This is a genomic window from Nostoc sp. DedQUE07 (assembly GCF_034530975.2).
Classification (GTDB): domain Bacteria; phylum Cyanobacteriota; class Cyanobacteriia; order Cyanobacteriales; family Nostocaceae; genus Nostoc.
The window spans coordinates 173,014-222,280 of the sequence record NZ_JAVRCC020000008.1; the positions used below are offsets into that span (position 1 = coordinate 173,014).

Annotated in this window: 53 protein-coding genes, 2 tRNA genes and 1 pseudogene; 33 read left to right on the forward strand and 23 right to left on the reverse strand. The window is 42.2% G+C overall.

From position 1 onward, the window contains the following. Positions 1-25: 25 nt before the first annotated feature. Complete coding sequence (locus tag RMZ95_RS09495) at positions 26-979, forward strand: heme o synthase (RefSeq protein ID WP_322686459.1); 954 nt, start codon at positions 26-28, stop codon at positions 977-979. Positions 980-1,143: 164 nt separating this feature from the next. Continuing rightward, positions 1,144-1,272: a hypothetical protein gene (locus RMZ95_RS09500; protein ID WP_409882289.1), complete on the forward strand. Its 129-nt coding sequence runs from the start codon at positions 1,144-1,146 to the stop codon at positions 1,270-1,272. 159 nt (positions 1,273-1,431) lie between these two features. Here the strand turns inward: RMZ95_RS09500 and RMZ95_RS09505 are convergent, their stop codons facing one another. Then, positions 1,432-2,520 carry a pentapeptide repeat-containing protein gene (locus RMZ95_RS09505; protein ID WP_322686457.1) on the reverse strand — a complete coding sequence of 363 codons (1,089 nt, stop codon included), beginning with the start codon at positions 2,518-2,520 and terminating at the stop codon, positions 1,432-1,434. Positions 2,521-2,742: 222 nt separating this feature from the next. Here RMZ95_RS09505 and RMZ95_RS09510 point away from each other — a divergent pair, with 222 nt between their 5' ends. The 4 genes from RMZ95_RS09510 to dhaL all read left to right on the forward strand — a co-directional run bounded on the left by RMZ95_RS09510 (position 2,743) and on the right by dhaL (position 6,517). Next, entirely contained in the window at positions 2,743-3,501 is a 759-nt protein-coding gene (locus RMZ95_RS09510; protein ID WP_322686456.1) for a 3'-5' exonuclease, read from the forward strand. Between the two features lie 230 nt (positions 3,502-3,731). Beyond that, positions 3,732-4,607: an MBL fold metallo-hydrolase gene (locus RMZ95_RS09515; protein WP_322686455.1), complete on the forward strand. Its 876-nt coding sequence runs from the start codon at positions 3,732-3,734 to the stop codon at positions 4,605-4,607. Positions 4,608-4,800: 193 nt separating this feature from the next. Further along, entirely contained in the window at positions 4,801-5,874 is a 1,074-nt protein-coding gene (gene dhaK / locus RMZ95_RS09520; RefSeq protein ID WP_322686454.1) for a dihydroxyacetone kinase subunit DhaK, read from the forward strand. Between the two features lie 13 nt (positions 5,875-5,887). Next, positions 5,888-6,517: a dihydroxyacetone kinase subunit DhaL gene (dhaL, locus tag RMZ95_RS09525; RefSeq protein ID WP_322686453.1), complete on the forward strand. Its 630-nt coding sequence runs from the start codon at positions 5,888-5,890 to the stop codon at positions 6,515-6,517. 10 nt (positions 6,518-6,527) lie between these two features. Here the strand turns inward: dhaL and RMZ95_RS09530 are convergent, their stop codons facing one another. Beyond that, on the reverse strand, positions 6,528-8,819 hold the full coding sequence (locus tag RMZ95_RS09530; RefSeq protein ID WP_322686452.1) for an IMS domain-containing protein: 2,292 nt from the start codon (positions 8,817-8,819) through the stop codon (positions 6,528-6,530). Between the two features lie 764 nt (positions 8,820-9,583). On the opposite strand from RMZ95_RS09530, the gene pdhA reads away from it, so the two are divergent. The 4 genes from pdhA (at position 9,584) to fba (ending at position 13,129) form a co-directional block, all read left to right on the forward strand. Then, positions 9,584-10,618 carry a pyruvate dehydrogenase (acetyl-transferring) E1 component subunit alpha gene (pdhA, locus tag RMZ95_RS09535; RefSeq protein WP_069072716.1) on the forward strand — a complete coding sequence of 345 codons (1,035 nt, stop codon included), beginning with the start codon at positions 9,584-9,586 and terminating at the stop codon, positions 10,616-10,618. A 102-nt stretch (positions 10,619-10,720) separates the two neighbouring features. Next, positions 10,721-11,590, forward strand: a complete 870-nt coding sequence (locus RMZ95_RS09540) for an aldose epimerase (protein ID WP_322686451.1) — start codon at positions 10,721-10,723, stop codon at positions 11,588-11,590. Between the two features lie 61 nt (positions 11,591-11,651). After that, positions 11,652-11,723, forward strand: a tRNA-Lys gene (locus RMZ95_RS09545). 326 nt (positions 11,724-12,049) lie between these two features. After that, on the forward strand, positions 12,050-13,129 hold the full coding sequence (gene fba, locus RMZ95_RS09550) for a class II fructose-bisphosphate aldolase (RefSeq protein ID WP_229485451.1): 1,080 nt from the start codon (positions 12,050-12,052) through the stop codon (positions 13,127-13,129). A 182-nt stretch (positions 13,130-13,311) separates the two neighbouring features. On the opposite strand, the gene RMZ95_RS09555 is transcribed toward fba, so the two are convergent. Next, complete coding sequence (locus RMZ95_RS09555) at positions 13,312-14,124, reverse strand: carbon-nitrogen hydrolase family protein (RefSeq protein WP_322670251.1); 813 nt, start codon at positions 14,122-14,124, stop codon at positions 13,312-13,314. Between the two features lie 210 nt (positions 14,125-14,334). On the opposite strand from RMZ95_RS09555, the gene RMZ95_RS09560 reads away from it, so the two are divergent. Next, positions 14,335-14,928: a MarC family protein gene (locus RMZ95_RS09560; RefSeq protein ID WP_322670252.1), complete on the forward strand. Its 594-nt coding sequence runs from the start codon at positions 14,335-14,337 to the stop codon at positions 14,926-14,928. Positions 14,929-15,223: 295 nt separating this feature from the next. Here the strand turns inward: RMZ95_RS09560 and trxA are convergent, their stop codons facing one another. The 5 genes from trxA to RMZ95_RS09585 all read right to left on the reverse strand — a co-directional run bounded on the left by trxA (position 15,224) and on the right by RMZ95_RS09585 (position 19,371). Further along, positions 15,224-15,547 (reverse strand): thioredoxin, encoded by a 324-nt coding sequence (trxA, locus tag RMZ95_RS09565; protein ID WP_094348071.1) that lies wholly within the window; start codon positions 15,545-15,547, stop codon positions 15,224-15,226. 355 nt (positions 15,548-15,902) lie between these two features. Continuing rightward, positions 15,903-17,066 (reverse strand): GuaB3 family IMP dehydrogenase-related protein, encoded by a 1,164-nt coding sequence (locus RMZ95_RS09570; RefSeq protein ID WP_322670253.1) that lies wholly within the window; start codon positions 17,064-17,066, stop codon positions 15,903-15,905. A 148-nt stretch (positions 17,067-17,214) separates the two neighbouring features. Beyond that, complete coding sequence (locus tag RMZ95_RS09575; protein ID WP_322670254.1) at positions 17,215-17,745, reverse strand: YdcF family protein; 531 nt, start codon at positions 17,743-17,745, stop codon at positions 17,215-17,217. Between the two features lie 411 nt (positions 17,746-18,156). After that, positions 18,157-18,230, reverse strand: a tRNA-Arg gene (locus tag RMZ95_RS09580). Positions 18,231-18,273: 43 nt separating this feature from the next. Next, positions 18,274-19,371, reverse strand: coding sequence for a tocopherol cyclase family protein (locus tag RMZ95_RS09585; RefSeq protein ID WP_322670255.1), 1,098 nt, complete (start codon positions 19,369-19,371; stop codon positions 18,274-18,276). 29 nt (positions 19,372-19,400) lie between these two features. Here RMZ95_RS09585 and RMZ95_RS09590 point away from each other — a divergent pair, with 29 nt between their 5' ends. The 3 genes from RMZ95_RS09590 to RMZ95_RS09600 all read left to right on the forward strand — a co-directional run bounded on the left by RMZ95_RS09590 (position 19,401) and on the right by RMZ95_RS09600 (position 21,234). Further along, complete coding sequence (locus RMZ95_RS09590; protein ID WP_322686450.1) at positions 19,401-20,012, forward strand: DnaJ domain-containing protein; 612 nt, start codon at positions 19,401-19,403, stop codon at positions 20,010-20,012. Between the two features lie 39 nt (positions 20,013-20,051). Further along, the gene (locus RMZ95_RS09595; protein WP_322670257.1) at positions 20,052-20,162 is read left to right on the forward strand and encodes a WD40 repeat domain-containing protein; all 111 of its coding nucleotides are present in this window, start codon (positions 20,052-20,054) and stop codon (positions 20,160-20,162) included. A gap of 316 nt (positions 20,163-20,478) precedes the next feature. Further along, positions 20,479-21,234 (forward strand): hypothetical protein, encoded by a 756-nt coding sequence (locus tag RMZ95_RS09600; RefSeq protein WP_322686449.1) that lies wholly within the window; start codon positions 20,479-20,481, stop codon positions 21,232-21,234. A 616-nt stretch (positions 21,235-21,850) separates the two neighbouring features. On the opposite strand, the gene RMZ95_RS09605 is transcribed toward RMZ95_RS09600, so the two are convergent. Together RMZ95_RS09605 and RMZ95_RS09610 are read right to left on the reverse strand one after the other, a co-directional pair. Next, complete coding sequence (locus tag RMZ95_RS09605; RefSeq protein WP_322686448.1) at positions 21,851-22,684, reverse strand: metallophosphoesterase; 834 nt, start codon at positions 22,682-22,684, stop codon at positions 21,851-21,853. 231 nt (positions 22,685-22,915) lie between these two features. Beyond that, positions 22,916-23,743 carry a metallophosphoesterase gene (locus RMZ95_RS09610; RefSeq protein WP_322670260.1) on the reverse strand — a complete coding sequence of 276 codons (828 nt, stop codon included), beginning with the start codon at positions 23,741-23,743 and terminating at the stop codon, positions 22,916-22,918. Between the two features lie 304 nt (positions 23,744-24,047). Between RMZ95_RS09610 and RMZ95_RS09615 the strand changes: the two genes are divergently transcribed. Next, on the forward strand, positions 24,048-25,214 hold the full coding sequence (locus tag RMZ95_RS09615; RefSeq protein ID WP_322686447.1) for an AAA family ATPase: 1,167 nt from the start codon (positions 24,048-24,050) through the stop codon (positions 25,212-25,214). 292 nt (positions 25,215-25,506) lie between these two features. On the opposite strand, the gene RMZ95_RS09620 is transcribed toward RMZ95_RS09615, so the two are convergent. Next, positions 25,507-25,779 (reverse strand): GlsB/YeaQ/YmgE family stress response membrane protein, encoded by a 273-nt coding sequence (locus RMZ95_RS09620; protein ID WP_185584679.1) that lies wholly within the window; start codon positions 25,777-25,779, stop codon positions 25,507-25,509. 480 nt (positions 25,780-26,259) lie between these two features. Further along, positions 26,260-26,529, reverse strand: coding sequence for a hypothetical protein (locus RMZ95_RS09625; protein WP_322670263.1), 270 nt, complete (start codon positions 26,527-26,529; stop codon positions 26,260-26,262). Between the two features lie 268 nt (positions 26,530-26,797). Here RMZ95_RS09625 and RMZ95_RS09630 point away from each other — a divergent pair, with 268 nt between their 5' ends. The 6 genes from RMZ95_RS09630 (at position 26,798) to RMZ95_RS09655 (ending at position 30,564) form a co-directional block, all read left to right on the forward strand. Further along, positions 26,798-27,430, forward strand: coding sequence for a bifunctional 4-hydroxy-2-oxoglutarate aldolase/2-dehydro-3-deoxy-phosphogluconate aldolase (locus tag RMZ95_RS09630; protein ID WP_322686446.1), 633 nt, complete (start codon positions 26,798-26,800; stop codon positions 27,428-27,430). Between the two features lie 112 nt (positions 27,431-27,542). Continuing rightward, positions 27,543-28,058 carry a L,D-transpeptidase gene (locus RMZ95_RS09635; protein WP_322686445.1) on the forward strand — a complete coding sequence of 172 codons (516 nt, stop codon included), beginning with the start codon at positions 27,543-27,545 and terminating at the stop codon, positions 28,056-28,058. Positions 28,059-28,547: 489 nt separating this feature from the next. Further along, a complete protein-coding gene (locus RMZ95_RS09640; protein WP_322686444.1) occupies positions 28,548-29,072 on the forward strand; it encodes a L,D-transpeptidase in 525 nt (174 codons plus the stop codon). 177 nt (positions 29,073-29,249) lie between these two features. Next, positions 29,250-29,813: a Uma2 family endonuclease gene (locus RMZ95_RS09645; RefSeq protein ID WP_322670267.1), complete on the forward strand. Its 564-nt coding sequence runs from the start codon at positions 29,250-29,252 to the stop codon at positions 29,811-29,813. A 131-nt stretch (positions 29,814-29,944) separates the two neighbouring features. After that, on the forward strand, positions 29,945-30,259 hold the full coding sequence (locus tag RMZ95_RS09650; RefSeq protein WP_322686443.1) for a type II toxin-antitoxin system prevent-host-death family antitoxin: 315 nt from the start codon (positions 29,945-29,947) through the stop codon (positions 30,257-30,259). Between the two features lie 26 nt (positions 30,260-30,285). Continuing rightward, entirely contained in the window at positions 30,286-30,564 is a 279-nt protein-coding gene (locus tag RMZ95_RS09655) for a type II toxin-antitoxin system VapC family toxin (protein WP_322686442.1), read from the forward strand. A 251-nt stretch (positions 30,565-30,815) separates the two neighbouring features. Here the strand turns inward: RMZ95_RS09655 and RMZ95_RS09660 are convergent, their stop codons facing one another. The 3 genes from RMZ95_RS09660 to RMZ95_RS09670 form a co-directional block, all read right to left on the reverse strand. Next, positions 30,816-32,414, reverse strand: coding sequence for an Hsp70 family protein (locus RMZ95_RS09660; RefSeq protein WP_322686441.1), 1,599 nt, complete (start codon positions 32,412-32,414; stop codon positions 30,816-30,818). 314 nt (positions 32,415-32,728) lie between these two features. Then, positions 32,729-32,851 carry a hypothetical protein gene (locus tag RMZ95_RS09665; RefSeq protein WP_322670270.1) on the reverse strand — a complete coding sequence of 41 codons (123 nt, stop codon included), beginning with the start codon at positions 32,849-32,851 and terminating at the stop codon, positions 32,729-32,731. Between the two features lie 89 nt (positions 32,852-32,940). Beyond that, on the reverse strand, positions 32,941-34,386 hold the full coding sequence (locus RMZ95_RS09670) for an MFS transporter (RefSeq protein WP_322670271.1): 1,446 nt from the start codon (positions 34,384-34,386) through the stop codon (positions 32,941-32,943). Positions 34,387-34,580: 194 nt separating this feature from the next. On the opposite strand from RMZ95_RS09670, the pseudogene RMZ95_RS09675 reads away from it, so the two are divergent. From RMZ95_RS09675 to RMZ95_RS09695, 5 genes and pseudogenes are all read left to right on the forward strand, one after another. Next, positions 34,581-34,928, forward strand: a pseudogene (locus RMZ95_RS09675) (transposase); the annotation flags it as partial. 119 nt (positions 34,929-35,047) lie between these two features. Beyond that, positions 35,048-35,200 (forward strand): hypothetical protein, encoded by a 153-nt coding sequence (locus tag RMZ95_RS09680; RefSeq protein WP_322686440.1) that lies wholly within the window; start codon positions 35,048-35,050, stop codon positions 35,198-35,200. 58 nt (positions 35,201-35,258) lie between these two features. After that, the gene (locus tag RMZ95_RS09685) at positions 35,259-35,798 is read left to right on the forward strand and encodes a universal stress protein (RefSeq protein WP_322686439.1); all 540 of its coding nucleotides are present in this window, start codon (positions 35,259-35,261) and stop codon (positions 35,796-35,798) included. Positions 35,799-35,835: 37 nt separating this feature from the next. Then, entirely contained in the window at positions 35,836-36,051 is a 216-nt protein-coding gene (locus RMZ95_RS09690; RefSeq protein WP_322686438.1) for a diguanylate cyclase domain-containing protein, read from the forward strand. A 160-nt stretch (positions 36,052-36,211) separates the two neighbouring features. Further along, positions 36,212-36,496: a WYL domain-containing protein gene (locus RMZ95_RS09695; protein ID WP_322686437.1), complete on the forward strand. Its 285-nt coding sequence runs from the start codon at positions 36,212-36,214 to the stop codon at positions 36,494-36,496. A gap of 117 nt (positions 36,497-36,613) precedes the next feature. Here RMZ95_RS09695 and RMZ95_RS09700 read toward each other — a convergent pair whose 3' ends face one another. From RMZ95_RS09700 to fni, 3 genes are all read right to left on the reverse strand, one after another. Then, positions 36,614-36,853, reverse strand: a complete 240-nt coding sequence (locus tag RMZ95_RS09700; protein WP_104909601.1) for a hypothetical protein — start codon at positions 36,851-36,853, stop codon at positions 36,614-36,616. A gap of 505 nt (positions 36,854-37,358) precedes the next feature. After that, entirely contained in the window at positions 37,359-39,194 is a 1,836-nt protein-coding gene (gene sppA, locus RMZ95_RS09705; RefSeq protein ID WP_322686436.1) for a signal peptide peptidase SppA, read from the reverse strand. A gap of 110 nt (positions 39,195-39,304) precedes the next feature. Further along, positions 39,305-40,354 (reverse strand): type 2 isopentenyl-diphosphate Delta-isomerase, encoded by a 1,050-nt coding sequence (fni, locus tag RMZ95_RS09710; protein ID WP_322686435.1) that lies wholly within the window; start codon positions 40,352-40,354, stop codon positions 39,305-39,307. A 153-nt stretch (positions 40,355-40,507) separates the two neighbouring features. Here fni and RMZ95_RS09715 point away from each other — a divergent pair, with 153 nt between their 5' ends. Beyond that, the gene (locus tag RMZ95_RS09715) at positions 40,508-41,092 is read left to right on the forward strand and encodes a Uma2 family endonuclease (protein WP_322686434.1); all 585 of its coding nucleotides are present in this window, start codon (positions 40,508-40,510) and stop codon (positions 41,090-41,092) included. Between the two features lie 356 nt (positions 41,093-41,448). Here RMZ95_RS09715 and RMZ95_RS09720 read toward each other — a convergent pair whose 3' ends face one another. The 3 genes from RMZ95_RS09720 to ndhC are packed head-to-tail and all read right to left on the reverse strand — an operon-like array spanning position 41,449 to position 43,062. Beyond that, complete coding sequence (locus RMZ95_RS09720; RefSeq protein ID WP_322686433.1) at positions 41,449-41,979, reverse strand: NAD(P)H-quinone oxidoreductase subunit J; 531 nt, start codon at positions 41,977-41,979, stop codon at positions 41,449-41,451. Then, a complete protein-coding gene (gene ndhK, locus RMZ95_RS09725; protein WP_322670283.1) occupies positions 41,972-42,709 on the reverse strand; it encodes a photosynthetic/respiratory NAD(P)H-quinone oxidoreductase subunit K in 738 nt (245 codons plus the stop codon). The genes RMZ95_RS09720 and ndhK overlap by 8 nt, the downstream gene beginning before the upstream one ends. Then, the gene (gene ndhC, locus RMZ95_RS09730; RefSeq protein WP_012411797.1) at positions 42,700-43,062 is read right to left on the reverse strand and encodes a photosynthetic/respiratory NAD(P)H-quinone oxidoreductase subunit C; all 363 of its coding nucleotides are present in this window, start codon (positions 43,060-43,062) and stop codon (positions 42,700-42,702) included. The genes ndhK and ndhC overlap by 10 nt, the downstream gene beginning before the upstream one ends. A 397-nt stretch (positions 43,063-43,459) precedes the next feature. Here ndhC and RMZ95_RS09735 point away from each other — a divergent pair, with 397 nt between their 5' ends. The 6 genes from RMZ95_RS09735 to RMZ95_RS09760 all read left to right on the forward strand — a co-directional run bounded on the left by RMZ95_RS09735 (position 43,460) and on the right by RMZ95_RS09760 (position 45,872). Then, positions 43,460-43,795, forward strand: coding sequence for a rubredoxin (locus RMZ95_RS09735; protein WP_094348032.1), 336 nt, complete (start codon positions 43,460-43,462; stop codon positions 43,793-43,795). A gap of 141 nt (positions 43,796-43,936) precedes the next feature. After that, positions 43,937-44,956 carry a photosynthesis system II assembly factor Ycf48 gene (locus RMZ95_RS09740; protein WP_322686432.1) on the forward strand — a complete coding sequence of 340 codons (1,020 nt, stop codon included), beginning with the start codon at positions 43,937-43,939 and terminating at the stop codon, positions 44,954-44,956. 200 nt (positions 44,957-45,156) lie between these two features. Continuing rightward, on the forward strand, positions 45,157-45,405 hold the full coding sequence (gene psbE, locus RMZ95_RS09745; protein WP_094348030.1) for a cytochrome b559 subunit alpha: 249 nt from the start codon (positions 45,157-45,159) through the stop codon (positions 45,403-45,405). Between the two features lie 9 nt (positions 45,406-45,414). Next, a complete protein-coding gene (psbF, locus tag RMZ95_RS09750; protein WP_015115279.1) occupies positions 45,415-45,552 on the forward strand; it encodes a cytochrome b559 subunit beta in 138 nt (45 codons plus the stop codon). 8 nt (positions 45,553-45,560) lie between these two features. Beyond that, a complete protein-coding gene (locus tag RMZ95_RS09755; protein WP_322670285.1) occupies positions 45,561-45,683 on the forward strand; it encodes a photosystem II reaction center protein L in 123 nt (40 codons plus the stop codon). A 69-nt stretch (positions 45,684-45,752) separates the two neighbouring features. After that, positions 45,753-45,872 carry a photosystem II reaction center protein J gene (locus RMZ95_RS09760; protein ID WP_012411803.1) on the forward strand — a complete coding sequence of 40 codons (120 nt, stop codon included), beginning with the start codon at positions 45,753-45,755 and terminating at the stop codon, positions 45,870-45,872. Positions 45,873-46,042: 170 nt separating this feature from the next. On the opposite strand, the gene psaI is transcribed toward RMZ95_RS09760, so the two are convergent. Then, positions 46,043-46,192 carry a photosystem I reaction center subunit VIII gene (gene psaI, locus RMZ95_RS09765; RefSeq protein WP_322670286.1) on the reverse strand — a complete coding sequence of 50 codons (150 nt, stop codon included), beginning with the start codon at positions 46,190-46,192 and terminating at the stop codon, positions 46,043-46,045. 234 nt (positions 46,193-46,426) lie between these two features. Further along, positions 46,427-48,958 (reverse strand): hypothetical protein, encoded by a 2,532-nt coding sequence (locus RMZ95_RS09770; protein ID WP_409882313.1) that lies wholly within the window; start codon positions 48,956-48,958, stop codon positions 46,427-46,429. Positions 48,959-49,267: the final 309 nt, after the last annotated feature.

A 49,267-nucleotide genomic window follows, 5' to 3' on the forward strand; every position in this document is an offset into this window, starting at 1 on the left:
TGAAAAATAAGGAACCAGAGCCAAAATGATTGAGACTAATGTCTCTCGCCACCACGGAACATTTTTACAGGTAATTCAAAGTTACTACCAGCTAACCAAGCCTCGGATTATTCCGTTGCTTTTGATTACTACGGCTGGGAGTATGTGGATTGCTGCTAAGGGTGAAGTAGACCCATTGCTGTTGCTAGTAACTCTCACTGGTGGCACCTTGGCTGCTGCAAGCGCCCAGACGATTAACTGTGTCTATGACCGAGATATTGATTATGATATGGAGCGGACGCGCCATCGTCCGATGCCATCCGGTAAGGTACAGCCGCGCGATGCTCTAATTTTTGCGATCGCACTAGCGACAATTTCCTTTACACTCCTAGCAGTATTTGCCAACCTGTTAGCCGCCCTGCTAGCATTTTCTGGGATCGTTTTTTATATTTTGGTTTATACCCACTGGCTAAAACGCCACAGCACCCAGAATATCGTTATTGGTGGAGCTGCTGGGGCAATTCCGGCGTTAGTGGGTTGGGCTGCTGTCACAGGCACATTAAGCTGGTCAGCATGGTTAATTTTTGCCATCGTCTTTTTGTGGACACCGCCCCATTTCTGGGCTTTAGCTCTGATGATTCGGGATGATTACGCAAAAGTTGGGATACCAATGCTACCTGTGATTGAAGGTGATACGGCAACCGTGAAGCAGATTTGGTACTATACGCTGGTAACAGTATTTGCAACCGTGTTATTGGTATATCCTTTGGGCGCAAGTGGAATTCTTTATGCTGCGATCGCCCTAAGTCTGGGAGGATTATTTATCCACAAATCTTGGCGTTTGTTGCAAAATCCAGAAGATCGCGCTGTAGCTAAAGAGTTGTTTCTGTTTTCCATCTCCTACATGATGCTGTTGTGTCTGGGGATGGTAGTTGATAGTCTTCCCGTTACCCATAATTTAATTAGTGCGGTGAGTAATCATCTGCATTTTATTGGATAGGGGATGGAAAATTTAGCGATCGCGTTTGGTAAAGGGGCGCGATCGCATTTTCAGAAATTAAAAAATATACATAATAATTAGAGTTTGGCGGATTTGCGATTACAAGTAAAATTTCAGTCATAGGCAAATCGATCAAAAAGCTAAATGAAGTTGTAAAAATCTAAATGTTGACAAATTACATTCGTACAGCATTGCACAAAGCAACCTACAAGTTACTTGAGGATGGAACTTTTTATAGCGAAATTCCAGAATGTCAAGTAGTTTGGGCAAACGCTGCAACACTAGAAGCTTGACAGGAAGATTTGCAAGATACTCTTGAAGGATGGATTGTACTAGGATTGCGTTTGGATCAAACTCTACCTTTACTTGATGACGAAGTTACCTAATCCTTGTAAAGCTATCAAAAATAAATGTTCTCGTTCTCGCAGTGCAACCCAATTTAAGCTTAAAAGCTAAAAGTTTTCAAGGAATCTGTCTTCCTCGCTGTTCAAAGATTGATACAATTTACCATCAGGCATAATTGCTCCCTTCAAGCTAGCACCGTCCAAATTAGCATTAGTTAGATCAGCAATCCGTAAACTGACACCAGTCAAGTTAGCACCAGTCAAGTTAGCACCAGTCAAGTTAGCACCAGTCAAGTTAGCACCAGTCAAGTCAGCATCAGTCAAGTCAGCATCAGTCAAGTCAGCATCAGTCAAGTCAGCATCAGTCAAGTTGATACATCTCAGGTTACTAGTACTCAGATCAGCTTTTCCTAGTCTGGCTTTACTGAAGTTAGCATTACTCAGATCAGCCCTAACTAAACAAGCTGCTTCTAAGTTGGCGTCAGCGATATCGGTATCAATCAGTTTTGTCTCACGCAGGTCTGCAAACTTGAGATTCGCTTTTCTGACTTTGGCATTTGTCAAGTTTGCTCCTCTCAAGTTGACTCTAACCATTTCTGCATTATCTAAATTTGCTTCTTTTAAAACAGTCCTACTTAGGTTTGCCCACCCAAGCTCTGCATTTTGGAGAGAAGCTTGGCTGAGGTCTGCTTCAGTCAGTTCCGCACAAAATAGATTCGCAGATACTAGTTTTGCAAAAAGGAGCTTTGCCTCTCTGAGTGTTGCTTTTTTTAAGTTTACTCCTTCAAGATCAGCTCTTCTTAGGTCAGTCTGATCTAAATTGGTTTTGCTCAAGTCTGACTGACACAAGTATGCTCCTGTCAGGTTTGCTCCTGTTAGATTTGCTCCTGTCAAGTTTACCTGACTTAGAATAGCCCCGCCTAAGTCTACACCAGAAAAATCCCTTTTTCCTGCATCATATCGCTTTATAAGCTCATCCTCTTTCATTCCTTCAGCTTGCATAATAAACAAATCACCCAAGTCACAGCCAAAGTAATTACACAAAACTTCGGCAGTGTTGCAGTCAATTCGATCAAACTCTTCTTTGTAAAGTCTCCCAATAGCATTGACGCTAATACCAGTGTTTTTAGCTAATTGGTACTGGGATAAATGCCGTTTTTCCATAAAGTCTTTTAACTTACAGCTAATCTTTCTCATAAACACTTTTTAAGACTTAATTACGAGGTATGCATTAGCCTACACTAGTGAATGCTATTTTCGCTATCGTATAGCATGCTAAAAATAATATGCCCGCTAGTGTTGACAAAGCAATACGGGCAAAGTAACGTGTATATATTCGGCAACAAAATTGCCAAAAAAAATGCCCTCAAGCTTTCAACTTGGTAGGCATGTTTTCAATTATTTATTTCTACTTCTATTATGACCCAAAATTCTTTCGTTTCATCCAATGCTCAGTTTCCTATACCCGATGAGGTTCTAATCCTTGATACAGAAACCACAGACTTAGACGTTAAGACAGGGCAGGTTATAGAGCTAGGAGCTATTCTGTATTCGGTGAAGCACCAAACTACTATAAAACAATATTCAACTCTTCTCCCAGCACAGAATAATCCGGCAGAGCATATAAACCGGATTAAGCCAGCACCGTTAATGGAAATAACAGAAGAACAAGTGGCTGAAAGTGTGTGGATGATAACTGAGATGGCAAAGAAGGCGCAAGTTATTGTGGCACACAATGCTGAGTTTGATCAGAAGTGGTTTGGTTCTTCAAATAATGGGAAAAGTCTGCTACCTGTTTTATTGAACTCTAAAAATGAACCACTTCGTTGGGTTTGTACCTGTACTGAATTTGAATGGCCTCGTCAAATTCGATCTGGCCAATCTCTTATTGAATTAGCAGCAGCGCATGATATTGGTATTTTTGGAAATCATAGGGCATTAACAGACTGTCAATTGATCGCATATCTTTTTGATCGGATGGAGAACCTTAACGCCATGTTTCAAATGGCGTTAAGACCCAAAGCTTGGTTTAAAGCTCTTGTAAGCTATGACAATAGGGAACTTGCAAAAAAGGCAGGTTTTAAATGGATTCCTGAACTTAAGAGTTGGGTGAGGAAAATGGCTGTGGATGATACCAAAGAACTTCCTTTTATGGTAAACCCGATTGAATTTTGTTAGTAATCTAGACGAAGTTCATTTATTTCCTGAAATAAAGTGATTGCGCCTATATTATCCTAGCCGTTGGCTAGAGGTGCAATTAATTTTTAACTTTAAGTCCAGATAGGCTGTCTTTTTTAAGATAGCCTATATCTAACTTTCAGGAGTCTACAGTCTCAAGTTACTTTTGCTAGCGTAGTGATATAGAATTTATCGCTCCCCAGTAAGCGCGTGGAAGCAAAAGGATTAATATGGCTCATTTAAATCAGCGTCGTCCCCAAAATGTCAACGGCGATTTTTATGTAGATAGTACCTGTATTGATTGTGATACCTGTCGCTGGATGGCTCCTGAAGTATTTTATGATGTTGACGATCAATCGGCTGTTTATCATCAACCAACGAATGAGGCGGAAAGATTAGCAGCGCTTGAAGCTCTTTTGGCTTGTCCTACTAGTTCTATTGGCACAGTTGAGAAACCAAAAGATATCAAAGTTGCTCAAGAAAAGTTTCCGCTACTAATATCGGAAAATGTTTACCACTGCGGCTACCATTCTGAAAAATCTTACGGTGCTGCTAGCTATTTAATTCAACTTCCAGAAGGTAATATTTTGGTGGATTCTCCCCGGTTTACGCCGCCTTTAGTCAAGCGTTTAGAAGAATTGGGGCCAATTCGCTATATGTATTTAACTCATAAGGATGATGTGGCAGATCATCAAAAATTTGCCGAGCATTTTCAGTGCGATCGCATCCTCCATGCTGATGATATTACTGCGGATACTCGCAATGTAGAAATACAGCTAACTGGTTTTGAACCATTTACCTTGACACCAGATTTATTAATTATCCCAGTTCCGGGTCACACCAAAGGACAAACCGTACTACTCTACAAAAATAAGTTTCTGTTCACAGGCGATCATCTCGCTTGGTCAGAAAGCTTGCACCAACTGGCTGCATTCCGCGATTTCTGCTGGTATTCTTGGTCAGAACAGATTAAATCAATGCGTAACTTGGCTAATTACTCTTTTGAGTGGGTGCTACCAGGTCATGGACGAAGGTTTCATGCTGATAAGGAAACCATACGCCAGCAGATGCACAAGTGTATTGAGTGGATGGAATCTGTGAATTGACGTTAAAGAACTGACTTTTTACCTCATGTAGAAAAACCTAACCCCCTAACCCCCAACTCGTCGCGGGAAGGGGGAAATTTCAAAGTCTCTCTCCTTTTAGGAGAGAGATTTAGAGAGAGGTCAGCCTCTATTGCATACAAACCAGCGATCGCTATAACCTGAGTTTTAGCACTCTTTTAACCAAACACGGATTATGAAAAAGCTGATCAACAAGCCAGAAGACTTTGTGCGCGAAAGTCTAGAAGGTATGGCGGCGGCTCATTCTGATTTAATTAAACTGAACTACGATCCCGCTTTTGTCTATCGAGCCAATGCACCTATTCCGGGTAAAGTAGCAATTATTTCAGGTGGTGGCAGTGGACATGAACCAATGCACGCTGGCTTCGTGGGCAAAGGAATGCTTGATGCAGCTTGTCCTGGTGAGGTTTTCACTTCACCAACTCCAGACCAAATGCTAGAAGCAGCAAAGCTTGTAGATGGAGGCTCTGGTATTATTTATATCGTCAAAAATTACAGTGGCGATGTGATGAACTTTGAAATGGCAACGGAGTTAGCCCGTAGTGAGGGCATTCGATCGCTAAATATTTTGATTGATGACGATGTAGCAGTGAAAGATAGTCTCTATACCCAAGGACGGCGAGGTGTAGGAACAACAATCCTGGCAGAAAAAATTTGTGGTGCGGCGGCTGAGGCAGGGTATGATTTGCCACAAATAGCAAATTTGTGTCGCCGAGTAAATTTGAATGGGCGGAGTATGGGAATTGCTCTAACATCTTGTATAGTCCCCGCTAATGGAACGCCGACATTTGAATTGAGCGATCGCGAAATTGAATTAGGTATCGGTATTCACGGTGAGCCAGGAACAGAACGTACAGCCATCAAATCAGTAGATGAGATTACCGAAATTTTAACGCGATCGCTCATTGAGGATGCAGCATACACCCGCACGCTCCGCGAATGGGACGAAGATAAAGAAGAATGGGTAGATGTAGAGCTAACAAGTCTACCATTTGCCAAAGGCGATCGCTTATTAGCTTTCGTCAATAGTATGGGTGGAACCCCAATTTCCGAACTGTATATTGTTTACCGCAAACTCGCCCAAATCTGCGAACTGCAAGGATTGCAAATTGTGCGAAACTTGATAGGCCCTTACATTACATCTCTAGAAATGCAAGGTTGCTCCATTACCCTGCTGAAATTAGATGATGAAATGATCGGGCTATGGGATGCACCAGTAAAAACGCCAAGTTGGCGTTGGGGAATTTAACTAATTACGAATTATGTTGACTCAAGCGCAGATATTGCAATGGTTGCAGGCTTATGCAACGGAGATAGAGCAGAATAAAGCCTATTTGACAGAATTAGATGCTGCGATCGGAGATGCTGACCACGGGATCAATATGGATCGCGGCTTCAAAAAAGTAAGCGCTCAGTTACCAACTCTTACAGACAAGGATATCAGCAGCATTCTCAAAGCCGTGAGTATGACCTTAATTTCTTCTATTGGCGGTGCTAGTGGCCCTCTTTATGGCACTTGGTTTTTAAGAGCCAGTACAGCAGTAGTTGGTAAGCAAGAATTAACAGAACAAGATGTTTTAGGAATACTGCAAGCAGGCTTAGATGGGGTGCTGCAACGTGGTAAAGCGCAACTAGGAGACAAAACAATGGTGGATGTGCTGTCTCCGGCTGTAGCCGCTTTTGGGCAAGCTGTAGAAGAAAGTAAGGGAACGCTGGAAGCTATGCAACAGGCTGTAGTGGCAGCCCAAAAAGGGTTACAAGAAACCATACCGATGCAGGCGAAAAAGGGACGGGCTAGCTACCTGGGCGAACGAAGTATCGGACATCAAGATCCAGGAGGGACTTCTGCTTATTTGATGTTGAAAACTTTGTTAGGGGTATTGGAAACCTAAACATTACAACTTATCTAATTATCTGATTCACAACAGATGCACTCTGAATACGCCATTTACCTCGTTGTCGAATCAAATCATACCGAACCCGCAAATTCTCGTTAGAAGAGTTTTTAAACTGACCATTTTCATATAACTGCGTCGCTTCCTTCACCGTAGCTACCACTGTGGCACGATCTGCAAATAAATCAATTTTCTCTACAGATTCCACCTTTACACTATGCTCGTACTTGCGGTAGCGGTTGTCTGACCTAGCCTGTTGAGCAATTACCCGCCATTGAGACAAAGCTGAACCAGTTAAAATCTGCTCTAAGTTATCAATCTCATGATTCGGCCCTAAAGCTTCGGCTTTAGTAGATAGCCAAGTGCGAATAATTTCCTCTGCTGCTGCATCTGTTAAAGAGCCATCTAGTCCTTGTGGTGGACTATTTGGATCGGGAATAGATATTGGTGGTTGATTTATTTGTACAAACAACTGTGAAACAGGTACAGATCGTGTAGGAAAAAACACATTTTTTAACCATCCAAAAGTTGTTGTGGCTAACACCCAGAAAACTAAAATACTCACTAAAGAAATAAACACTCTCCATACCAGCCGTGTTTTTCCTTCAATGGTGTTAGCAAAAGTTCGCCGCCGCCGAGGACGACGAGAATGGGGGCGATTGTCCGGTAAACGCTCTCGGATAGGAGATGGAGCAGGTTTTCTCCGCCGACGCTTTTGGTTATGAGCAGGTGTAGCACTTTTAACTGAACCGTTCAAATGCTCCTTTGTACCTCTGCTCGTTCGTTCAGCAGCAGGAACCTCTGATTTTACGTTTCCAGATGAATTCCACATCGGTGGTGAGAAGTTTGAATATTCTGGTGTGTCTGGCAAATCTAGGTCAGGTGTTCTGTTGTGGTTAAATTGCTTTGGAGTCCTAGTTGAATTTTTAGGGAAAGGCAAATTATTTGTCTGTGGCTGGGGAAAATTTTGGGGGTTAATTACAGCCCACTCATTAGTTGTTTCTGCATCAGTTGGCAGTGCTTCTAAATAAGCTTGTACCTGTTGGTTAGCAAAGTAATCTTTTAGAAACGCTTGCTGGTTTGCTAAATCTCGAAAATGGGGAAATACTTCGTGTTGTAACCATTGTTCTGCATATAGACACAGCCCTGGTAACAAATCGGGAGAGTCTTGAGATTTTTCTCTAATAAAAGCTAAAGCTTCGTACTCCTGACTAAGTTCTAAAACCCGAGTTGCTTCTTCAGTTTGTCCCAAAAGTAAAGCACATAACGACTGTTCTAAATGTACATCTTGGCGCTTGCCCAGACGCATGAGCATTTGCCTTGCTTGACGAATTAAAGCAGGTTGCCGTTGAGCAAATCCCCGCGCTATTAAGGCATAAACAGCTAAGTAAGTGGCAACAGCAGAAGGACGTTTGCTTTGGGCTTCAAATAACTTGTGCTGTTCGGCGACTGTTAAGTGGTTGCGTAACTGCTGAATAAACCGCAGAAAGTCATCTATGTTTAAACCAGAATCATCATTATTCGTGCCATCAATTCCGCCACGATCTTCTAAAAGATTTTGTAATAATTCCAAACCTTGGCTTCGTTCGGCAGTCTTTTCTTGAGGTAGTGCCAACAACTCCAAAATTCGATATGGTCGCAATTTATAAAGATCCGCCTGAATTTCCGCCTGGACGCTGGCGAACAACCCTTCACGTACTAACAGTTCTTGACCAGTTTCTAGGGATATAGCGGCATTTTCATAGTGACCTTGTTGCCACTGTTCGCGACCTAATTCTAGACAAGCAAGGGCAACAGTCAGAACAACATCTGGGTGTTCAGCACTTTCGTGTATTTCTTCGTCTGCTAAATTATTACCCTTTCTTGGACTTGTAGCACCATTTTTATTTACCAGGTACGGACGACCTAGTTTTAGTACAAGTTCGTATTCCCCTAACTCTTGCAAAATTAATAAAGCGCCCACTAATTCGTCTTGAGTAATTTCGATACCCAGACTCTGGGTATTGCTACCCCTTTTGGTGCTTTCTGGAGAATTTTCCAGTGCTACTGCGGCAGCAGCAAGGTTATCAGGATCGTAGGCGTGGGCAAGATACAGATGATCGTAGGTACTGCGTTGTTTTGGATCTGATAAAACCACGTAAGCTTCTTCTATGAGTTGTTTACGAGAAGAAATTGCTGCCTGAGAATACTCACGTCGCGGCAATTGTACAATGCGATCGCTGTATGCCTGTCGCAATTGTTCATCACTTGCCGCTAACGGTAGTCCTAAAATTCGGTAGTAATCTAGCGGAATTCGCACAGCCTACTTCCCCTGCACCGCGATCAACATAATTTACCTAGAGCGTTCCAGGCCGTAAAACCGTGCCATAAAAATGCCGTATAGAATTTACTCTACAAGTGTATATTGCAACAACTTGTTTTGTACCTTCCCGAAATTTTGAGTCACATTTTAGTACTAATTTTTTGCTTTCGCCTAGAAAGCCTCAATTGTTTGTTTTAATTCTTAGTATTTTTGTTTAACACAACTATTATCAGCCTTCGATACCACAAACCACAACTACCGCTTTTAATCACGGCATAATTGTTGTGGCTGGAAGAATCTATTGATGATTGATTTTTTTGGTACTTTCCTACTAGGCAGTAACAAAAATACCACTATTGAGGGTTTTACCCTGATAACAGGAGACAAAAATCATATCATAATTTACCCTTCATTACAATTACCTATTTGGGTATTATAGATTTTTGCCTGCTTTTTTTAAAATTGTTAATGGATATGCAGAAAGCAGTCTATCTTGATTGCTAGTCTGTGAAGGGGAATAGAGAGAGACAACCTAAAGTGGCAGATATTGCCCTTAGAGTCAAATCCTCACGGGGCATGAGCTGAAAAGTTAAAAATCAAAAATTAAAAATTCAGCTATTCCCTAAGACCCTTTTTTGGTGCATAAATAAAGTTTGATTGTTGAGTCTTACAAACGCTAGCCTGTTAAAAGCCGAGGTGTTATCAGACCAACTTATTTAAGACCGTAACTTTAAGTTGTACAACAGGGATACTCAAAAATAATGGTTCAAGAGCGTACTTTACCCACTTTTAATCCTGCTACTACGCATATTACAAAAGAAGAAGGGTTACGGTTGTATGAGGACATGGTATTAGGGCGCTTGTTTGAAGACAAGTGCGCTGAAATGTACTACAGAGGCAAAATGTTTGGTTTTGTCCATTTGTACAACGGTCAAGAAGCCGTTTGCAGCGGTGTTGTGCAGTCGATGCGACCGGGTGAAGATTACGTTTGCAGTACTTACCGCGACCACGTTCATGCTCTGAGTGCGGGAGTACCAGCAAGAGAGGTAATGGCAGAATTATTTGGCAAAGCCACAGGTTGCAGCAAAGGGCGCGGTGGTTCCATGCACATGTTTTCTGCGGAACATCGCTTGTTGGGTGGCTATGCTTTTGTGGCTGAGGGAATTCCTGTAGCAGCTGGAGCAGCTTTTCAAAGCAAATACCGCCGCGAAGTGTTGGGAGATAAAAATGCTGACCAAGTGACAGCTTGCTTTTTTGGCGACGGTGCAGCTAACAACGGTCAGTTTTTCGAGACGCTAAATATGGCAGCCTTATGGAAACTGCCAATTCTGTTTGTAGTCGAAAATAATAAGTGGGCCATTGGGATGTCTCACGAACGAGCCACTTCCCAGCCAGAGATTTATAAAAAAGCCAGCGTGTTTAACATGGTGGGCGTGGAAGTAGATGGCATGGATGTACTAGCAGTTCGAGCCGTGGCTCAAGAAGCTGTAGCCCGTGCCCGTGCAGGTGAAGGCCCAACATTAATTGAGGCGCTTACTTACCGCTTCCGGGGTCACTCCTTGGCAGACCCAGATGAAATGCGGAGCAAAGCGGAGAAAGAATTTTGGTTCGCCCGCGACCCAATTAAGAAGTTGGCAGCTTATTTGGTTGAGCAAAATCTCGCAGATGAGGGAGAAATCAAAGCCATTGACCGTAAAATTCAAGATGTTATCGACGAAGCCGTTAAATTCGCCGAAAGCAGCCCTGAACCAGACCCCAGCGAGTTATATCGTTTCGTGTTTGCAGAAGACGAATAACAAATTTAGGAGTTAGGAGTTAAAAGTTAGGAGTTATGAATTTTTAACTCCTAACTCACAACTCCTAACTTCTAACTATCCATATACCCAGGAATAAAATTTGTGTTTAGCATTGCAGTTCAACAGCAACAGTACAAGACTTATATTCTTTCTGACGAAGGCGCTGGTTCTCAGTTGGAAGTCGTACCAGAACGCGGCGGTATCATCACCCGTTGGCGCATTCAAGGGCAAGAAGTTTTCTACCTAGATACTGAACGCTTTACTCATCCTGAGTTGAGTGTCAGAGGTGGGAATCCAATTTTGTTTCCTATTTGTGGTAATTTACCAGATAATACTTACATTTACAACGGTCAAAAATATACTCTCAAGCAACACGGTTTCGCTCGTGAATTGCCGTGGAAAGTAACAGAACAAGAAACTGGAGATAAAGCTAGTCTCACTGTCGTTCTTGATAGCAACGAGCAAACTAACGCTGTGTATCCTTTTGATTTTCAGCTGGCTTTCACCTACGAACTTCAAGGTAATACCCTTGAAGTCCGCCAACAATATAAAAACTTGTCATCTAGACCAATGCCCTTTTCGGCTGGTTTCCATCCCTACTTTCTGTGTGGTGATAAAACTCAGTTAGAGGTGGAAATTCCTTCTAAGCAGTATCAAGATAATCAAACTAAAGAAATTCACTCTTTTGACGGCAATTTTGACTTTAGCCGTGATGAAATTGATTTTGCCTTTGGACAGCTAACAAGTCAATCGGCCACTGCAATAGACCGCAGCCGGAAGTTAAAACTCACTTTGGATTATGATAATTTCTCTACCTACCTAGTATTTTGGACAGTCAAAGGCAAAGAATTCTACTGTTTAGAACCTTGGAGTGCCACCCGTAACTCTCTCAATACTGGCGATAACCTGACTGTGTTAGCACCAGGAGCTAGCCACACAGCATCTGTAAGGTTTACTGCCAATTTTTTCTAAACCCCTTTACAAATCTACAGATGTGTATGCTATGATGGCAAAGTTGCGAAATGCAGCGAAAGGGTCGCTAACTCAACGGTAGAGTACTCGGCTTTTAACCGATTAGTTCCGGGTTCGAATCCCGGGCGACCCATATAAAAGTTTATTAAATGATGTAAAGAAGCGATCGCTCCTCTTTGTAATTGCACAAACAAGCATTTGGGATAATGGGCTACCATAGCTACTAATTATAGGGTAGCTAAATGTACAGCAGTACAGAGCAACTATAGGGCATAGTACAGCAGTAGAGAACAAGTATAGAACATATTTCTAATAACTATGGCGTAAACTTTTTCAACATAGATACACCACACTAGTTATAATTTCCTATAAGTAAGTTGAAAAAACTCTTAAGATTTAGCGTAATAATTGCGCTTCTCTCAGACCGACTAGCTGACAACCACATTAGGAGGACTATCTATGGCGCTTGTACCACTGCGGCTGCTGTTGGATCACGCAGCTGAAAACGGTTACGGCATCCCAGCTTTCAACGTTAACAATTTGGAGCAGATTCAGGCGATCCTGAAAGCTGCTGTCGAGACAGATAGCCCCGTAATTTTACAAGCTTCTCGCGGCGCTCGTAATTATGCAGGAGAAAACTTTCTACGCCACCTGATTTTGGCAGCGGTAGAAACCTATCCTCACATTCCCATTGTCATGCACCAAGATCATGGTAATGCGCCTGCTACCTGCTACTCAGCAATTAAGAACAACTTCACCAGCGTGATGATGGATGGTTCTTTAGAAGCTGATGCTAAAACTCCCGCTAGCTTTGAATACAACGTCAGTGTCACCCGCGAAGTTGTAAACGTAGCTCATGCTTTGGGTGTCAGTGTTGAAGGTGAACTCGGTTGTTTGGGTTCTCTAGAAACTGGTGCTGGTGAAGCTGAAGATGGTCACGGTTTTGAAGGTACACTCGACCACTCTCAACTACTAACCGATCCCGATGAAGCTGTTGACTTCGTAGAAGCAACCCAAGTAGATGCTTTGGCTGTTGCCATTGGCACAAGCCACGGTGCTTACAAGTTTACTCGCAAGCCGACTGGCGAAATTTTGGCTATCAGCCGTATTGAAGAAATTCACCGCCGTTTGCCTAACACCCACTTGGTAATGCACGGTTCTTCTTCTGTGCCTGAAGATTTGCTTGCACTGATTAACCAATATGGTGGTGCAATTCCTGAAACCTACGGTGTACCTGTAGAAGAAATCCAAAAAGGCATCAAGAGTGGTGTACGTAAAGTAAACATCGACACCGACAACCGTTTGGCTATTACTGCTGCTGTACGTGAAGCTTTGGCTAAAAAGCCAGAGGAGTTTGATCCCCGTCACTTCCTCAAGCCTTCCATTACATACATGCAAAAGGTTTGTGCTGAACGCTATCAGCAATTTGGCACAGCTGGCAATGCAAGCAAGATTAAGCAAATTTCTTTGGAAGATTTTGCTGCTAAGTATGCTAAAGGTGAACTTAACGTTGTTACCAAATCAGCTGCTAAAGTTTAATTTTGACAGCAAATAAATATGGGCATAGTTTTTCTATGCTGCTAAAAAACTGAGGATTTTAATGTTGTCAGAAACCGGGTGTTTACCCGGTTTTTTGTTTTATTCATAAGGATTGGGCATTGGGCATTGGTCGATAATCAATGGTTCTTCTTCCCCTGCTTCCCCTGCCTTTTCCCCAATCCTTAGAATACCCGATGTTGTAAGGAAGGCATTTGACGGCGGACTTGTTCTAGCCTAGTGGGCTTGATTTCTGCGATCGCAATTCCCGGTTTTTCTCCAGCATCGGCTAAAATTACACCCCAAGGGTCGATAATGACCGCGTGACCGTGGGTTAGACGACGGGCGTAGTTATTCCCCGTTTGGGCGGGAGCAATGACGTAGGCGGTATTTTCGATGGCTCTGGCTTGTAGTAGTACTTGCCAGTGGTCTTTACCTGTAAAGGCGGTAAAGGCGGCGGGAATAAAGATAATATCGGCTCCCTTATCTGCCAGATGACGATACAGTTCTGGGAATCGGACATCATAACAAATGGAAAGCCCTAAATTACCGAGTTTTTCTGAAAAATGGACGGGTGGTAGTTGCGTACCAGCCACAACCGTGCTGGATTCGCGATAGGTGTTGCCGTCGGGGACATCAACATCAAATAGGTGTACTTTGTAGTAGCGCGCAAGCTCTTGACCGCTAGGGTCGATGAGTAGAGTAGTGTTATAAACTTTGCCTGTATTGTCTACCGGAAGTGGAAAGCTGCCGCCCAAGATGGTAATTTGAAAGCGTTGAGCCATTTTTTTGAGAAATTTTTCACTTTCAAGAGCGATCGCATCACCTTGTGCGAGTTTATCTTTTTCTTCTCCCATATAGGAAAAGTTTTCTGGCAAACCCACCAATTCAGCACCTTGACGCACGGCAAGCTCTATTAATTCTTCTGCCTGTGCCAAATTTTTCTGTAAATCGGGCACACTGGTCAATTGAATAGCGGCGGCTAAATAAGACTTCATAGATTCAACAACGAATAGTTGATTTATGGAAAAGAGATTATCAAAATATATCGCTACTTCAAGATTTGTGGAACTTAATTAGAAATGCGTCAGCCAAGATTTTCTTTAACACACTGGTTTTATTGCCGATCTTAATCTTCCTCTGGGTTCTAGCAAACTGAGCAAGATAAAGATTAGATTGCGATCAAACCTTGATAAAAACTGTCTACTGTGGATATTTCTATTCTCATTCAAACATTTATCGCTGTGTTTGTCTTGGCGGATGCTGTGGGCAATATACCGATTGTTTTAGTTTTGACTAAAGGCATGATGCCAGACCAAAGAAACAAAGTTATAGATAAAGCAATTATCATTGCGATCGCTGTTCTTTTGCTATTTGCCTTTGCAGGGCAAATAATTTTAAATTACTTGGAAATCAGTATCGGCTCTTTGCGAATAGCAGGAGGAATATTATTGCTGTTAATTGCTTTGCAAATGCTGCGGGGAGAATTAGATAGTCCAATTATTGAAGAAGGACGCGATGTCGCAATTACTCCACTAGCTTTACCACTGTTAGCGGGGCCGGGGACTTTAACAACGGTGATGTTGCTGATGTCGAAATCACAGAGTCCGCATATTGCTGTGGCGGTGGGTATCTTAGGGGCAATGTTTAGCACTTGGTTGATTTTGCGTTTAGCAAATCTGATTGACCAGTGGATTGGTGCAGAAGGTGGAGTGATTGTGACTCAGCTTTTAGGTTTTCTATTAGCGGCGTTAGCGGTGGAAATTGGTAGTACGGGAATTAGGGAGTTGTTTTTGAGGTAGAAAACTCCTAAAATAACGTGAGTTCGATGAACCTCTCCCGGACAACCTCCCTCTACGGAGAAAGGGAGGAGCAACGAGAAATTAGGGTTTTAACTTCCCTCTCCGTGTCCAAGAGGGTTGGGGGAGAGGTCAAAAAAGGGCTTGTCGAACTCGCGTTAAAATATTCTGAAACTGTATACAAATGTAAACAAGTTTGAGAAACGAGAAATTCGCGGCTCTCAAACTTGTTTATGAAAATTAACTTAAAGTTAGAACAAAATGGATAACTCAAGAGGATTTTATTACCGATTGAGTTTCAAAGATGCTTTTCGAGAGTGGAAGCTAATGTAGTTTTAGGCACAGCGCCGACCACCATATCCACTTTTTGCCCACCCTTAAAAATCATTAATGTGGGAATACTGCGGATGCCGTATTGACTAGCAACTTGAGGATTTTCATCTGTGTTGACTTTTACGACCTTTATTTGACCTTTGTACTGTTCGGAGATTTCATCGACAACAGGAGCTACCATACGGCATGGTCCGCACCAGGGTGCCCAAAAGTCAACTAAAACTGGTACATCGCTGTCGAGTACTTCTTGCTTGAAACTAGAATCGGTAACTTGTGCGGCTGTTGACATGCCTAAAACCTTCGCCAATAATATCTGAACTTGGTGAAAATTCTACCATAGCAAAAACCTCAGCTTGGGAGTGCAAGGATGTACATTTGCAAAGAAGCTCTCTTATTTTATTTACAAACATAAGGAACCGCCCGAACAGTAGTCCGGGCGGAGTGTGGTGTGAGGAGTGAACGGAAACATGCGTCTCCGCTATCTCTATTGTAAGCGACATATCGGATTTTTCCAGCAATTGTTTAGGGGCTGGAAAAATTATTGAAGAATTTGGGAGTGGGGAGTAGAGAGCAGGGGAGGCAGGGGAGGCAGGGGAAGAAGAATTAATAACCCATGCCCTATGCCCTATGCCTATGCCCCAATTCTATTTCCCCATACCTAATTGTTGAGCTTTTTGGTAAACTTTACCCTCGGTTAATAAAGAAGGTGCAATCACAACTTCCACTTGTTGCATTTCTTTAATATTTTTGGCTCCTAAAGTTCCCATGCTGGTTTTTAAGGCTCCTAAAAGATTGTGAGTGCCATCATCTAGCCCTGCTGGGCCAATGAGTATTTGCTCTAGGCTACCAGTGGTGGCAACGCGAATGCGGGTGCCACGGGGCAAAACTGGGCTAGGAGTCGCCATACCCCAATGATAACCTCTTCCAGGGGCTTCTGCGGCTCTGGCAAAGGGGGAGCCAATCATCACACCATCAGCGCCACAGGCGATACATTTGCAAATGTCGCCACCGGTGATTAAACCGCCATCAGCAATAATGGGGATATAGTTGCCAGTTTCGTTATAGTAATCATCTCGTGCTGCGGCACAATCTGCGATCGCAGTTGCCTGTGGCACACCAACACCCAATACCCCACGAGAAGTACAAGCCGCACCAGGCCCAATTCCCACCAGTACCCCAGCCGCCCCAGCTTTCAACAAATTCAACGTGACTTCGTAAGTCACGCAATTCCCCAACACCACGGGGATGGGCATGGAACGACAAAATTCTGCTAAATCGAGTGGTACTAAAGACTCTGGTGATAGATGTGCAGTAGAAACTACCGTAGCCTGGACAAAAAATAAATCTGCCCCAGCTTTTGCCACTGCCTCACCGTATTTACTTGCACCGGCTGGAGTCGCACTCACCGCTGCAATGCCACCTTGTTGTTTAATTTCCTGAATACGTTGTTCAATTAATTCCGGCTTTATTGGTTCGGCATAGAGTTCTTGCATGAGGGCAACAAATTCATCTTTTCCCACAGAGGTAATCCGATCTAATATTGGCTCTGGGTCGGCATAGCGAGTTTGAATACCCTCTAAGTTGAGGACACCTAATGCTCCTAACTGTGACAAACGTACAGCCATACGAACATCTACTACGCCATCCATAGCACTAGCAATTATCGGGATTTCTCGCTCAATATTGCCAATACGCCACTTAGTATCTGCCAAACTGGGGTCTAGCGTTCTATTACCAGGGGCTAGAGCAATTTCATCTATTCCGTAAGCTCTGCGAGCTGTTTTTCCCCGCCCAAGTTGAATTTCCACGCTTTAACTTTACTCAAATCTGTTTAAGCTAGGGTATCAAATTGTGGGGAAATTTGGGGCGTTTTTTCCCTAACCATATAAGTGACTAGTGACGGTTGTCATTAGTCATTTGGATTTTGACCGATTAAAAATCCAAAATCAGTTTGATTTACCGTTTATTTTTAGCGGCACCCACACCAGTGTAACCAGTTGCTAACCAAATTATCGCTCTAGCTCCATCACGAACAGATTTTTCGATAGATTCAGGGGGTTTTTCGGAAGGAACTGGCACTGGTTTTAAATAAATACCCCGACTACCCAAAATAATTTCGCCAATGACACAAGCCCGACGCATGTGAAAGTCTGAAGTAATCAAATAAACGCTCTTAATGCCGCGAGCTTGCAAATCATCTACCAAAGTAGTAAAATTAGTAACTGTATCTACTGCTTCATAATCCAAGTGTAAACGTTGAGGATCGACACCAGCTTTGGTAAACACTCTTTGGGTGAATGTACGTGGACTGCCGCCTGTAATCCAAATCGGTATATTTGGATGCTCGCTAACGAATTTTGCTGTAAATTTTTCTCGCTCTAAATGTCTCGTTGAACCACCTAACACTACGACTGCTTGCGGCTGCACAAATTGGTTTTGTACTTCTTTGTATCCCCACCACATAAATATTGGTAGGACAAAAGCCATAAAACGAAAAGATTTATTTGTAAAGAGTAGCTTATTCAAGGCTCAATAACTTAATTTACTTGGTACACAATTTTCTCTGGCTATAAGAAAAAACAATTGATAGTAGAGTAGCAAACTTCCCAAGAATCTGCACAAATTCTGCCCAAATATAAATTTGGTTGGTTTTTGTGTAACAGCGCGATTAAGCGTGCTTGGAGTTTTTCCTCTAATTGATGGATTATCCTAACCGATATCGGACGATTCATCAAAGGGTTTTTAACCACTTTATATAGTAGTTTTCAATTGCACGGAATACAGGAGCCAGTAGCATGGGCGCATATCCCGACTTGTAAGAACTGGCGTACTACTTTTATGGGTACAGCAATGCTCTTACCATATTAATTGCTGTATATATGAATTGTCTAAAGATAACGGGACTGGTGCGACTTGAACGCACGACCTGACGCTTAGGAGGCGTCCGCTCTATCCAACTGAGCTACAACCCCAACTGCGAAGCATATATAATTATAGCATTAGATAGCAGTAGTTTTAGGTAGACTGCCAAAAATTATCCCAAGAGCCACCGCCTACTTCTAAACCACAAAGAAAACTTTTTGCTTTTAAAATTACTTTAGATTTTCTGCCATTTAGTTCTCGTAACTCTAAGTTTAGTTTTCCTTGCATAGTATCCCGGCAACAGTATCTTAAACCTTCTGCTGTCGGCGCACGTAGAGGTGTACCAGATAAATCTGTGGTTCCTGTTAACTCAATTTCATAATTAGTGTTGCTAGCTTTCATTTGCCATCTACCCCAAGGCTGAATTTCCCACTCAACTTGGGAATTCCAGGGAACAAATTCATAAAACTTGCCTTGATAGTGCAGTCCAATCATCGCTACAGATTCCATCCACCACAGCACACCTCGCCGTCCACCACCAGCAGTTAATGCTAAGTCGGGTTCGCCCTCGAAGCAATTACAGTTTATCCAAAACCATTTCTGAGGAAAAGCACCACCCCAATTTTTCTCGCCGTAGGCTGGGGCGTTAGTGAATTCGTAGATTTTGCCATTCCAGTCAATCTTTCCACTGGCTAAACCGTGAGCCATCAAAATTTGCCATCCAGGTTCAAAAATCTGCAAAAATGACAGCCAGCCGGCGGTTGATTGCTGAATGCCATTTTGATTGCCCCAACCGTATACTGGTTGAATTTCATACTGCCAACGACAATAATTATTGGTGGCGCGATCGCGAATGATTCCCTGATTTAAGGTGGCTGTGGCTTGATAGCCTTCTTGGACATGATACTCAAACTCTGCTGGGAGTAAGTATAGGGGAGAAACTTGCAAATTATTTTTACCCCAATGACCTAAACCCAAAACATCCCGACTACCCCAAAATTTGTTGACATCAGGAAAAGTACGGCAGAGATACTCATCATCCGGGCCGAGGATTTGGGCTGCACCGCCACTGTGAGGTTTACCGCCGATGGGATCTTCAATGGAGTACATAAAGGCGAATGTTTGCCCAATTTCCGGTAACGTGACGCGGTAATACCAACCTTCAAAGAAGCGACGGCTACTGCCATCCCAGTGATAACCAGAATGGGGCGTTTGGGTTGATTGGAGAGGATTTTTGGGAATAGTTAACATAGATTTATCTAACTGCCGATTTTTTCAGTATGCGCGATCGCTTTGATATCAATGATGCTTATGAAATTCTTGGGCTAAAACCCGGTGCATCTCAAGCACAGGTGAAGCGAACTTACCGTAAACTGGTGAAAATTTGGCATCCCGATCGCTTTGTCGAGCAAAGACAAAAACAGGAAGCTGAAGAAAAAATCAAATCAATCAACGCAGCTTACAACAGGCTCAAATCCGAAATTCCATCTGAGCCTCCTATTGCTGAAAATCCATCTTCATCTTCGCCTAAAAATCCCCCAAAAATATCTGTCAATCGTTGGGATGCAGAAACTTTCTACACTTTAGGAGTAGAAAATGCTACTCAAGGAAGATATGAAGATGCGATCGCAGATTTTACCCACGCAATTCGGCTCAATCCTCACTATATTGACGCGTATAAATATCGTGGGCTAGTTTGCTCACAACTGGGATACGAATATAGAGCTGCTTCAGATTTAAATAAAGCTGCACAAATAGAAGAAGAGTTAAGAAATCCGGGGAGTACGCAAAGATCGCGATCGCCTAGATATGTATCAAAACCTAGACCTCTAGTAGAAAGATTTTGTCAGAGGATAAAAAGTTTCCTGCGGCTAAATCGGCGTTGGAGATAAAAAGCTAATACAAATACGGAAGAGCCAAATCTTTACACTTTGGATAACCATTCAGATTGGGTTAACTCTGTCGCTTTCAGTCCTGATGGCAAAACTTTAGTTAGTGGTAGTCGAGATATGACAACCAAGCTTTGGCGCTGCGATATTTAACGACAAATTAAAAATTTAGATGATTTTAGTAAATTGCTAGATTTTTTATCAAACCATCATCTGACAGTTTAATAACATCTATCTTTGGGATACTCTTTCTCTTGATTAAGTATTAACTCTCTAAAGATTAAGTATTAACTCCCTGGAGATAGAGCCAGTTGTTTAATCGCAGAGGTTATTCTGAGATTACCAACAGTTGAGTAGCAAATAAGACTCAATCTTTATCAGCAACATATATTTTCAGTTCATTAAAATCCCTTGTTTTCACAAAGCTTTAGTTTGTCAATATCGTATCTGAGGAGTTAAATCAACGGTTATGTCTATTCCTAATGAACGCGAAATCAAAAACAGTGAAGTTAGGCAAGAATCTTACACTGATATTAATGGTAATACTCATACTGACTTGACACGAACCACTGAAACAGTTAAGAACAACACAACTAATCCCAACTCTTACACTAACGGTTACGTACATGGTCGAAATGTTGAGCGTAGCTACCAGCAAGCAGATTTAGCCCAGCGTGATGAAAACAATGCTAGTGGTGGTTTATTGTTGGGTATTATCATTACTTCCCTGCTTGGTTTGGTTATAGGTGGGGTCTGGTACTTCAACCAGCAGAATAACGCAGCGGTTAACAATATTGTGCCGGTTGCGGTTCCTGTACCGAGTAAGAGTAATCCAACTCCCAGTGCATCTCCTCAACCACAAACGAAAATAATCGAAACAACTAAGGAAGTCCCTGTACCTGTTGCTGTTCCTGTTCCTGTTCCCCAACAGCAAGTTACACCTCCGTCTGCACCTCGCCAACCGGATATTAACATTACTATTCCACCCCAGCAGCCTGCGGCAGAAAAAGCACCTTCTGTAACTCAGCCAGCCCCTAAAGCGACACAAAGTCCGGTGACGAGTCCAACTACTAATAGTCCGGCTTCGCAGAACGATAGTTCTACTAATACTGTTGCTCCTGGTACAAAAAGTGACACCTCTAAAAGTACTACACCTCAAGGAGTAGACCAGTCAAACAGTACATCTAATAGCGATTCTTCTACCGCAGGCGGTTCTGGTCAATAACGCTTTCTAACTGAACTTTCAGCCCAGTTGGTAATGTTGGTGTGAATGCCAATATTACCAACTGGGACAAATTTTAAGCAATATTTCTGAATTGTTGCGATAAATTAATGGTATTCAAGTTTAGTAAAGGTGTCTTGTAGCTAAACAAACACAATGCTAGATTAAGACCAAGGTACAAACAGGTTAAAAGTTAAACAAAAACTTTCAAGTTAGAGCCTGTGCCTCCTGCTCTAATCTTATTGCGATCGCTCTGAAGTTGTGACATCCATTGAATGTGTTTTTGCCTTAAGTTCAATGAGTTCGTTTTGGAGGTTTTAAGACGCACAGCCAGAAAATGCCTGCCTAGTTGGAATATTAAGGATGTGCAATTCTGAGTAAAGCGATCGCAAATACTGTCCACCTTATTTTAAGTTAGCCATTTCTGAATTCTCCAATCTTCAAGGAACCGCCCCAAGCTATTGAGATTTATCCATCGTAGCTTCAGGCGGTTTCTGCTTTGAGTTTTATGCATTTTTGTCATTTGTCCTTTGTCCTTTGTCATTTGTCATTTATTTAGACTAATAACCAATACTTCGACTACGCTCAGTACAAGTGACCAATGACCAATGACCAATGACTAATGACCAATTAAAGTAATTACAGTCACTTCAGGCGGACAAAATAAACGTCCTGGTTTATAAGTTCCTAAACCACGATTGACATATAGTTGATTTTCTTCCACCTTGTGAAACCCTTGCGCCCACTCCCAATATCGGACTACTTTCGAGCAGTCTCCTAATGAAAATGTTACCCAACGCCGCAATTTTTTGGGAATTTGTTTAAGTAGCTTTTTGTAATAGAGTACTAGAGGGCCAATGCCCGGAATGACGATGTGACCACCGTGGGTATGACCAGATAGTTGCAAATCTACGCGCCATTGTTGCAATATCTTGGCTGTATCTGGATTATGAGATAAAACGATGCGCGGTGTAAGCAAGTCTAGTTGATTCATCACTGGTGCGGGGTAAAATTCCTGTGACCAATAATCAGCTAGTCCTACCAATGGTAATTCTTTTCCCAATGGATAGGCGATTTCATTCCAAAGTACATGCACCCCAATGCTGGTTAACGCTTGTGTAACTTCTGCTTTGGAGTGGCTGTAATAGATATCGTGGTTCCCAAGTACAGCGTAGATACCACAGCGACTTTGCAGATGTTTGAGTCGAAGCACCAATTGATTGATTGGTGTGGGATCGTCAGTTACGTAGTCACCAGTTAATAGAATTAAATCTGGTTCAGCTTCGTTAGTAAGTGCGATCGCTTTTTCTAACATCTCTTCCGATAGTCGCAAACCATCGTAATGAAAATCTGACAACTGTACTAATGTTGTACCTTGTAAAGATGCAGGAAGTTCTGCAATCTTAACCGTTATTTTATCTACTCTTAAATGTCCTGTAAACAACCAATGCATAAGTTAACCGATACTCCTCATACCAGCGCTTACAGCTTACCAAAAATAAGAATGTAACTTGATAAAATGCAAGAATTTATGTCATCTACTTCAGATACAATTAATTCATTGATTTAAATTTTGGATTTAAATTTTGGCGATGAAAATAGCAGGTTATGCCTAAGTTTGCAGGCACTCATTAGCCAGAGTAGCTGCTGAAATTGCGTTCTTTTTTGTTAAATTTGGAATTACCTACTCACCTTGTAGCGTGATTATAGTAACTTCTGGGCGGCAAAATAAGCGTCCTGGGAGGTAAGTTCCCAAACCACGATTGACATATAGCTGATTTTTTCCTAGCCGATGCAAACCCTGCGCCCATTCCCAATGTCTGACTACAGAAACATTTTCTTCCAAAAATGGGACTCGACGCCGCACTTTTCTGGGTATTTTTTCTACAAGCTTTTCGTAAAACAACGCCGCAGGGCCAATTCCGGGAATCACGATTTGACCACCGTGAGTATGACCAGATAATTGTAAATCAACTCGCCATGTTTGTAATATCTCCGCAGTATCTGGGTTGTGTGATAAAACAATGCAGGGTGTGTCGGGGTTTAGCTGGTTCATAACTGGTGCGGGGTGGAATTCCCGCGACCAATAATCAGCCAGTCCAACGAGTGGTAATTCTTTTCCTAATGGATAGGCAATTTCGTTCCAAAGAACGTGAATTCCAATGCTAGTAAGGGCTTCTGTAACTTCTGCTTTTGCGTGTTTATATATATCGTGATTGCCAAGGATAGCATAGATACCGCTGCAACTTTGCAGATTTTTGAGTCGAAGTACCAGTTGATGAATTGGCGTCGGTTCGTCAGTTACGTAGTCACCAGTTAATAAAATTAAATCTGGTTCAGCTTCGTTAGTAAGTGCGATCGCTTTTTCTAACATCTCTTCCGACAGTCGCAAACCATCGTAGTGAAAATCTGACAACTGCACTAGCTTCTTACCTTGTAACAATGCAGGCAAACCTGCAATGTTAACCGTCAATTTCTCTATACTCAACGGCCCAGATAACAACCAATGCATAAGACGTTTAATAAACTTCAATCATAGCGCTTACAGCTTAACGAAACATTGTCAGTTCGTGTACAGCGACCAGTGCAAGTTGTTGAAAATTTTATGAAACCTGTGGATTTTAGCTTATTTATACTTATTTAAATCAGACATAAGTTTGGTGTTAATTTATGTCAGAGTATAGTGCATTTCTGTGAAAATCAGGGGGATAGTAATTCATGTTACGTATATAAATCAACTATACGGACAAAGTTTATTTATTTGGGTATACTATGTTACGTACTACTGCCTTGAAGCAAAACACCTAAAGTTGTTTATGTCATCATCATTAGAGCCACAATTCATCCAGGATTTTACCCACTTTGAGCAACACGTAGCAAAACTAATCCATAAAGCAGATTGGACAGTTGAAACTGCAAAGACCAATCAACCTGGCTACGATCTAGTAGTTAAAAAAGGAAACCTAGTTGGTGTTGTTCAGGTTAAATGGCTAAAAAGTAACGTAACAGCGCCACAGCTTTTAAAGTTTGCTGACTTTTTAGATTCTGACGAAGGCAAAAAATTTAATTTTGGTTGGTTTATAACTACAAAAGGATTTGGCGGCCCAGCATTGGCATTAATGAGAACCTGGGGTAAAGATACTAAAATTCGCTGTGGGATTGCCCATGAAAATAAGCTGGTTGGAATTGATGGTGATTACGTCATTGGTGGCAGAGGTAATCCTGACAATTCCGAAGAAACTACGTCAAAAAAAGTTTATTTTGGAGTTTTTACTTGTAAAGGCGGAGTAGGAAAAACAACTGTAGCAGGTCATTTAGCAGGAGCATTAGCCCTGCAAGGATTTAATGTAGCACTTGTGGATTTAGACCCAGAACAAAATCTGCAAAAATTAGTAGGTGATGGGGTTTTTGTTCCCAATCCTAAAGGGGTAGGTACAACTATTCAAGTTTTTGATGGAAATGATTGGGATGAAGATGCTGCCCGTGACTGTCAGATAGTAATTTGCGATTGCTCACCAGCATTAGAGCGTAATCCCCCAGAGCTAGTTAAGCGATTAGATTATTGTATTATCCCAACAACCTTCAATCCACTGGGAATAAGTAAGCACGGTAAAGTTATTCAAGATACTGTTAAAGAAATACGCGAAATCAATAATTTAGCTCATTTGTTTGTATTAGTTAACAACTTTAAAGATCCTGGTATTAAACGCTTAAGGCTTCTTAAACAAGTCTATTCTAATACTTATAAAGAAATTAGTAAAATAGATAAAAAATTTCATTGTATAGATCCAGAAGAAGTTTGCATTCGGACTAGCGACCTACTTTACTACTGGGGTATACATATACTCGAAAATCCAGAAAATCCTGCCAGTAGATTAGCTTTTGATCTAGTTGGCGGAAGATGCTACCCGCGTGAAGATTTTATCAACTTAGCAGATTACATTGAAAGAGAAGCTGGTATAGGAATTTTTAGAGCTAGTTAAGACTGTTAAGATAATTTTACACTTAGCGATCGCTAATCTTCCTATAAAATTTTTACCAATATCTGTCCCCAAATCGAGCCTAATACAGAAATTCCTCTCTAATCTGACGGTATAGAGAGGTTGAAGGGGCTTGCTTGGGGTTTAAGTCTGTATTGGACTCTACTGATAACCTTTATAATTACAAAACAGCGCCAGACTTATTACAGACTGGCGCTATTTTTTTAATTTAATTCACAGTTAAAAATAGTTAAATGAATTTGCTAAATCTTTGTCATTGATTTACCGCAATTTTTTATACAGCACTGCGGTTGGTTAATAGATTCCACAGGAAAACTGCGACGATTGCACCAAGAACTGCTACTGCAATACCTGGAATGCTGAGACTAGGAGCTGCTAGAGATAAAGTTCCCGTACTGAAAAATACACCTAAACTACCGCCAACAAAAGCACCGATGATTCCTAACAATATGGTTCCTAGAATTCCGCCACCTTGATGACCAGGGTAGATAGCTTTCGCGATCGCACCAGCAATTAGACCTAAAACAATCCAAGCAAGAATATTCATTGTTGTTAAGTTGGTAAACGTTTTTGACTTACAAGTACATATTAACGATCTTCATTTTTGACTTAATCTACCATCAGAATTAATTATGAATATCCATTAGGAATAGTTTAATTGCTACTAGATTTTTTAATATATTGTATTGCGGCTACCATCCTACTTAGGATAAGTCGGCTATGGATAGGTATGACTAGCCGTTCTCTTAGGATTTGCCAATGTCCTAAGCTGTCCGATCGCTGCTAAATAACCCATTTGAGGTAGATAGTCAATTAAAAAAAAGCTCCTAGTAGGTCTTTAACTAGGGGCTTATATAAACTATTGCTTGGTAATTGCAGTATATGCATTTTTAATTAACTCTCTCCTCTACTAGAAGAATTAAGCTGAGTTTTTAGAGACTGCTTCTAAAGTAATGTAAAGCAAGCGAAATCAGGCGATTGAGACGATCGCCTATCCCTTTGCAAGTTCATGTCTAGTTTTTAACTTTTAATTGCTTATCTCGCGATCGCTACCAATGACTTGATGGTTGATAAAAGGCAACAATCTGCGGTAAGACCAATGCATACTTATAAAAATCAGACTTACTAAGATTAGCAGCATAACGCCCAGAATCGTTGTATATGCCTTAGTGCGCCACCAAAAGCCATTCGCACCTAGTCGCACAACCTTCCATAAGTTAGCTGCTATATCAGCACTTTCAGAATCGTGAATGGTGATTGGTAAGGATGCTACTGTGTTTGGTCGTGCAATTGTCATTTTAATTACTCCTTTAAACCCAAATGCTGAAGTATTAATTTTAAACTACGGTAATACTATAGATTTTATGTTGTTTATATTTAATATCTCATAGCTTGATGCAATAAGCAAGTTTTAAGGGCATTGGGAATAGGGCAAAACAGTTGTGCTAATATTACTCAGCACTCTTGAGGGGCATTGGGCATTAGTATTAAAAATTAGTATTTACTAGATTGAAAACTATTCTCTAGTCTCAATTCCTACTCCTAGTCTCCAATCTCTAGTCAAAATGCCTAATCAAATTTGGTTATCACAGTTGGAAAAACACCGAGCGATCGCAGTTATCCGCGCCCCTCAAATGGAACTGGGACAACAAATGGCAATGGCTGTAGCATCTGGGGGAGTACAGCTAATTGAGATTACCTGGAATAGCGATCGCGCTGGGGAATTAATCAGTCAACTACGTTCGGAATTACCAGCTTGTATTATTGGCACTGGTACACTATTTAATGTGCAGCAGTTACAAAATGCGATCGCATCTGGGGCGCAATTCCTCTTCACACCCCACGTTGATTCGGCAATGATTCAAGCAGCACAAGAAAAAAATGTCCCTATCATACCAGGAGCGCTGACTCCTACAGAAATTGTTACCGCTTGGAGTCAAGGCGCTAGTTGTGTAAAAGTGTTTCCCGTGCAGGCAGTGGGAGGGGCTGATTATATCAAAAGTTTGCAAGGGCCGCTGGGTGAGATTCCCTTAATTCCTACTGGTGGTGTGACTCTAGAAAATGCCAAAGAATTTTTGCAAGCCGGAGCGATCGCTGTTGGTTTGAGCGGGGAATTATTTCCTAAAAAGCTTGTCATAGAGGGAAATTGGTCAGCGATCGCAACTCAGGCAAAAAACCTAATGCAACAGTTAGGTTAACTTAGAATCAAATCATCAAAATTCGCGTCTATTAAAGTAATAGATAGGGAAATAAAGGTGAAACCCGATCAGTTTCTCAAGACCCTATGATTTGAGTGTGAGTGTATCTAAAATGAAAAAACAAATTTCTCCTGACTGGGTGCGTCGCTTACAAATAATCCTCACTGGTACAGTACTGTCCCTAAGTGTTTTTACTACTACTGGAACCACTGAAGTTTGGGCGAATTCCAAAACTCAAGTGATTGCACAAAGAATCCAGACATTACAACAATCAAATCAGCGCTGGATTCAAATCGATCTTTCCAAGCAAAGATTAATAGCTTGGCAAGGTGACAAAGTTGTTTATGGAAGTGCTATTTCCTCTGGTAAAAAAGCCACTCCTACTCTTATCGGTACTTTTAAGGTTCAATCCAAATTTAAAACTACGCGGATGCAGGGAGAAAACTACAACGTTCCCAACGTTCCTTATGCGATGTTTTACCAAGGTAATTACGCTATTCACGGAGCTTATTGGCATAAAAGATTTGGCACTCCAGTGAGCCACGGCTGTGTGAATGTTGCACCTAAACATGCTAAATGGCTATTCGAGTGGGCATCGGTAGGGACACCAATAGTCATTCATAAATGATAGTTGAAGCAGCCAAAAAGCAATTTTGGTAAAATTATAAATAACAACAAATCAAGACAATTAAGTGATTCCCAGCAATATTTTATGCTGGGAATCTTCGGAGTTGCAATTACTGAAATTGAAATAAAATATAGAAAAGGGCATTAAAGACTTGCCTAAAAAATAAGCGTAAATCCTGACAATTCCTGTGTGAAATTACAAATGCAAATATGAATTTGGGGAAAATTTGTATTTAGGCATTTAAATGACAGATTTTTTGTAAAGGTTGTCCTTTGTAATTAACGATCGGTCATTAGTTAGAACTCATCATTTAATTAAGGACAAATATACCAATTGAATGCGGATTAGCTTAGGACTTGTCTTGAGAAGCCTTAGCGGATGAATTGCGTAAATCCTCCACAGAAAACAAGTAGTCACTCTGGAAATTTGTAGTTTTCCAGAAAATTACTTCTTTTCATAATTTTTGCGTAGTTTAAAAGGTGAGGCATAATGCAAACTTGGATTCGCAGTGGTAGCATTCGTTCTTCAGGAACTTTTTGTACAGGCGTAGCGCTGATGGTGGTGACTTTATTCTCTTGGTCATCACCGCTAACAGGTATACCCAACTCGACTACAGCAACAGCCACCTCAGTCGATCAAAACAGCACTAATAATATTAGCCAACCTCGCTGGATTGAAATTGATTTGTCAGAGCAACGTTTACGTGCATGGGAAGGTCATAAACTTGTTTATTCATATCGCATTTCTGGAGGTAAGCGATCGACTCCTACACCCATAGGTAGATTTCGGATTAATTCTAAGTATCGCACTCATCGGATGCGAGGCAGAGGCTACAATATTCCTGACGTTCCTTACACAATGTATTTCTACAGAGGCTACGCCATCCACGGCGCTTACTGGCATAATCGTTTTGGCACTCCAGTCAGCCACGGTTGTGTAAATTTACCTGTTAAACAAGCTCGCAATCTTTACAACTGGGCTAAGAATGGAACTTTAGTAGTGGTGCGGAAATAATTCGTAATACTTGCCTCTGGCGAGAAGCAAGCTACGTAATGACGCTCAAGGTTTCGCTAACGCTGCGCTAACGTAATTAAGAGTTGCAATTCTGCCTTTGACAGGTGCGTTTACCGAATGTAACGCACCCTACATCACTGCTAGACTAAAAACACATCTTCGAGGGATTTAGGAGCTATGAGCTACCCAACGACTCAACTACTTACCTTGGATGAGTTTCTGAAGCTCCCAGAAACAAAGCCTGCAAATGAATATATTAACGGTGAGATTATTCCTAAGCCAATGCCGAAAGGGAAGCATAGTCGATTGCAGCTAAGACTCTGTAATACTATTAACGAAGTAACAGAAAGCCAAAAAATTGCTTATGCATTTCCAGAGTTGCGTTGTAGCTTTGGTATCCGCTCAATTGTGCCTGATGTAGCAGTTTTTAACTGGTTACGAATTCCATTTGATGTTGATGGGGAAGTTCCCAACGATTTTTTGTTGTGGCCAGATTGGACAATTGAAATCCTCTCTCCAGAACAGAGTTCAAACCGAGTAATTGGCAACATCCTTTACTGCTTACAACATGGTTGCCGATTAGGATGGTTAATTGATCCAACAGATCGCTCAATTTTGGTTTTCCGTTCGGACCAACAACCAGTATTACTCCAGGGAGAAGATTTTTTGCCTGTATTACCAGAAATTCAACTTGCACTAACCGTCAATCAAGTTTTTGGATGGTTAAAGATGGGTGGTTAGAAATAACTCGCCTGGAATGATAAGGTGCGGCGCCAAATACCCCATCGTAGACATAGCTCTCTGGCGAATAGCAAATATAGATATAAATCATGTCTATTATAGACATGATTATGAATAAAAGAGGTAGGAGAATGAACTGGAGAATTGCAGAAGCGAAACAGAGGTTCTCCAAATTAATTCATTCTGTAACTAAAGAACCGCAACTCATCTACAACCGAAATGAACTGGTGGCTGTTGTTGTTGAAGCTGAAATGTTTGAGGATTTCTTGACGTGGCGCAAGCAACGTGAAAAGTTTTCTTTAGCTGATGCCTTCAAAGAAGTACGTCAGATAGCTGCTGAGGAAGATTATATCCTCGAAATACCCTCCCGCCAAGACCGCGCTGGCTCTTTCCCTGATGCCATAGATGACTTTGTCTTTGTGACACTAATATTATCAGCGAATTAGTAAAACTTAAACCTAACTCTGGTGTAGTGAAATGGGCAGAAGGAGATTTATCAATAGTTCTGAGTGCCATCAATGTTGAAGAAATATTTTATAGGCTGACATCTAAACCCAACCCGAGAATTCAAATATGGTTTGATAACTTTTTAGAAAATAACTGTCAAGTATTGCCCATCACCATTGAAATTGCCAAGCGCTTCGGTGAATTGCGAGGTCAACTAAGATTAAGTGGGAAAACACACACCCAAGCAGATATGATGATTGCTGCTACTGCTCAAATTCATCAATTGACCTTAGAGGATGTCTGAGAAGTATTCAATATTTCGCTTGATCCCCCCTAGCCCACGCCAGTCGCTCATGGGGGAAACCCCCAAGACCGCGCTGGCTCCCCTTAAAAAGGGGGGAACTGGAATCAAAGTCCCCCAATTTATCGGGGGATTTAGGGGGATCTACAAGTCTCGAATACAACACCAAAAAGTTTTCAGACATCCTCTTAGTAACGGGCAACATCTGGGATTTCGATGGCTGCGGTATCCCACTTTTAAATCCTTTTACTTAATTAACTCAACTGTGCCACAAGTTGATTCTCCAACAGCGTGTCATTAGTTAACAAGTCTTCAACAGTGATTCGTAAAAAGCGTTGTTCATCAACTTGAAAGAGGATTTTGATGCGATCGCTTCCAGGATATCCGGTTGGTGTGAGTTGGGCAATTGTCTTCGCACCTTCTCGATCGTTGAGGGGTTTGACGTTGGTTTCATTATTGTCCATACGGCGAGTAATCAAGCGATCGCCATCAAAATAAACTTCAGTACTACCTGTATCTGCTCCCAATTCTCCCATAATTAGTTCAATACTGGGTTGATTTTCTACAGAAGCACCTAAGACTAATTCCACTGGCTGAGTCATCGGATATGCTTGTCCAGCTTTAATTAAAGAATGCCATTTGTGGCGCTGATTGCGACGATCCCAGTAGCGGATACCATAACTATGATAGAGGAAGTCTTTGATTTGTATCCCTTGTGCTAACTGTAATGCACCTTGAGCGATCGCTTCAAAGGGACGTTCGCAACGGATTTTTTCTGGCTCAAAATACTGTTTGATCCATGTCTGCACTGCTGGCAATTGTACTGTCCCACCAACTAACAAAACTGCACTAATATCTGGAAGTTCTATCCCTTGCCGTCTTGCTTGCTGCAACAGTGTGGTCATCGACTCATCCAATAACTCAAAAAAGGCGTGTTCTTTGAGGATATCGTCAAAAGTGTCGCGGTTTAGTTCCAGTTCATAACTTTCAAATGTCTCATCGTCAAAATAAACTTCACTAGCTTGGTTTTGAGTTGATAGCTGAATTTTTACCCGTTCAGCCAATCGTGTTGTCAAGGGACTTACCGCCAATTCTTGAGTTTTAGCAAAGTAATCTACCAACCAATTATCAATATCAGTACCACCTAGATTTTGCCCTGCTTTCGCCAGAACACGGGCAGTTTTGACTTTTTGTTTTGAATCTTCAGCCAAGGACTTATTACCCCATTTGAGAAGAAATCCCAAGGGCTTTGTGCTAGCCTGCACGCTTTGATCCAACCGAACAAGGGACAAATCCAAAGTACCACCGCCGAAGTCAATCACCAAAAGATTTTCTCGATCTGCCAAGCCATAACCCAAGGCGGCGGCTGTGGGTTCATCCAGCATTCGTACTTGTTCGACAGGGAGGCTTTGACATACTGTTCCCAACCAATGACGATAGGCTTCAAAACTGTCTACAGGTACGGTTAACACCAGAGAATCTAACCCACCTTCCAGGGGTGCTAGTTCTTCAATTACTTGAGTCAGGAACCATTGCCCTACTTGTTCAAAGGTGACAATTTGCCCATCTAGTTCGGGTAAGAAACCTTGAATATCTGCACCAATACCGCGTTTGAAGCTGCGGAAAAATCGCGTTTCGCCTTTGAGGTCAAAACCGCGATCGCGTACTTGTTGCCCGACTAAGACTTTATTTTGGGCTGCGTCTTCAACATAAACCAAGCTGGGAATCAGTGGCGGATTGAGACTTTGTTTAATTGACAAGCCTGGTAGAGTCAGGGTTTCTGGCTGCTGGGTTACAGGGTTCCAACGAGCAATGACTGTGTTGCTAGTACCAAAATCGATTGCGATCGCCATATTTTATATTTATTCTCTCGCACGAAGATGCCAAAGCTGCTTTATTTGTGATTATTCTCTATAAGTTACCAAGAAAGCAAATGCACCCATAGGCTTACTTCTTTGTATCCCAACCCAGATATCGATTCAGTCTGTTGCAGCGAAGCGTTAGCTGTAATGGATAGCACAGTTAGACAATGATCCTGGGTTTTGTACCATTTGTAGCCTCCCACCAACGGACTAAGCCACATAACGGTTGAACTGAGCCTACACAAGTAGCAAATCAATATCAAGCAATTACTTCTCGCTGTTCGGCTCTGGTGATATGTTATCTTTTAATGCTTTGCAAGAACTTTCTCGATATTCTTGAGAATGTCAATTACCTCACAAGCCGATTGACTAAAAGCTTCCTTGGCAATATCTGGATTTTCTGTATACCACTCCTTATATATTGCCAAGTAATATTTTTTTGCGTAAATCCATCTTCTGATTCATTATGAAAACTACAGCAATTAACAAAGCCTCAAGTGGTTGACGTTCAATATTGTTAAATCGGTACTCTTTGCTGCTTGACTGAGAATAGGACTCGCCAAAGCTGACCCAGAGGTACAGAGCCTTGCTCTTGAACAAAAACCAAGGGCAAGAGAGCAGCCGTCCGTAGGACGGTTGAAAGAGCAAACAGTCCCAGTAAGCCACCGGCACCAGGCAGAGTCGCAAGAAAGCTACCAGCTATGATTCCCACTGCTCCAGTCACACCAGCAACCGCCCCGGCGATCGCGAAGTAAGTGGATTGATTAGTCACCGGTGCCACTCCCATCATCAAATTGTTGGTACACAGGTCTATGGCCGCCCACGTCCCAGATCCCAACACGTGTAAAAAGGGTAACCATATCCAAAGGGAAATTGAATCATTGCCAGCTACTAACCATAATACAGGCGTCACCGCCACCAAGATTCCTACTAATAACATGATCGGGCGATTCCCAATCCGGTCAGACAGTTTGCCCCAGAAAACCAGCAGTAGCATATTAGCACCAGCTCCTAAGCCGTTATAAATTGTTACTAGGCTGACATCTATATCCAGGTTATCTAGCATATAGAGGTTAAAGAAGGGAGCGCTGAGGTTAACGGCAAAGCACCAGATGGCAAGGTAAATCAGTAACTTCAAAAAATTGGCATCATTAAGGAAGCGAAGATGTATCCCGCTGCGGTATGGTTGGGGTGGCTCTGACCCCACGACTTTTAAAAGCTGCGGGTTCACATCGCTCATCCAGAACTGACAGCCTTGACTAAGCAGCCCAAGCACAATTCCTAGAACCAAGATTGCACCGTAGCCTTGGAGCGTTCCACTAGGCCAGATCGATACTGCTAGACCCAGCAACGGCACACCGATGAGATTCATCAAACTGAGAACACTATTGCGAAAGCCAAAATACCGCCCCCGCAACCGCCCAGGTACTAACACAGCCGTCCAGGTCATCCAGGGAGCACGGGCGAAAGCTTCAATGATATTAGCCACTAACATAATTCCCAATGTCAACAGCACCACTTGGTGCTTAGTGATATGGTTAGATGAGCTGACCAACCAAATCGCTGGCACGAGAATTATCCACAGTAGCCGCGCCGGGATGAAAATGCTCATGCAATACCAGTTGAAGCTGCTACTTCGTTCTACCAAATAAGCTCCCAGTGGTTGGAGCAGATTCACCAGCTGAGGAATAGAGGCGAGCAGACCAATTTCTACTGGCCCGGCACCCAGCTCTAGCAAGAAATTACTGAGCAACGCTGAACCGATGATACTGTAAAAAACGGCAGCAAAAAGACTCTCGAGAGTTAATGCCCTGAGACTTGTGCGAATTTGCGGTTTGGAAAGTTTAATAGGCAGATTTGTGGGAAGAATTACCGTTTGTGTTAATTCCCTATCCTCTGGGATTTCCTGAATGGGGAGAGGGATCTTTTTTAGTAAGCTTTCGTCTTCTACTTCCTGGAACATACTGAATAGCCAAAATTTAAAAAGAGTTAACGCGGCTTTAATTGCTGGTTTAATCTAGAGAACAGTAGGCACGCATCAGCCCACTGGGACAATCTTTTTGAAAGATACGTTAGGGAATGAGGGGTTATTAGCCCTGTTGTGTCACCTGAGAAATAGTATAATAATATACATAAAGTAGAATTAATATACAAAGTATGGGAGAGCCTCGCTCACCCGTACAAACCATTAACTTTGTGGACGAATATTGTCTGTTGTATAAAAAGCTGTTTTTAGATGTTAGGCTTTTTGAAGCATTTAAGTATCTACATATAGGAATATAGGATGTATTTCTGATTTAAAACGAAAAGCCTCTAGAAATAGCAAAGATTGTTGGATTAGATAAGTATTAAGGGCTACATCATTTCTTAACAAATCATCTTGGGATATAGAGAAGTTAAGAGCTTTGTGTTTAGAACTAATTAATTTTATAGATACTAAAAGGTAGACAAATCATTTTAATTATTGATGAGACAGGAGATAAAAAGAAAGGAACTAAGATTGATCTATGTTAGTTGTGATTTAGATAGACTAGGGCTACAGTAAGGAGAAGTTCACCCAAGCATTTTTGCAGATTTGTGGTGCCAAAGTTGAAATTATCAAGCGAACCGAAGCATAATTTCAGGTGTTGCCAAAACCTGGGTTGTCGAGTGTACATTTGGGTGCTTTCGCTGGTTGCATCGCACAAGCCACGGACTATGAACTATTGTCAGGCGTGAGCGAGTTGATGAGCGAAACGGCAATGGTGCGCTTGATGTTGAAGCGCCTTGCTGCCTAAAGAGAACCTTTATAAATCAGCTCTTATATGGAGTCACAACAGTTTGGAGGAAGTCTATATGTTTCACAAGATTCTAGTTGCAATTGACACCTCTGCATCCGCCAAAGATGTCTTTGATAAAGCCTTATTCTTAGCAAAAGCGAGCAAGGGCAGCCTTATGCTGTTGCACGTTCTGTCGGGTGAAGAACAGGCCAAAGTAAATATACCTATACTTCCCAGGCAGGATTACTATCCATATCCCGTGATGAGTAAAAAAACTTTGGAGTTCAATCAACAGCAGTGGGAGGTTTTGGAAAAGCAAGGTCTAGAGCTACTACAATCGTGTACAAATGAAGCAACTCTAACAGGCGTGAGTACAGAATTCATCCAATCCCCTGGTAATCCTGGTCAAACCATCTGTAAATTAGCCTCCACTTGGGGTGCTGACCTAATCGTAGTTGGACGTCAGGGTCTATCTGGTTGGAGTGAGTTAGCCTTGGGTAGTGTCAGCAATTACGTACTCCACAATGCTCCCTGCTCAGTCCTGACTATGCAACACCCAAAAATGAATACTGAATCTGCTGAAGACGAATCAAGCAGAGTTAGTGCATCGGATTAATATAATTAAAGCGAAACTCAAACTACTATAGAGTTGGATGAGTAGTGGGTTGGTCACAATAATTCCTGAGCTTGGTTCTAACTTTGAAGAAATAATTGCAGCAGCGGATAGAGCATTATATCAGGCAAAGGCAGCAGGACGCGATCGCTTCAAGGACAATAACCTACTAGCTGCCTCGACCTGCAATTATAAAAGGCACAAAAGTAGCTTAATGTATGAAACTGAACCGACTCCCAAGGTTGAATATGCGTAAAGTTAAATCATTATTATGCACTTTAACGGCATTGCTAGCCAAGGAAAGAAAATTACAGCAAGGGATGATTAATTCATTGTCAATCCATCTGCGTTAACGATCTACGCTGTTCGGAGAACTAAAGTGAACATAGAATTATTGAGCAAACGCACAAGAAGCATTGCACAAAGATTTAGCTTCTTCATATCAGACTGCTAGTGTTTTGGCTTGGATTAGCCCAGAGTTGCAGCCGCAAGCTTTTCAGGAACTCCTTAGCTCTGCAAAGATGGCACACTTAGCGATAGATTACATTATTAAATTGCCTGAGCGATCGCTGGAGGAGTTTTGTCGCTGGGTGTATCGCTTCATGGGTAATGCTCAGTTTATCTCTCCTCAATATCTAGCTGAACAACACCAGAAATTTGCTCGTGCATTAATAGATCGCTATTCTTCCAAAGCCACATAAATTAGGATAGTTGACTCACATGACTTTAATGCTGGGTGAAAGTCAAAGTGAAGGCACTGGCTAATTAGTACAGAAACCTAATCTAACCCGGAACTCCGGGTTAGTAGTAGTTCATACTCAATCTTCATTTCGTAACTGCCAGACTGCACCAAAAGCGGCCCCAGCACCAGCTAACAATCCAGTACTCATTCCTTGGATAGTTTTTTGGAATGGATCTTGAGTTAGGCACTCACTTGTAACCTTACTGTCTTCCAGGCAGAGACTACTTTCTGCCCAACCAGCAGTACCTCCTAAAATTACACCAGTGATACTACAAGAAACAATTAGCAGTAAAAGACGTTGTGTTTTTCTAGCCATAGATGGATGTTTTACTCAATTTTGTATTTTAGACTTTAAATTAGCTCGGTATGTAAATACACTTGCTTTGGATAAAAGATTTTAGATTTTTCCGTACTTGAGCCACTGTTTAATCGGGCTGTTTCAGCAAAATTCCAAATCTAAAATTCTGTCAAAGGTTGGAAATTGTAGTTGACTCTCAACTACTTTACACATCCGAGCAGCAAATGTCAGCTGGTTTATGGCTGGCGAGGTAAACTCATGGGCTTCGCCGTACTGGTCTGTCTTTAAATTATGGGTAAAGAATTTTGTAGTAAGAACTTTGGTTTTTATTTTCTCAGTACTAAAATCCTGACTACAAAGCCTCAAAGCTAGTTTCACAAATTAGTATTCGGTAAGTTTTGCCTCATAGGCTTGGGTTAAGGGTTTGGTGTAGATAATTGGTTTTTCAAGACGCGATGAATCGCGTCTCTACAATCTGCGTTTTGGGTTGATCTGAACTGTTGATTGATGCTCAAAAAAATATCTACTCAATCTTCAAGTTGAAAGGCAAGCGGGCATACACCCCTTGTGGATCGTTCATCTTTTGCAGAATCTCAACTTCTTGTTGTAATTTTTGGAATTCGGTGGTGAGGGGATTGGCTGATTTGAGTTGCGCTGACTCAATCCCGAAAGCAGTCCGCGCCTCTTCTGTTGCACGCCCAAAAAAGCGTTCTCCAAAACTGCTAGTGCGAGGATATTCTTGCACTTCCCAGTCTTCTCCTAGTTTCGCCTCCTTGACAGCATAAGCGATCGCAGTATTCAAACCACCAATCTCATCCACCAAACCAATTTCTTTGGCCGCTTCACCCGACCAAACCCTTCCTTGGGCAATTTCTGCTACTTTTTGTTCTGGGAGTTTCCGACCTTGAGAAACTTTATTCAGAAACATATTATAAATACGGTTAACACTGCGCTGATAAATTTCTAACTCTTGAGGCGATTTCGGACGCGAAACTGTTTGACTGTCAGCATAGCGTGCGGTTTTCACTGAATCCCAAGTAATACCATTATTATTAGCCAGCTTTTCCCCATTGAATAAGATCCCAAACACTCCTATAGAACCTGTAATGGTATTTGGTTCTGCAAAAATGCGATTAGAGTCGCTAGCAATCCAATAACCACCAGAGGCGGCGACATCACCCATTGACACTACAACTGGTTTTACCTCACGAGTTAATTTCACTTCTCGCTGCATGACTTCGGCTGCGGTAGCGCTACCACCAGGACTATTAATTCGTAATACAACAGCCTTCACATCTTTATCTTGTCGCAGCTTGTTGAAGATTTTCGCAAAGCGATCGCCTCCTACTTGCCCATCTTCTCCTTTACCATCGACAATCTCGCCCTCAGCATAAACAACAGCTATTTGATTTTTGGAGTTACGTTCTACACCCAAAGATTTACCAGAAACTTGTGCGTAGCTATTCAGGCTAATTTGTCGGAATGTTTTATCTTCTTTATCGCTATTTGTCAACTTTTTCAGGTCAGCGACAACTTCATCGGGGTATTGTACTCGATCGACTAAACCGCTAGTTTTGGCTTGTGTGGCTTCTAGTAACGATTGATTATCTGCGATCGCTTGTAACTTATTGGGTTCAATTTTCCGACTTGCGCCGACAGCAGTGCGCCACTCTCCCCAAACATCATCCAACAATTTCTGAGTTTGTTCGCGGTTTTCTGGACTCAACTTGTTGAGAATAAACGGCTCAACAGCTCCCTTAAATTTCCCGACTCGCACGACTTGAACGCCAATGCCATACTTCTGTAATGCTCCCGCTAAAAACATTGGTTGTGAACTCAAACCGTTGACTTCCATCATTCCCAGAGGGTTAAGGACAATGGAATCTGCCACTGAACTAACATAATATTCCTTTTCACTCCAATCACTGCCATAGGCGACAACCTTTTTCCCCGCAGCGCGAAACTCCTCCAGCGCTTTCCGAATTTCTTTCAGAGAAGCATAGCCAACGTTACCAGTTTGGCTTGTGTTCGTTGCATCCACATAGATCCCGACAATGCGCGGATCGCGCCGCGCCTTTTCCAAAGTTTCCACAACTTTGCGGAGTGCCATTCTATCTTCATCCACACCTGAGATTGTGTTTTGAAACAGTTCGCCTGAACTAGGTTCGCCATCAGTAATTTTCATTGACAAGTCAAAAACCAACACTGACTTATTTTTTACATTTGGCCCAGTATCTTTAGACGAGCTAGCAGCCAATATCAGCAAGAACAGTCCAGTGGTTCCCAGACCAGCGAAAATAATTAGTCCTAGTAAAGTGCCAACTAAACTAGCAAAAGTTTGTTTGATAAAATTACGCATTAGTTATTAGTCATTGGGCATGGGGCATGGGGCATTGGGCATTGGGCATTGGGCATTTATAAATGACAAAGGACAAATGACGAATGACTAATGACTAATGACCTATTTACTTATTCTATGCGCTGTAAACTGCCAGAGTGCTTTAACTGATACAAGGTGGCATTGCCAGTACAAAATAAGACTGTGGTGATTTCAGCGATTAATACCTCAGCGAGTTCCGCAACTGCTGTCTCTGATATTGCTGCGGCTTGCAAGAAAGGCATTGCTAAACCAGCTATATCTGCTCCCAAGGCGATCGCAGTTGCAACATCCAATCCATGACGCAAACCTCCTGAAGCAATTAAAGGCACATCTTTGGCAATCGCTCTAATAGTTGTAATGCACTCTGCTGTCGGTAAACCCCAATCGGCAAATGTCCTCCCTAAACGACGTTGTAAGGGATTTTCTGCTCGTTCGCTTTCTACTTTTGCCCAAGAAGTACCCCCTGCACCCGCGACATCAATTGCTGCTACCCCCGCCGCGATCAGTTTTTCGGCGATCGCTGCTGAAATGCCGTTACCAACTTCCTTCGCAATCACTGGTACTGGCAATTTTGAGCATAATGTAGAAATCTTGTCAAGCAAACCGCGAAAATTTGTATCACCTTTGGGTTGAATGCACTCTTGTAAAGGGTTAATGTGTAAAATCAAGGCATCAGCTTCTAAAATATCAACTACGCGCAAACATTCATCCAAGCCGTACTTGTAATTAAGTTGCACAGCCCCCAAGTTTGCAAGTAGCAGAACATCAGGGGCATACTTGCGGACAGCAAAAGTATCAGCCACCTGGGGTTTTTCCACGGCTACTCGCTGAGAACCAACACCCATTGCAATTTTGTAGTGTTGTGCGACTCGGGCCAAACGTTGGTTAATCATTGCGGCTTGTTCTGTTCCGCCAGTCATGGAAGAAATTAACAAAGGTGCGCCAAGGTGTTTCCCCAGGAAAGTTGTACTGATATCAATATCGTTGTAATTGAGTTCGGGTAAGCAAGAATGAGTGAAACGATAACGTTCTAATCCATTGGTGATGCGATCGCACTGAACATCTTCTTCTAAGCAGATGCGAATGTGATCGGCTTTGCGATTCTGAGTTTGTGCAGAGATATTGGTAGGGGCGTTCACTGGTGGGTATGGCTAAAAGTATTGGCTTGCGATCGCTATTGTTACATTGTCTGCAACCGTATTTGTATAACAAAAATATTTATTTTGCCTATCAATAGGGTACGTTACGCTATTGATAACAGAATCATTCCTCCATTTTATGAGTTAATTAATATGGTTTTACAAACAGAAAAGCGCTACACCCCAGAAGAATATTTGGAATTAGAAGAGAAAGCTGAATATAAAAATGAATACAGAGATGGAGAGATTATACCCATAACAGGGGGGACAACCAACCACAATAAGATTGCAGGTAATTTTTATAAAAGGTTTCCCTTGACAGTGCAAGGACAAGATTATGAGATTTACATAGGCGATGTAAAATTATCAATACCTCGTCATCGCATTTATACTTATCCTGATGTAATCGTCATCAAAGGTAAGCCTATTTACGAAGGAACAGGTACAACAATTATTACTAATCCCTTGTTAATTGTTGAAGTCTTATCAAATTCAACTAAAAATTATGACAAAACAGATAAGTTTAAATATTATCGCTCAATTCCTTCTTTTCAGGAATATATTATGATTGACCAGTATAGTTTTGCTGTAGAACAATTTGCAAAGCAAGCAGAAGGTCAATGGATTTTTAAGGAATATGAAGGTGAAGATGCAGTTTTAGTCTTAGATTCTATCGGTTTTCAAATTACCTTGCGTGATATTTACGAACGGGTGAATTTTGAGTTGATTGAGGAATAATATAGGAATCGGATTTGATTTTTGAAAAAGACTCATCTGAAGGATTTTTTCATCTCCAAATAATTGTCAATAATTTGAATCATTCACTTTTTCAAAACTTCAATATCCCTTATTTATATTTTTACTTTGCCTAGAGTAACACAAGAGGATTAATGTGCTGCAATCGATTAAATTGGGACTTCCAGAAAATAAACTATGCCACTAACAATTTGTTCAATTAGTCACTCAAACCTATGAAACTGGGGTCAAGCTGACAAAAAAATTTATTCTTTGGAAGTCCCTGACATGAAACACCAAAAACATAACCCCTCTCCGCCACCGGAAAGGGGTTAATTACTGCTAAAACTCAGCAATCTCTAATAAGCGTCCTGTAACTCGTAGAAATCGGGTGAGACGTAATCTTTCCGCAAAGGCCAACCTACCCAATCTTCCGGCATCAAAAGCCGTTTGAGATTTGGGTGTCCTTCGTAGATAATGCCGAACATATCGTAAGACTCGCGCTCTTGCCAATCTGCGGTCTTCCAAATCCAGTACACAGAAGGCACTACAGGATTTTCCCGTGGTAAGAACACTTTAACTCGAACTTCTTCGGGGCGATCGCTATTATCACCGACTTTAATCAAGTGATACATACTCACCAATTCTTGTCCTGGACCAAGGTCTATACCACCTTGACACTGGAGATAATTAAACCCATAAGCATAAAGGGCTGTAGCGGTAGGAAGCAAGAAATCTGCCCCCACCTTAATTATCTCTACACCATTCTTATCCGGTGCTAAAAACTCATGGTCAAAGCCATTTTCCGTCAACCACTGGGAAACTTTACCCGCTTGTACCAATGCTTCTTCTTTCGCTGCTGGTACTGGTTTAGATTCTTCTTCAGCCACGGGTTTGTTCCTCCTTTTGCGCCTTTTCTGTCAGCAGTGCAGGTGGTATTGGCATACCAATCGCTTCCGCCAATTCCTTCGGTGGTGCAGAGCGAGTTGCTGACTGCAAATACTTACCAGTTAAGATTTCCTCTACTGGCTTCAGGTTATGAGTCGTGCTGTAATAGCGGTGAGTTTGCTTAATTTTACCCCGCTCTTGCATCGACTCATTGGAGATTTTCTTCCGCAGCTTAATGATTGCGTCGATAATTGCTTCTGGACGGGGAGGACAACCAGGTAAGTACACATCCACAGGAATCAGTTTATCGACTCCGCGTACTGCTGTGGGGGAATCAACGCTGAACATCCCGCCAGTAATTGTGCAAGCACCCATCGCAATTACATACTTTGGCTCTGGCATTTGTTCGTAAAGACGCACTAGTTGCGGAGCCATCTTCATCGTGATAGTCCCTGCCGTAATAATTAAATCGGCTTGGCGGGGGCTAGAACGGGGAATTAGCCCAAAACGGTCAAAGTCAAATCGAGAGCCAATTAAGGCTGCAAACTCAATAAAGCAGCAAGCAGTACCAAACAGCAACGGCCACAAACTAGAAAGCCGCGCCCAGTCGTAGAGGTCATCAACCGTCGTCAAAATGACGTTTTCTGAAAGGTCTTGAGTGACATTGGTACGCTCAATGGGGTTGATGATTCGTTCTTTACCCTGGGTTGTTAAGTTAGAATTCAAGACCATTCCAAAGCTCCTTTACGCCATGCGTAAACTAAAGCGACTACAAGAATTGCAATAAAGACTAGCGCTTCAATAAAAGCCAATAGCCCCAAACGGTGGAAAGCTACCGCCCAAGGATACAAGAAAACAGTCTCCACATCAAAGACGACGAAGACCAGAGCAAACATGTAGTAGCGAATGTTGAACTGAATCCAGGCTCCCCCGATGGGTTCCATGCCAGATTCATAAGTGGTGCGACGTTCTGGAGCGTAACCACTGGGTCGTAGGAGCTTGGAAGCTGAGAGCGCTAAGGCAGGTACTAGGCTACAGATGATGAAGAAACCTAGAAGGTACTCGTAACCGCTGAGGACAAACACAATGAGTATCTACCGCTTATGGAGTATTTTAAGTAGTGAGTGGAGATTGAGTACTGATGACTAGAGATTAAGGATTTTAGGAGTGGGGGAGCAGGGGAGCAGGGGAGCAGGGGAGCAGGGGAGAGTTCTTGTATAAGTTCTTTCCCCTCTGCCCCTCTGCCCCTTTGCACCTCTGCCTCTTGATACCCCATACCCAATGCCCCATGCCCAATGCCCCATGCCCAATCCCTTAACTGCGTAACTTTCTTTTACATTATATCTGTTTGGTTTTTCTGAAATCTGGGAAACAGACGCACTTTAGGTATTTGATTCGCTTTTGCTAGTGATAGAAAAGCCTAACAATTATGTCATAATTTTTAACGTATATTTAAGATTTCTCCTTTGCGAGGCCTTAGCCATGAGCGAACCAGCTGTTGAGACTACGGTGTTAGACCGCTACGAGTGTCGCGCCTGCGGTTATGTTTACGAACCCGAAAAGGGAGACGACAAAGATGATATTGCTTCAGGGACAAGCTTTGCAGAACTGCCCATAAATTGGCGTTGTCCAGTTTGTTCTGCTAAAAAGACTGCTTTTGCCAACATCGGCCCTGCCGGTACTGCATCCGGCTTTAAAGAAAATCTCGGTTATGGTTTGGGTGTTAACAACCTAACGCCAACCCAAAAGAATATCCTAATTTTTGGTGCTTTGGCTCTTGGCTTCTTGTTTTTTATCAGTCTTTACGGCTTACAATGACAGCCTTTAAGCAATTCCAAATAACGCTCTCTACCAGAGGCTTTACACTGCGCTAACAAAATTCAAAATGAAAAAGCCAGGACTTTACAGCATCCTGGCTGCCAACTGCTACCAAAATTTAGAAATAACTAAGAAATACTGATGCATTCAATTGTGAAAGGTTGGCAACGAATATTTGCCTTGTTAATAGTAGTCGCGATCTGCATAGGTTGTAGCCAAGTTCCCTCTGTTAGCTACAACCCTTGGAAAGTCATTTCTGTGCCAACAGACTCAAATTTATTGGATATTGCTTTTACTGATAACCTTGAGCATGGCTACTTAGTCGGTAGCAATGCCACACTATTGGAAACCAATGACGGTGGTAATACCTGGAAACCAATAACACTGCAACTAGATGAGCAGAAGTATCGCTTTGACTCAGTAAGTTTTGTAGGTAAAGAAGGCTGGATTGCCGGAGAGCCTGGACTTTTACTACACACTACCGATGAAGGTGCTTCTTGGTCGCGTATCCCCCTGAGCGAAAAGCTACCAGGTAGTCCGATCGCAGTTAAGGCGCTAGCAGACAATACAGCGGAAATGGCTACTAATGTTGGAGCCATATATAAGACCACAGACGGCGGCAAAAACTGGAAAGCCCAAGTGGAATCAGCAGTGGGTGTGGTGCGTAACTTAGAGCGTTCTGCTGATGGTAAGTATGTTGCCGTTTCCGCTAAGGGGAGTTTCTACTCGACTTGGGAACCAGGCCAAGATGCTTGGGTTCCCCATAACCGCAATAGTTCTCGGCGAGTAGAAAACATGGGCTTTGGTGACAATGGGCAATTGTGGTTGCTAGCTAGAGGAGGTCAAGTTCAGTTTAGTGACCCAACTAAACCTGAAGAATGGCAAGAAGCAAAATATCCAGAGTTATCCACCAGTTGGGGTTTACTGGATTTGGCATATCGCACACCCAATGAAATTTGGGTAGGTGGCGGTAGCGGTAATTTGCTACGCAGTGCCGACGGTGGCAAAACCTGGGAAAAAGACCGTGAGGTTGAAGAAGTTGCAGCTAATTTGTACAAGATTGTGTTTTTAGAGCCAGAGCGGGGATTTATAATTGGCGATCGCGGCGTTTTGCTCAAATATCTACCAAATCCTGAAACAACTTCCCCAGAAGCAGCTTAATGGGGACTGGGGACTAGGGACTAGGGACTGGGGATTAGGGACTAGGTAAGAGTTTTCTCAATGCCCAGTACCCAATACCCAGTACCCAGTACCCAATCCCCAATACCTATTTCTGAGAAGAACTTTGCAACTTGTAACTCTTTCTTAACTTTGTAGGATAATAAACTCAATAACACTCTATGTATAAGGTAGGGATCTAAATGTCAGGTACCACTGGAGAACGTCCGTTTTCGGACATTATTACTAGCGTTCGTTACTGGGTAATCCACAGCATCACCATCCCGGCATTATTTATTGCTGGTTGGCTATTTGTCAGCACCGGACTGGCTTATGATGCTTTTGGTACACCCCGTCCCAACGAGTATTTCACACCAGCGCGGCAGGAAGTGCCCATTGTGAAGAACCGTTTTGAAGCTAAAAAACAAGTTGAAGAATTTATTGGAAAGTAGTTTGAGATCATGACTAGCGGAAACAACATCAATCAACCAGTTACCTATCCAATTTTTACCGTTAGATGGCTGGCAGTACACACCTTAGGTGTACCAACTGTATTCTTTTTAGGCGCGATCGCCGCAATGCAATTTATTCAACGTTAGGAGCAATTATGGTAGAAAGATCGCCTAATCCCAATAATCAGCCGGTTGAACTAAACCGGACTTCTCTATACCTGGGATTACTAATGATTTTCGTTCTGGGTATTCTGTTTTCTAGTTACTTCTTTAACTAATTAGAAGTACTGTTGTTAATCTTGGTTTATGAACGTGTGTTGATTTGTTGTTAAGGGAGGAGAGAAGCTGTGTCTGGAAGTGGGAGAATTCCCCTGTGGGTCGTCGCTACGATCGCAGGTTTAGGTATAATTACAGTCTTGGGCATTTTCTTTTATGGTGCCTACGCCGGACTCGGTTCTTCGATTTAACATTAGTTAGTTTGAACCGAATACTATAAGTTAGAACTTTCTAGCATTTGTTGAGAAATCAACGTTAAAAAAACCGCCTGTCTCTATGAGATGGGCGGTATTAATTTTGGTCAATTGTCCTTTGTCTTTTGTTTTTTGCAAATGACTAATGACTAATGACTACATCAGTATCAGTTGATATCGCTGATATCGTCGTTTTCAATGTATAAAAACAGAAACGCAAAGACCACACCTGGCAAAACCCAACCAATTATGGGCACGAAGATCGCAGACAAGTACGAAGTACTAGCCAAGACAGTAGGTAAAAAAGATGCTGCCATAGTTAAAGGTTCCTATGAAATCACACTACAATTCAAGATGAGCTTACTGCAAATTCTGCCAAATTTTTGAAATTCTTTCATATTTTTAACACAGGGGAAATTGGGAGGTGGGGGACAAGGGGATAAGGGGACAAGAGGGAATTATTAGAACAAGTCTCTTCTTTGTCTTTGCCCTCTTCCTTGTTTACCTTGTCTCTCGTCCATGCCCAATGCCCAATGCCCCTCATACCTGAGTTACATACCCAGGAGTTCATCTAGTTGCAAGCTTGGCAAGTCTGGAGGAATCACGGTTCGCACTATTGTGACTTTGTGACTCTCCTGTTGGGTTGTTAGATCGAGTGCGATCGCTCCTAAGCGAATTTCCAAACAGCCAAAAGGAATGTTTAATTGTGTCATCACTTCCAAATCTCCCGATGCATTAGGAAGTAAATTTGTCAATAAATGCGGCCCATCTAGTAAGTAGCGAGTTTGATAATCTTCAAGCCATAACTTGACAACAACTTGCAGAGGTACTTCCGGCAGTACTACGCGCACTATGACAGACTTGCCAGCAATTAATTCACCTTCTGGCACATACAAATGTGGAGTTGGCAAAGGCTCAGTGGCTGCCGCAATTAGAGGTAAGGAAGAAGATGAATATAACAGTGGTTGCTCCTTTTCTTCAAAGGTGTCACTCTCTTTTGCATCGCCTTCCAGTTCGCTATCTGTATCATCTACAACGATTTCTTGCGCCAACCAAGCTGACGCTATATTTATTTTTATTGGAGGGGGAGGGGGCGGTACTTGTGTTAGCAGAGCCGATGAGATTGTTGGTTCTTCTAGTACTTTTTCTATTTCCGTATTTTCTCCAATCCCTAGTTCCACTTCCTGCGCTGTGTCTATATCTTCCCCAAAGTTCTCCAGTTCAGGAGCCAATCCTTCGACTTCTTCCCATGTCTCTTGTCCGTTGGGCATTTCAGCCAACATAAGTTGTGAACGGCTCCAATTTTCGTTCAGATTATTCTCCGTGTTGGCATTTAGGTCTAATGGCAAGTTAACATCAACATTCGCATTTTCTGTACTAGGAGGAAGGGGTATCTGCTGCGGTGGAACATAGTGATTGTAATCTTGAGGTTGCAGATCGTTGATATATTCAGGCAAGGAGTATCCTTGGCTCTGCATCCACTTCCTGAGCAGGGGAGATGAATAAAGGTTTCCGGTTGTAATTAATTGTGCATTTTGCGGGGCTTCGATTTCAGCAACAGATTCTTCCTGAAATTGTGCATTTTGCGGGGCTTCGATTTCAGCAACAGATTCTTCCTGAAATTGTTCATTCTGCGGGGCTTCGATTTCAGCAACAGATTCTTCCTGAAATTGTGCGTCACCTACTCCTAATTCAGGTATATTTTCATCTTCAGCCACAGTTGCGTCCAACTTTGGTAAGTCTTCAGCCGCTTTAACTTCCAATGTATCTGAAAGAACATTATTTTCTACTTTTTCTTCGGCATCATCTGGTAAAGCTTGTAGCCGTTTCAAGTATGGCAAAGTAGTCTCGATTATTGGCATTCGACGTTGCTTGATGACCAACTGCTCTAAATTTATGGTGGCTATAGTAGCATCCTTTTTTAGCTCCTCCGGTGTCTGTGGTTCTGCAACAACATCTGTGGGAAGGTTGGCATCACTTTGAATAGGGGGCAGTTTCGGTAATTGAGGCAACGAAATGCTTGAATTCTTGAACTTAGATGTCCGCAGGTTAGCTTCTCGCAGAACTTGCAGGTTAATTTGCGGTGGTAAAGGTGTGTTTGGGGATGGATTAACTATCTGAGACTGGTCTGTTTTTGGAGTTTTGACCAGATTTAATAGTTTTAAATCGAGCCTAACAGGTGTCTCTGTTTCTGTGAAAGCAGCAGATGAGTCCGATGTTGCTATGAGGTGATTTAAAGATGTACTAGATTTTGCTGCGGCTGTGATTGCCAGTAATTCTGTTACATCTGCTGTAATGGTGAAGGACTGGGTAGCTAACGGCATGACTTCGCCAGCATCGGCGAATTTCCCATACAAACTGATATCTGCCAAAATTAGCTTAGATTCACAATCAGCAGGAATATCAATTGAGGTATTGATGGTAAAGGGCAACTCCTTATCTGATAAGGGTTGCCGTACTTTGGTCAATATTTTCGAGTTCTTGGGCGATCGCAGTTCAATTTCTACCTCAAGCGCCCGCAAGCTTTTTGAAGATGATGTTTCATCCCAATCTAGATTTGTCTTTTCTTGGAATTCTATATACCCGTTGATTATAAGAGCTTGTCCCCAACGAGCAATATAATTATCCTGACTTAAAATTAGCAGTAATAATGGCGGTAGTTGTGTTGCTGAAGAATCTGTAACTTTTTCATCTTGCGGCAGCAGTTCAGAGGTGGGTAAAGCTAAATCTATTAAATTTTGTAAAATCTGCTCTGCCGTCTCTCCTTTGAGCCATACAGGACTTACAGGTAGATCGATAACTATATCTTCATCTTCTTCCGTTTCATCTGAGGCAACAGTGGTAACAAGGTTGCCATCTGTAGTAATTGCCAATTCTTCAGAAACTGCGATCGCTCGATCTAGCCCAATTTCAGTTTCTGCTGGGGCATTAGATTCCAAGTTCTCTTCATCTGAGGCAACAGTGGTAACAAGGTTGCCATCTGTAGTAATTGCCACTTCAGAAACTGCGATCGCTCGATCTGGCTCAATTGCAGTTTCTGCTGGGGCATGAGATTCCAAGTTCTCTTCATCTGGCGCAACCATGAGGTTGCCATCTGTAGTAATTGCCAGTCCTTCAGAAACTGCGATCGCTCGATCTGGCTCAATTGCAGTTTCTGCTGGGGCACTATATTCCAAGTTCTCTTCATCTGGCGCAACAATGAGGTTGCCATCTGTAGTAATTGCCAGTCCTTCAGAAACTGCGATCGCTCGATCTGGCTCAATTGCAGTTTCTGCTGGGGCACTATATTCCAAGTTCTCTTCATCTGGCGCAACAATGAGGTTGCCATCTGTAGTAATTGCCAGTCCTTCAGAAACTGCGATCGCTCGATCTGGCTCAATTGCAGTTTCTGC

Bases quoted from the DNA above. Each gene is read 5' to 3' on its own strand.
- RMZ95_RS09630 (WP_322686446.1), top strand. From the start codon at position 26,798: ATGCCTAATCAAATTTGGTTATCACAGTTGGAAAAACACCGAGCGATC.
- RMZ95_RS09605 (WP_322686448.1), bottom strand. From the start codon at position 22,684: ATGCATTGGTTGTTTACAGGACATTTAAGAGTAGATAAAATAACGGTT.
- psbE (WP_094348030.1), top strand. From the start codon at position 45,157: ATGTCAGGTACCACTGGAGAACGTCCGTTTTCGGACATTATTACTAGC.
- RMZ95_RS09585 (WP_322670255.1), bottom strand. From the start codon at position 19,371: ATGTTAACTATTCCCAAAAATCCTCTCCAATCAACCCAAACGCCCCAT.
- dhaK (WP_322686454.1), top strand. From the start codon at position 4,801: ATGAAAAAGCTGATCAACAAGCCAGAAGACTTTGTGCGCGAAAGTCTA.
- RMZ95_RS09650 (WP_322686443.1), top strand. From the start codon at position 29,945: ATGAACTGGAGAATTGCAGAAGCGAAACAGAGGTTCTCCAAATTAATT.
- RMZ95_RS09610 (WP_322670260.1), bottom strand. From the start codon at position 23,743: ATGCATTGGTTGTTATCTGGGCCGTTGAGTATAGAGAAATTGACGGTT.
- psaI (WP_322670286.1), bottom strand. From the start codon at position 46,192: ATGGCAGCATCTTTTTTACCTACTGTCTTGGCTAGTACTTCGTACTTG.
- RMZ95_RS09555 (WP_322670251.1), bottom strand. From the start codon at position 14,124: ATGAAGTCTTATTTAGCCGCCGCTATTCAATTGACCAGTGTGCCCGAT.
- ndhK (WP_322670283.1), bottom strand. From the start codon at position 42,709: ATGGTCTTGAATTCTAACTTAACAACCCAGGGTAAAGAACGAATCATC.
- RMZ95_RS09635 (WP_322686445.1), top strand. From the start codon at position 27,543: ATGAAAAAACAAATTTCTCCTGACTGGGTGCGTCGCTTACAAATAATC.
- RMZ95_RS09645 (WP_322670267.1), top strand. From the start codon at position 29,250: ATGAGCTACCCAACGACTCAACTACTTACCTTGGATGAGTTTCTGAAG.
- RMZ95_RS09515 (WP_322686455.1), top strand. From the start codon at position 3,732: ATGGCTCATTTAAATCAGCGTCGTCCCCAAAATGTCAACGGCGATTTT.
- fba (WP_229485451.1), top strand. From the start codon at position 12,050: ATGGCGCTTGTACCACTGCGGCTGCTGTTGGATCACGCAGCTGAAAAC.
- RMZ95_RS09700 (WP_104909601.1), bottom strand. From the start codon at position 36,853: ATGGCTAGAAAAACACAACGTCTTTTACTGCTAATTGTTTCTTGTAGT.
- RMZ95_RS09685 (WP_322686439.1), top strand. From the start codon at position 35,259: ATGTTTCACAAGATTCTAGTTGCAATTGACACCTCTGCATCCGCCAAA.
- RMZ95_RS09590 (WP_322686450.1), top strand. From the start codon at position 19,401: ATGCGCGATCGCTTTGATATCAATGATGCTTATGAAATTCTTGGGCTA.
- RMZ95_RS09640 (WP_322686444.1), top strand. From the start codon at position 28,548: ATGCAAACTTGGATTCGCAGTGGTAGCATTCGTTCTTCAGGAACTTTT.
- RMZ95_RS09755 (WP_322670285.1), top strand. From the start codon at position 45,561: ATGGTAGAAAGATCGCCTAATCCCAATAATCAGCCGGTTGAACTAAAC.
- RMZ95_RS09670 (WP_322670271.1), bottom strand. From the start codon at position 34,386: ATGTTCCAGGAAGTAGAAGACGAAAGCTTACTAAAAAAGATCCCTCTC.
- RMZ95_RS09625 (WP_322670263.1), bottom strand. From the start codon at position 26,529: ATGACAATTGCACGACCAAACACAGTAGCATCCTTACCAATCACCATT.
- RMZ95_RS09500 (WP_409882289.1), top strand. From the start codon at position 1,144: ATGTTGACAAATTACATTCGTACAGCATTGCACAAAGCAACCTACAAG.
- RMZ95_RS09740 (WP_322686432.1), top strand. From the start codon at position 43,937: ATGCATTCAATTGTGAAAGGTTGGCAACGAATATTTGCCTTGTTAATA.
- RMZ95_RS09600 (WP_322686449.1), top strand. From the start codon at position 20,479: ATGTCTATTCCTAATGAACGCGAAATCAAAAACAGTGAAGTTAGGCAA.
- sppA (WP_322686436.1), bottom strand. From the start codon at position 39,194: ATGCGTAATTTTATCAAACAAACTTTTGCTAGTTTAGTTGGCACTTTA.
- RMZ95_RS09495 (WP_322686459.1), top strand. From the start codon at position 26: ATGATTGAGACTAATGTCTCTCGCCACCACGGAACATTTTTACAGGTA.
- RMZ95_RS09615 (WP_322686447.1), top strand. From the start codon at position 24,048: ATGTCATCATCATTAGAGCCACAATTCATCCAGGATTTTACCCACTTT.
- RMZ95_RS09715 (WP_322686434.1), top strand. From the start codon at position 40,508: ATGGTTTTACAAACAGAAAAGCGCTACACCCCAGAAGAATATTTGGAA.
- pdhA (WP_069072716.1), top strand. From the start codon at position 9,584: ATGGTTCAAGAGCGTACTTTACCCACTTTTAATCCTGCTACTACGCAT.
- RMZ95_RS09770 (WP_409882313.1), bottom strand. From the start codon at position 48,958: ATGGTTGCGCCAGATGAAGAGAACTTGGAATCTCATGCCCCAGCAGAA.
- RMZ95_RS09575 (WP_322670254.1), bottom strand. From the start codon at position 17,745: ATGGCTTTTGTCCTACCAATATTTATGTGGTGGGGATACAAAGAAGTA.
- RMZ95_RS09660 (WP_322686441.1), bottom strand. From the start codon at position 32,414: ATGGCGATCGCAATCGATTTTGGTACTAGCAACACAGTCATTGCTCGT.
- RMZ95_RS09620 (WP_185584679.1), bottom strand. From the start codon at position 25,779: ATGAATATTCTTGCTTGGATTGTTTTAGGTCTAATTGCTGGTGCGATC.
- trxA (WP_094348071.1), bottom strand. From the start codon at position 15,547: ATGTCAACAGCCGCACAAGTTACCGATTCTAGTTTCAAGCAAGAAGTA.
- RMZ95_RS09505 (WP_322686457.1), bottom strand. From the start codon at position 2,520: ATGAGAAAGATTAGCTGTAAGTTAAAAGACTTTATGGAAAAACGGCAT.
- RMZ95_RS09735 (WP_094348032.1), top strand. From the start codon at position 43,460: ATGAGCGAACCAGCTGTTGAGACTACGGTGTTAGACCGCTACGAGTGT.
- RMZ95_RS09510 (WP_322686456.1), top strand. From the start codon at position 2,743: ATGACCCAAAATTCTTTCGTTTCATCCAATGCTCAGTTTCCTATACCC.
- RMZ95_RS09690 (WP_322686438.1), top strand. From the start codon at position 35,836: ATGAGTAGTGGGTTGGTCACAATAATTCCTGAGCTTGGTTCTAACTTT.
- psbF (WP_015115279.1), top strand. From the start codon at position 45,415: ATGACTAGCGGAAACAACATCAATCAACCAGTTACCTATCCAATTTTT.
- dhaL (WP_322686453.1), top strand. From the start codon at position 5,888: ATGTTGACTCAAGCGCAGATATTGCAATGGTTGCAGGCTTATGCAACG.